At 57.7% G+C, this 55,106-nt stretch carries 59 protein-coding genes and 1 riboswitch; of the genes, 33 read left to right on the top strand and 26 right to left on the bottom strand.

Translation table 11 applies throughout. From position 1 onward, the window contains the following. Positions 1-45 precede the first annotated feature (45 nt). From ABJD00_RS15240 to ABJD00_RS15210, 7 genes are read right to left on the bottom strand one after another with little or no spacing between them, the layout of a single operon-like run. On the bottom strand, positions 46-1,275 hold the full coding sequence (locus tag ABJD00_RS15240) for a TCR/Tet family MFS transporter (RefSeq protein WP_413832296.1): 1,230 nt from the start codon (positions 1,273-1,275) through the stop codon (positions 46-48). Further along, positions 1,272-2,594: a lyase family protein gene (locus ABJD00_RS15235; protein ID WP_413832294.1), complete on the bottom strand. Its 1,323-nt coding sequence runs from the start codon at positions 2,592-2,594 to the stop codon at positions 1,272-1,274. Before ABJD00_RS15235 ends, ABJD00_RS15240 begins: the two co-directional genes overlap by 4 nt. Before the next feature lie 3 nt (positions 2,595-2,597). After that, positions 2,598-3,386 carry a 3-oxoadipate enol-lactonase gene (pcaD, locus tag ABJD00_RS15230; protein WP_413832293.1) on the bottom strand — a complete coding sequence of 263 codons (789 nt, stop codon included), beginning with the start codon at positions 3,384-3,386 and terminating at the stop codon, positions 2,598-2,600. Between the two features lie 6 nt (positions 3,387-3,392). Continuing rightward, positions 3,393-4,583, bottom strand: a complete 1,191-nt coding sequence (locus tag ABJD00_RS15225; RefSeq protein WP_413832291.1) for an endonuclease/exonuclease/phosphatase family protein — start codon at positions 4,581-4,583, stop codon at positions 3,393-3,395. Then, a complete protein-coding gene (locus tag ABJD00_RS15220; RefSeq protein WP_413832289.1) occupies positions 4,580-5,551 on the bottom strand; it encodes a threonine ammonia-lyase in 972 nt (323 codons plus the stop codon). The genes ABJD00_RS15225 and ABJD00_RS15220 overlap by 4 nt, the downstream gene beginning before the upstream one ends. Continuing rightward, positions 5,548-6,366 (bottom strand): alpha/beta fold hydrolase, encoded by an 819-nt coding sequence (locus ABJD00_RS15215; RefSeq protein ID WP_413832287.1) that lies wholly within the window; start codon positions 6,364-6,366, stop codon positions 5,548-5,550. Before ABJD00_RS15215 ends, ABJD00_RS15220 begins: the two co-directional genes overlap by 4 nt. Next, positions 6,366-7,052 (bottom strand): haloacid dehalogenase type II, encoded by a 687-nt coding sequence (locus ABJD00_RS15210; protein WP_413832285.1) that lies wholly within the window; start codon positions 7,050-7,052, stop codon positions 6,366-6,368. The genes ABJD00_RS15215 and ABJD00_RS15210 overlap by 1 nt, the downstream gene beginning before the upstream one ends. Positions 7,053-7,219: 167 nt before the next feature. Here ABJD00_RS15210 and ABJD00_RS15205 point away from each other — a divergent pair, with 167 nt between their 5' ends. Next, positions 7,220-7,654, top strand: a complete 435-nt coding sequence (locus tag ABJD00_RS15205; RefSeq protein WP_413832283.1) for an FKBP-type peptidyl-prolyl cis-trans isomerase — start codon at positions 7,220-7,222, stop codon at positions 7,652-7,654. Positions 7,655-7,758: 104 nt separating this feature from the next. On the opposite strand, the gene ABJD00_RS15200 is transcribed toward ABJD00_RS15205, so the two are convergent. Beyond that, on the bottom strand, positions 7,759-8,040 hold the full coding sequence (locus ABJD00_RS15200; protein WP_413832281.1) for a DUF1330 domain-containing protein: 282 nt from the start codon (positions 8,038-8,040) through the stop codon (positions 7,759-7,761). A gap of 95 nt (positions 8,041-8,135) precedes the next feature. On the opposite strand from ABJD00_RS15200, the gene ABJD00_RS15195 reads away from it, so the two are divergent. After that, the gene (locus tag ABJD00_RS15195) at positions 8,136-9,008 is read left to right on the top strand and encodes a LysR family transcriptional regulator (protein WP_413832279.1); all 873 of its coding nucleotides are present in this window, start codon (positions 8,136-8,138) and stop codon (positions 9,006-9,008) included. 212 nt (positions 9,009-9,220) lie between these two features. Here ABJD00_RS15195 and ABJD00_RS15190 read toward each other — a convergent pair whose 3' ends face one another. From ABJD00_RS15190 to fabB, 3 genes are read right to left on the bottom strand one after another with little or no spacing between them, the layout of a single operon-like run. Continuing rightward, complete coding sequence (locus ABJD00_RS15190) at positions 9,221-9,511, bottom strand: hypothetical protein (protein WP_413849053.1); 291 nt, start codon at positions 9,509-9,511, stop codon at positions 9,221-9,223. Positions 9,512-9,571: 60 nt separating this feature from the next. Beyond that, complete coding sequence (locus ABJD00_RS15185) at positions 9,572-10,363, bottom strand: enoyl-ACP reductase (protein WP_413832275.1); 792 nt, start codon at positions 10,361-10,363, stop codon at positions 9,572-9,574. A gap of 9 nt (positions 10,364-10,372) precedes the next feature. Then, on the bottom strand, positions 10,373-11,602 hold the full coding sequence (gene fabB / locus ABJD00_RS15180) for a beta-ketoacyl-ACP synthase I (RefSeq protein ID WP_413832273.1): 1,230 nt from the start codon (positions 11,600-11,602) through the stop codon (positions 10,373-10,375). Positions 11,603-11,936: 334 nt separating this feature from the next. Here fabB and ABJD00_RS15175 point away from each other — a divergent pair, with 334 nt between their 5' ends. Then, positions 11,937-12,974, top strand: coding sequence for a YbaY family lipoprotein (locus tag ABJD00_RS15175; RefSeq protein ID WP_413832271.1), 1,038 nt, complete (start codon positions 11,937-11,939; stop codon positions 12,972-12,974). A gap of 347 nt (positions 12,975-13,321) precedes the next feature. On the opposite strand, the gene ABJD00_RS15170 is transcribed toward ABJD00_RS15175, so the two are convergent. The 3 genes from ABJD00_RS15170 to fabA form a co-directional block, all read right to left on the bottom strand. Next, positions 13,322-14,806: an inorganic phosphate transporter gene (locus ABJD00_RS15170; RefSeq protein WP_413832269.1), complete on the bottom strand. Its 1,485-nt coding sequence runs from the start codon at positions 14,804-14,806 to the stop codon at positions 13,322-13,324. Positions 14,807-14,891: 85 nt separating this feature from the next. Further along, the gene (locus ABJD00_RS15165; protein ID WP_413849055.1) at positions 14,892-15,350 is read right to left on the bottom strand and encodes an NUDIX hydrolase; all 459 of its coding nucleotides are present in this window, start codon (positions 15,348-15,350) and stop codon (positions 14,892-14,894) included. 431 nt (positions 15,351-15,781) lie between these two features. Then, complete coding sequence (gene fabA / locus ABJD00_RS15160) at positions 15,782-16,291, bottom strand: bifunctional 3-hydroxydecanoyl-ACP dehydratase/trans-2-decenoyl-ACP isomerase (protein ID WP_413832265.1); 510 nt, start codon at positions 16,289-16,291, stop codon at positions 15,782-15,784. A gap of 192 nt (positions 16,292-16,483) precedes the next feature. On the opposite strand from fabA, the gene irr reads away from it, so the two are divergent. Together irr and ABJD00_RS15150 are read left to right on the top strand one after the other, a co-directional pair. Further along, the gene (gene irr / locus ABJD00_RS15155; RefSeq protein ID WP_413832263.1) at positions 16,484-16,903 is read left to right on the top strand and encodes a Fur family transcriptional regulator Irr; all 420 of its coding nucleotides are present in this window, start codon (positions 16,484-16,486) and stop codon (positions 16,901-16,903) included. 3 nt (positions 16,904-16,906) lie between these two features. Beyond that, positions 16,907-17,689 (top strand): phytanoyl-CoA dioxygenase family protein, encoded by a 783-nt coding sequence (locus ABJD00_RS15150; RefSeq protein ID WP_413832261.1) that lies wholly within the window; start codon positions 16,907-16,909, stop codon positions 17,687-17,689. Positions 17,690-17,736: 47 nt separating this feature from the next. Here the strand turns inward: ABJD00_RS15150 and ABJD00_RS15145 are convergent, their stop codons facing one another. After that, positions 17,737-18,648 carry a LysR family transcriptional regulator gene (locus tag ABJD00_RS15145; protein WP_413832259.1) on the bottom strand — a complete coding sequence of 304 codons (912 nt, stop codon included), beginning with the start codon at positions 18,646-18,648 and terminating at the stop codon, positions 17,737-17,739. A 118-nt stretch (positions 18,649-18,766) separates the two neighbouring features. Here ABJD00_RS15145 and ABJD00_RS15140 point away from each other — a divergent pair, with 118 nt between their 5' ends. Beyond that, a complete protein-coding gene (locus tag ABJD00_RS15140; protein WP_413832257.1) occupies positions 18,767-19,702 on the top strand; it encodes a ring-cleaving dioxygenase in 936 nt (311 codons plus the stop codon). 11 nt (positions 19,703-19,713) lie between these two features. Continuing rightward, entirely contained in the window at positions 19,714-20,247 is a 534-nt protein-coding gene (locus ABJD00_RS15135; protein ID WP_413832255.1) for an alpha/beta hydrolase, read from the top strand. Positions 20,248-20,441: 194 nt separating this feature from the next. Here ABJD00_RS15135 and ABJD00_RS15130 read toward each other — a convergent pair whose 3' ends face one another. Then, positions 20,442-21,308: a hypothetical protein gene (locus ABJD00_RS15130; protein WP_413832253.1), complete on the bottom strand. Its 867-nt coding sequence runs from the start codon at positions 21,306-21,308 to the stop codon at positions 20,442-20,444. 115 nt (positions 21,309-21,423) lie between these two features. Here ABJD00_RS15130 and miaB point away from each other — a divergent pair, with 115 nt between their 5' ends. Beyond that, positions 21,424-22,749: a tRNA (N6-isopentenyl adenosine(37)-C2)-methylthiotransferase MiaB gene (miaB, locus tag ABJD00_RS15125; RefSeq protein ID WP_413832251.1), complete on the top strand. Its 1,326-nt coding sequence runs from the start codon at positions 21,424-21,426 to the stop codon at positions 22,747-22,749. Between the two features lie 30 nt (positions 22,750-22,779). Here miaB and ABJD00_RS15120 read toward each other — a convergent pair whose 3' ends face one another. Beyond that, a complete protein-coding gene (locus tag ABJD00_RS15120) occupies positions 22,780-23,175 on the bottom strand; it encodes a hypothetical protein (protein WP_413832249.1) in 396 nt (131 codons plus the stop codon). Between the two features lie 618 nt (positions 23,176-23,793). Between ABJD00_RS15120 and ABJD00_RS15115 the strand changes: the two genes are divergently transcribed. From ABJD00_RS15115 to ABJD00_RS15045, 15 genes are all read left to right on the top strand, one after another. Then, on the top strand, positions 23,794-24,810 hold the full coding sequence (locus ABJD00_RS15115) for a PhoH family protein (RefSeq protein WP_413832247.1): 1,017 nt from the start codon (positions 23,794-23,796) through the stop codon (positions 24,808-24,810). Between the two features lie 47 nt (positions 24,811-24,857). After that, the gene (gene ybeY / locus ABJD00_RS15110; protein WP_413832245.1) at positions 24,858-25,364 is read left to right on the top strand and encodes an rRNA maturation RNase YbeY; all 507 of its coding nucleotides are present in this window, start codon (positions 24,858-24,860) and stop codon (positions 25,362-25,364) included. A 53-nt stretch (positions 25,365-25,417) separates the two neighbouring features. Next, positions 25,418-26,305 carry a hemolysin family protein gene (locus ABJD00_RS15105; protein ID WP_413832441.1) on the top strand — a complete coding sequence of 296 codons (888 nt, stop codon included), beginning with the start codon at positions 25,418-25,420 and terminating at the stop codon, positions 26,303-26,305. Next, positions 26,302-27,819, top strand: a complete 1,518-nt coding sequence (lnt, locus tag ABJD00_RS15100; protein WP_413832243.1) for an apolipoprotein N-acyltransferase — start codon at positions 26,302-26,304, stop codon at positions 27,817-27,819. The genes ABJD00_RS15105 and lnt overlap by 4 nt, the downstream gene beginning before the upstream one ends. Positions 27,820-27,828: 9 nt before the next feature. Continuing rightward, positions 27,829-27,879: riboswitch (SAM-SAH riboswitch) on the top strand. Positions 27,880-27,882: 3 nt separating this feature from the next. Continuing rightward, positions 27,883-29,064 carry a methionine adenosyltransferase gene (gene metK, locus ABJD00_RS15095; RefSeq protein ID WP_413832241.1) on the top strand — a complete coding sequence of 394 codons (1,182 nt, stop codon included), beginning with the start codon at positions 27,883-27,885 and terminating at the stop codon, positions 29,062-29,064. A gap of 115 nt (positions 29,065-29,179) precedes the next feature. Continuing rightward, positions 29,180-29,743 carry a hypothetical protein gene (locus ABJD00_RS15090; protein ID WP_413832239.1) on the top strand — a complete coding sequence of 188 codons (564 nt, stop codon included), beginning with the start codon at positions 29,180-29,182 and terminating at the stop codon, positions 29,741-29,743. Between the two features lie 275 nt (positions 29,744-30,018). Continuing rightward, positions 30,019-31,680 (top strand): 30S ribosomal protein S1, encoded by a 1,662-nt coding sequence (rpsA, locus tag ABJD00_RS15085; protein WP_413832439.1) that lies wholly within the window; start codon positions 30,019-30,021, stop codon positions 31,678-31,680. A gap of 306 nt (positions 31,681-31,986) precedes the next feature. Continuing rightward, positions 31,987-32,271: an integration host factor subunit beta gene (ihfB, locus tag ABJD00_RS15080; protein ID WP_413832237.1), complete on the top strand. Its 285-nt coding sequence runs from the start codon at positions 31,987-31,989 to the stop codon at positions 32,269-32,271. Further along, the gene (locus tag ABJD00_RS15075; protein WP_413832235.1) at positions 32,271-32,621 is read left to right on the top strand and encodes a lipopolysaccharide assembly protein LapA domain-containing protein; all 351 of its coding nucleotides are present in this window, start codon (positions 32,271-32,273) and stop codon (positions 32,619-32,621) included. Before ihfB ends, ABJD00_RS15075 begins: the two co-directional genes overlap by 1 nt. Positions 32,622-32,631: 10 nt before the next feature. Then, a complete protein-coding gene (locus ABJD00_RS15070; protein WP_413832233.1) occupies positions 32,632-33,276 on the top strand; it encodes a phosphoribosylanthranilate isomerase in 645 nt (214 codons plus the stop codon). Beyond that, positions 33,276-33,722, top strand: a complete 447-nt coding sequence (locus ABJD00_RS15065) for a GNAT family N-acetyltransferase (protein ID WP_413832231.1) — start codon at positions 33,276-33,278, stop codon at positions 33,720-33,722. Before ABJD00_RS15070 ends, ABJD00_RS15065 begins: the two co-directional genes overlap by 1 nt. A gap of 15 nt (positions 33,723-33,737) precedes the next feature. Next, positions 33,738-34,985 carry a tryptophan synthase subunit beta gene (trpB, locus tag ABJD00_RS15060; protein ID WP_413832229.1) on the top strand — a complete coding sequence of 416 codons (1,248 nt, stop codon included), beginning with the start codon at positions 33,738-33,740 and terminating at the stop codon, positions 34,983-34,985. A gap of 180 nt (positions 34,986-35,165) precedes the next feature. Then, positions 35,166-35,594 (top strand): PepSY domain-containing protein, encoded by a 429-nt coding sequence (locus ABJD00_RS15055; RefSeq protein ID WP_413832227.1) that lies wholly within the window; start codon positions 35,166-35,168, stop codon positions 35,592-35,594. Between the two features lie 78 nt (positions 35,595-35,672). Further along, positions 35,673-36,140 carry a hypothetical protein gene (locus ABJD00_RS15050; RefSeq protein WP_413832225.1) on the top strand — a complete coding sequence of 156 codons (468 nt, stop codon included), beginning with the start codon at positions 35,673-35,675 and terminating at the stop codon, positions 36,138-36,140. A gap of 27 nt (positions 36,141-36,167) precedes the next feature. Next, on the top strand, positions 36,168-36,653 hold the full coding sequence (locus tag ABJD00_RS15045; protein ID WP_413832223.1) for a helix-turn-helix transcriptional regulator: 486 nt from the start codon (positions 36,168-36,170) through the stop codon (positions 36,651-36,653). Here ABJD00_RS15045 and ABJD00_RS15040 read toward each other — a convergent pair. The 4 genes from ABJD00_RS15040 to pth are packed head-to-tail and all read right to left on the bottom strand — an operon-like array spanning position 36,650 to position 39,958. After that, on the bottom strand, positions 36,650-37,018 hold the full coding sequence (locus ABJD00_RS15040; RefSeq protein ID WP_413832437.1) for a DUF2237 family protein: 369 nt from the start codon (positions 37,016-37,018) through the stop codon (positions 36,650-36,652). The two genes, ABJD00_RS15045 and ABJD00_RS15040, sit on opposite strands and share 4 nt — an antisense overlap. Before the next feature lie 5 nt (positions 37,019-37,023). Continuing rightward, a complete protein-coding gene (locus ABJD00_RS15035; RefSeq protein WP_413832221.1) occupies positions 37,024-38,187 on the bottom strand; it encodes a serine hydrolase domain-containing protein in 1,164 nt (387 codons plus the stop codon). Between the two features lie 56 nt (positions 38,188-38,243). Next, positions 38,244-39,278 (bottom strand): DUF2332 domain-containing protein, encoded by a 1,035-nt coding sequence (locus ABJD00_RS15030; protein ID WP_413832219.1) that lies wholly within the window; start codon positions 39,276-39,278, stop codon positions 38,244-38,246. Further along, positions 39,275-39,958 carry an aminoacyl-tRNA hydrolase gene (gene pth, locus ABJD00_RS15025; RefSeq protein ID WP_413832217.1) on the bottom strand — a complete coding sequence of 228 codons (684 nt, stop codon included), beginning with the start codon at positions 39,956-39,958 and terminating at the stop codon, positions 39,275-39,277. The genes ABJD00_RS15030 and pth overlap by 4 nt, the downstream gene beginning before the upstream one ends. 542 nt (positions 39,959-40,500) lie before the next feature. Between pth and ABJD00_RS15020 the strand changes: the two genes are divergently transcribed. Further along, positions 40,501-40,986, top strand: a complete 486-nt coding sequence (locus ABJD00_RS15020; protein ID WP_413832215.1) for a MaoC family dehydratase — start codon at positions 40,501-40,503, stop codon at positions 40,984-40,986. 133 nt (positions 40,987-41,119) lie between these two features. Here ABJD00_RS15020 and ABJD00_RS15015 read toward each other — a convergent pair whose 3' ends face one another. Beyond that, positions 41,120-41,983, bottom strand: coding sequence for a haloalkane dehalogenase (locus ABJD00_RS15015; RefSeq protein ID WP_413832213.1), 864 nt, complete (start codon positions 41,981-41,983; stop codon positions 41,120-41,122). A gap of 137 nt (positions 41,984-42,120) precedes the next feature. Then, positions 42,121-42,777, bottom strand: coding sequence for a 50S ribosomal protein L25/general stress protein Ctc (locus ABJD00_RS15010; RefSeq protein ID WP_413832211.1), 657 nt, complete (start codon positions 42,775-42,777; stop codon positions 42,121-42,123). A 147-nt stretch (positions 42,778-42,924) separates the two neighbouring features. Between ABJD00_RS15010 and ABJD00_RS15005 the strand changes: the two genes are divergently transcribed. Continuing rightward, the gene (locus tag ABJD00_RS15005; protein WP_413832209.1) at positions 42,925-44,091 is read left to right on the top strand and encodes an MFS transporter; all 1,167 of its coding nucleotides are present in this window, start codon (positions 42,925-42,927) and stop codon (positions 44,089-44,091) included. A 55-nt stretch (positions 44,092-44,146) separates the two neighbouring features. Here ABJD00_RS15005 and ABJD00_RS15000 read toward each other — a convergent pair whose 3' ends face one another. Continuing rightward, the gene (locus ABJD00_RS15000; protein WP_413832207.1) at positions 44,147-45,313 is read right to left on the bottom strand and encodes an L-lactate dehydrogenase; all 1,167 of its coding nucleotides are present in this window, start codon (positions 45,311-45,313) and stop codon (positions 44,147-44,149) included. A 160-nt stretch (positions 45,314-45,473) separates the two neighbouring features. On the opposite strand from ABJD00_RS15000, the gene ABJD00_RS14995 reads away from it, so the two are divergent. From ABJD00_RS14995 to ABJD00_RS14975, 5 genes are all read left to right on the top strand, one after another. Continuing rightward, entirely contained in the window at positions 45,474-46,619 is a 1,146-nt protein-coding gene (locus ABJD00_RS14995; protein ID WP_413832205.1) for an Acg family FMN-binding oxidoreductase, read from the top strand. Then, on the top strand, positions 46,612-47,061 hold the full coding sequence (locus ABJD00_RS14990; protein WP_413832203.1) for a MarR family winged helix-turn-helix transcriptional regulator: 450 nt from the start codon (positions 46,612-46,614) through the stop codon (positions 47,059-47,061). Before ABJD00_RS14995 ends, ABJD00_RS14990 begins: the two co-directional genes overlap by 8 nt. Positions 47,062-47,112: 51 nt before the next feature. Then, complete coding sequence (trmB, locus tag ABJD00_RS14985) at positions 47,113-47,811, top strand: tRNA (guanosine(46)-N7)-methyltransferase TrmB (protein WP_413832201.1); 699 nt, start codon at positions 47,113-47,115, stop codon at positions 47,809-47,811. 138 nt (positions 47,812-47,949) lie between these two features. Continuing rightward, complete coding sequence (gene aroA, locus ABJD00_RS14980; RefSeq protein ID WP_413832199.1) at positions 47,950-49,296, top strand: 3-phosphoshikimate 1-carboxyvinyltransferase; 1,347 nt, start codon at positions 47,950-47,952, stop codon at positions 49,294-49,296. Then, entirely contained in the window at positions 49,296-49,916 is a 621-nt protein-coding gene (locus ABJD00_RS14975; protein ID WP_413832197.1) for a (d)CMP kinase, read from the top strand. Before aroA ends, ABJD00_RS14975 begins: the two co-directional genes overlap by 1 nt. On the opposite strand, the gene trpA is transcribed toward ABJD00_RS14975, so the two are convergent. After that, complete coding sequence (gene trpA, locus ABJD00_RS14970; RefSeq protein ID WP_413832195.1) at positions 49,913-50,704, bottom strand: tryptophan synthase subunit alpha; 792 nt, start codon at positions 50,702-50,704, stop codon at positions 49,913-49,915. The genes ABJD00_RS14975 and trpA overlap by 4 nt on opposite strands. Before the next feature lie 141 nt (positions 50,705-50,845). Here trpA and ABJD00_RS14965 point away from each other — a divergent pair, with 141 nt between their 5' ends. From ABJD00_RS14965 to ABJD00_RS14955, 3 genes are all read left to right on the top strand, one after another. Next, positions 50,846-51,049 carry a hypothetical protein gene (locus tag ABJD00_RS14965; protein WP_413832193.1) on the top strand — a complete coding sequence of 68 codons (204 nt, stop codon included), beginning with the start codon at positions 50,846-50,848 and terminating at the stop codon, positions 51,047-51,049. A gap of 47 nt (positions 51,050-51,096) precedes the next feature. Beyond that, entirely contained in the window at positions 51,097-52,194 is a 1,098-nt protein-coding gene (gene ychF / locus ABJD00_RS14960) for a redox-regulated ATPase YchF (RefSeq protein ID WP_413832191.1), read from the top strand. Between the two features lie 87 nt (positions 52,195-52,281). Continuing rightward, positions 52,282-52,875 carry a cyclic nucleotide-binding domain-containing protein gene (locus ABJD00_RS14955; RefSeq protein ID WP_413832189.1) on the top strand — a complete coding sequence of 198 codons (594 nt, stop codon included), beginning with the start codon at positions 52,282-52,284 and terminating at the stop codon, positions 52,873-52,875. Positions 52,876-53,020: 145 nt separating this feature from the next. Here ABJD00_RS14955 and ABJD00_RS14950 read toward each other — a convergent pair whose 3' ends face one another. Next, positions 53,021-54,247: a tyrosine-type recombinase/integrase gene (locus ABJD00_RS14950; RefSeq protein ID WP_413832187.1), complete on the bottom strand. Its 1,227-nt coding sequence runs from the start codon at positions 54,245-54,247 to the stop codon at positions 53,021-53,023. Between the last annotated feature and the right edge of the window lie 859 nt (positions 54,248-55,106).

Genomic DNA, 55,106 nt, shown 5'->3' with positions numbered 1-55,106 from the left:
ACGGTGGCGCAGGCGCGCGACACTCGCAAGAACAATTGTGACATCTCAAGGTCGTTGATCGCCGGTAACGTCGCGAGAGACCGCAATTTTTCCTACGCGCAAGAACACCATCAAACTTACAGCCATAAGAATTGCGGATAAGTAAAACGATGCTCCGGGCATGTAGACTGGGGCTCCCGGTTCGGTGAACGCATAAAACACGTAAGTCATGATCATCGGTGAAATGATCATCGCCAGCGCCGAAACAGAGGTCAGCGCGCCCTGCAACTCGCCCTGCTGATTGTCATCTACTGCCTTTGACATAATCCCCTGAAGCGCAGGCGTAATCACCGCGGGCAGTGCGGCTAAAGGCGTCAGCATCAGCAGCCAAAATCCCGAACTCGTAAATCCAATCAAAAGGAACACACCCACATCCGCAATGTGCCCATAGATGACTGACCCACGTTCACCGATCAGGCGCAGAATGGGCCGGATCAATCCGCCTGGAACAATCGCCATCGAAATCCCGAACAGACCCAGTGACAACCCGCGCATCCCTGGCGACCAGTCAAAGCGCTCAAGCGTATAAAAACTCCAGATCGCCGGATAGACGGTAAAGGCCACCTGATAGATGAAAAACACCACCAGCAGCGGGCCAAGGCCGGGCAGGCGGGCGAGGTATTTGAACAGGCCAAACGGGTTTGCGCGCCGCCACTCAAACGGGCGGCGGATGCGGTCATCCACTGTTTCTTTCAACACGAAATAGCCAAAAACTGCATTAAGCGCGGCCAGCCCCGCAGCCGCATAAAACGGCGCGCGGGTGCCATACTCGGCAAGAACACCGCCGATCAGCGGGCCAAAGACGAACCCCATCCCAAAGGCCGCCCCGATCAGCCCGAAATTTGCGGCTTTTTGCGCGGGCTCGGAAATGTCGGCCATATAGGCGTTCGCCGTTGACTGCGTGGCCGCTGTGATCCCGCCCACAACCCGACCCGCGAGCAATAGCCAGATAGAGCCTGCCACCGCCATCACCAGATAGTCTGCTGCCATAACAACCAATGAAATGAGCAATACAGGCCGCCGCCCAAACCTGTCTGATAGTGCACCGATCACAGGGCCAAACAGAAACTGCATCAACGCAAATATCGTCGACAACACGCCGCCCCACAATGCGGCCGACCCAATGTTTCCGCCCCGAACTTCCTGAATGAGATCGGGCATAACGGGGACAATCAACCCGATGCCCATCGCATCCAGCATCACCGTAAACAGAATAAAGGCGACGGGCAGCTTCACAGATTAGAAACCCGCTTGGCAAAGGCGCGTGCCGCGTCCGGGGCCAAACCCATTTGCCTGACAGGATCAAACAAATCGTCCGCTAAATCAGGATGCGCCGCTTGGGCCACAGCTTGCAGGGATACGCCGGTCTCAACGGCCTGGGCCACCAGCGCCTTGGTTGCGGCCTGCACCTCTGGGCGGGACATCTGGGCTGCGAGGGCAAAGCTCAGGGCTTCGGCATGCATCAGCCCCAAGCCTTCGACATGCCTCAGCATCTTGTCCGTTTGCGGGCTCAGGCCCACCATCACGGCGCGCGCTGTTTCGAGCGCCGACGCCGTTGACAGCGCAATCTGCGGCAGCACCATCCATTCGGAGAACCACGCCGCCCCGTCGCGCTGATACTGGTGGGCAGAGGATGCCTGCAAACTCGCGCGCAGACCGGTCATCTGGTGGTTCAGCGCGACCAGAACAGATGGTGCCACCGGGTTCTGCTTTTGCGGCATGGTCGAGGATGCTCCTGAACCGCCCAGACTAACTTCGCCCGTTTCCGAGCCGGTGAGTCCGATCAGGCTGTCACCAAATGCTGCAAGGGTGGCTGTTACGCCACTCATCCACTCCGCGATCCGCAAAATGGGTCCGCGGTCAGTGTGCCAACTGCGGCCCGGATCACCCAAACCCAAGGCATCGGCCAGAGCCGCACGAGTCGATGCCGCCTGCGGTCCAAGGGCCGAGGCCGTCCCGGCCGCGCCACTCAAACTCACCCAAAGGGAGGACGCACGCAGGTTCGGCAATGCCTCCAGCGCATCCGCGAGCGGGTTACCCCATTGCGCCAGAACCGCGCCCCATGACGTCACAGTCGCGTGCTGCCCATAGGTGCGTGCGGCCATTGGCGTGTCTGCGTGGTCCATCGCCTGCTGGGACATCAAACGCAACACCGCCCGCAAGACCTCTTCTTGTGCGGCGAGAGTCTGGCGCAAACGCAGCATCAGGGCCGTGTCGATGATGTCCTGACTTGTCGCCCCCCAATGAGCGTATTGCGCATGCTGCGGGGCCTCCATCGCCGTGCGAAACGCGGCCACAAGTCCCGGTACGCAAACGCCATTCGTCGCCGTGCTATTGGCCAATCCCGCAGGATCGATCTGCACCTCAAGGCTTGCGCGGTGAACGAACGCCGCACTGATCTCGGGGATCACACCTTGCGCGCCCTGCACTTTGGCCAATGCCCCTTCAACCAGCAACATCGCGCGCACTTCGGCGCTGTCGCTCCAAAGCCGCCCAACGTCACCGGTGCCAAACAGCTTACCCAACAAACGGGATGCAAAAACACTCGCCGCCATGGCTCAGATATGCCCCACGCTTCGCATGAAATCGGTGATCACCTGCGCATATTCCTGCGGTTTCTCAACACAAGGCAAGTGGCCCGCACGGCGGATCAAATGGAACTGGCTGCCCGGGATCAGGGCGGTCGTCTCGCGCATCAGATCAGGGGGCGTGGCCCCATCCTCGGACCCGGCAATGCCCAATGTGGGCAGGCGCAACGTGGCCGTGGTCGCGAAAAAGTCGCTGCCCGAAATCGCGGCACAACAGCCCGCATATCCCGCATCGGGTTGGCGAGTCAGCATGTTGCGCCACAGTTCAAGATCGACATGGGCCAGAAAATCCTTGGAAAACCAACGCTCCATCGTGGCATCTGCCATGCTCTCAATGCCGTCAGCCTCAACATTCGCGATCCGTTCCGCCCACAAGTCCTTGGTGCCAATCTTGGCACCCGTATTGGACAGCACCATCGCGCGCATCAAATCCAGCCGTTTCACGGCCAACCCTTGGGCAATCAGCCCACCAATGGATAGCCCGACAAACAAGGTATCTTTGAAGCCCAGATGATCCATCAGGCGTTCCGCGTCGCCGACAAGCGCACCCATCGCATAAGGACCACTCGGACAACTCGACAACCCATGTCCGCGCTTGTCATAGCGCAGGATGCGCAAACCAGCAGGCAACAAGGGCAGGATCGGGTCCCACAGACGCATATCCGTGCCCAGCGAGTTCGCGAAAACCACAGGCGCTCCGTCTTCTGGTCCATCAATCCGGTAGTGCAGGCGGACGTCGCCCAAATCTGCCATGTGCATGTGATTTCAGTCCTTTAATCGCATATGGGCAATGATCTGTCCGTGATCAGAGGCCAGTTTGTTATAGGGCGCCTCGGGATGGCTGCCGTCGGTCAGATGATCGTTCAGCACGCTGAAATAGTCCATCTGCCCAATGCTTCCCTTTGCGTCAGCTAGGAAGTGTCGGGACATATAGATCTGATCAATGCTCTCGTAATTTCCGCCAAAGGCCGCCGTATAAACCATATCGCGGGCCGATTTGCGCACAAACTGCTTTTCTGCCGAATGCAGGCGGACAGCTTCTATGTCTTCCTGAATCTGTTCGTTTTCCGCGTCGGAGTAGCGATCACGGGGCGTTTCAGCATCATGGCGCAGCATCCAGGCATAATTTTTGAATGGCACCTCGCCGCTGATGATCTCGGAACTGACGGCATGTTCGCCGTCGTTGAAATCACCCAGCACCATCACTGGATGGCCAGCCTGCAATTCTGCGACAATGGCACGGCGCAACACCCACGCCTCGGCCATACGGCGCAGGGCAGCGCGCAAGCCACCAAGGGCACGGGCAACAGGGTCATATGCCGTCAGGTCCACTTCAGCGGGCGCTCCGCCCCCTTTTGGCGGGACATACTCCCCCAACTTGGACTTCAGATGGCAGTTGAACACCGTGATCACATGCCCGCCCACAGGCACGCGCACTTTCAGGATGGGACGGCTGAGGCGGGTAAGGCGAAAACTGCCCCCACCGTCGGGGCCCATCGGGCCAAAGTCGATGTCCAATGGCTCTGCCAAGTCCTGTATGATCTCGGGCTGACCCACAAAGCCCAGCCGCGACAGGATCGCCACACCGGGACGGCGCTGTCCGGGACCGCCGTCGTTAACGTTGGGCGCCACGGCAAGGGCCGCGTCCGTATACGGACGGTAAGCCAGCTTGCGAAAGATCGCCTTGCGCCGGTACCGTTTGTTCGGCCCGGGAATGTGGGCATCGTTGTCCGCGATCCCTTCTACATCGGCTTGGCGGATCACATTACGCAACGCGCTTTCTTCAAATATCTCCTGAAAGCCGACGATATCGGCGTCCATCGTCTGCATCTGTTCGGCCAGCCAATCAGCCTTCCATGCGTATTCCTCAGGGGTATAGCTTTGAAAGCGATAGTATTCGGCGTCCGGACCAATAAGGTTCTTGACGTTAAAGCTGGCGATGGAAAAATCGGTCATGTCAGGGTCTTGAGGCTCCGTGCAAAGATTTCAGGGTCCACGTTGCCACCTGATATGGTGACGATCACGTCCTCTCCTTCAATCTGATCCTGCCGACACAATGCGGCAGCAAGGGCAACAGCCCCTCCTGGTTCGGCCACCACCTTCAGGCGCAGGAAGGCAAGCGCCATGGCCTGTAGCGCCTCATCCTCAGTGACCACCAATCCGGGGCCGCACAACCGGTGCATGATCGGAAAGGTAATGTTGCCGGGCTGCGGCGTGATGATCGCATCGCAAATGTTCCCGGACACCCGGTTGTTACGCTCAATGCCCCCCGACCTCAGCGAGCGGGCAACGTCGTCAAACCCCTCAGGTTCAACAGGGCGCACGCGCAGCCCCGGCGCCTCTGCCTCAGCCGCTAATGCAATGCCCGAGGTCAAACCACCCCCACCGCAACAGACCAGAATGTCAGCATTCTCGACGCCTGCTTCTCGGGCTTGGGTTACGATCTCAAGACCGGTTGTGCCTTGCCCGGCGATGACCTGTGGTTCGTCATAGGGTTTGATCAGGGTTAGCCCGCGTTCTTGTGCTAACTGCGCACCGATGTGGTCGCGGTCCTCGTTGCCGCGATCGTACAGAACCACCTCGGTCCCCAAGGCCTTTGTGTTGGCGATTTTGAGGGCAGGCGCGTCGCTTGGCATTACGATGACTGATGGCACCCCGTGCAATGTGGCCGCATGCGCGACGCCTTGGGCATGATTGCCGCTGGAAAACGCGATGACACCGCGCGCGCGTGTGTCAGCATCAAGCGCAGACAGCGCCGACCAACCGCCCCGAAACTTGAAACTTCCCGTGCGTTGCAGGCACTCCGGCTTGATCCAGACGCGACGGCCCGCGATCTCGTCAAGAAAGGGCGAGTTCAGCAGCGGGGTCACCCGTGCATGCCCCTCAAGGCGCTTTGCAGCGGCGCGGATCATATCGATATTCATTGCATTTCCTCCATCCATGCCCCTAGGGCGGCGACCGCCTCGGGTTCGTCCAGAAATGGCACGTGGCCCCGGTCCGGCACCTCGGCATAGATCATGTCAGGGCGGCGATCCTGCATCTTCTGGGCTGTGGCGGCACTCAGCAAGTCCGACCCGCCCCCCCGGATCAGGCAAGTTGGCTTGCCTGCAAGTGCGTCAAAGAACGGCCACAGATCAGGGACTTCGCCACCTGCCTCGACTGCATCGCGCAAATGAGGATCGTAAGTGATGCTGAGGCCTTCGGGTGTTTGCACAAAATGGGTCTGCGCTTCTTGCATCCAGCGCTCAGGGGGCACATTCGCGAACCCTTTCAGCACATAAGGCAGGGCCATTGCGGCTTCGCTGTGGCTGCGCGCAGCGGGATTTCGGCCAAGGTAGACCATGATCCCGGCAAGGCCCTCGGGGTCCAGTTCAGGGCCCACATCGTTGAGGGCCACACCCAACACCCGCTCAGGCGCTGCGGCGGCAAGGCCCATCCCGTTCAGCGCCCCGCGCGATGTGCCAAGGATGGCGCAGGCGGGCAGGGACAGGTGGTCCATCAATTCGATCACATCGCGGATTTCCACAGGCAATGTGTAGTTCTGCCAATTCGGGTCGACGTCTGATTGCCCCCGCCCGCGATAATCCATCTTGATGAGACGGCAGGGGGGCAAGTGTGGCGTCACATACTGGAAATCCACCGTGGTTCTTGTCAGCCCCGGCAAACACAACAGTGGCAGCCCAGAGCCTTCATCGGTGTAAAAAAGGCTCAACCCATCTGACGTCGTGAACGTGGCCATTACACGCCCGCCAGGGCCGGAATACCTGTCAAATCGGTAAGGGTTGTGTGTGGGGTCCAAGGCAAACGGTCGACCGGTTCTCCGCCGCGATTGACCCACGCCGTTGTAAACCCGTAACCGGTGGCCCCGGCGGCGTCCCAACCATTCGAAGAGACGAAAAGAACCTCTTCCTTGGCGCAGCCAAACCGCTGCCCAACAAGGTCATAGACCCGCACGTCTGGTTTGAAGATGCCGACGGATTGCACCGACAGGCTGTCATCCAGTACATCAGCAATGCCCGCTGATTGCACCGCCCCGTCCAGCATTTCGGGCGATCCATTGGACAGGATGGCGGTGTTCATCCCTGCGTTCTTGAGGGTGTGCAACATCTTGGGCACTTCGGGATAGGCCTGCAATTCCCAATAGAGCGCCAACAGGCGCTCGCGCAAAGCTGGATCATGGGCATGGCCGGTCTTCTCCAAAGCCCAGTCTAGCCCGTTCTGGGTCACTTCCCAGAAATCCGTATGCGCACCGGTGATCGCGCGCAGCCACGTGTATTGCAACTGTTTGGCGCGCCAATGCTCGGCCAGCGCGGGCCAGTCATCCTTGATCGCGGCAAAGGACGGATCACCCGCCGCCTGACGTGCTGCAGCGGCGACATCGAACAGAGTGCCATAGGCGTCAAAAATACAGGTGGTAATGGGCATGGCAGCAACCTTTCTCAAGTTGGGCAAACACTGACATGGGGATGCAGCGACGAAAAGGGGCGACGGGTTGGAAAAACAAAATCCGGGGTGCGAAAAGACTGCCAGACGGGGTTTACCCCCCCTTCACATACAGGCAGTGTGAACGCCGAACTTGAAGGAGCATGCACATGGCCGAAATCAAAGACGGCGACACCGTGCGCATCCACTACACAGGCACTTTGAAGGACGGAACCTCCTTTGACAGTTCAGAGGGGCGCGATCCGCTGGAATTTGTCGTGGGTGCGGGCCACATCATCAAAGGGCTGGATACAGCCCTGCCGGGCATGCAGGCAGGGGACAAAAAGTCAGTGAGCATTGACTGCGCGGATGCCTATGGCCCGATCAATCCCGCGTTGCACCAAGGCGTACCCCGCGACGCGATTCCGGACGATATCGAGCTTGAGGTTGGTATGCAGTTGCAAATGCAAACACCTCAAGGTCAGCCAATGCCCGTGACAGTGACGGCGATTGACGACGAACAAGTTATGCTGGACGCCAACCACCCGCTGGCGGGGCGTGATCTGGTGTTTGATTTTGAGGTCGTGTCGGTCGAGGCGGGATGAATGGACCAGTCTTGAGTGGTGATGTGCCCGATCGCTACGGCGGGCAGTGCTGCCGCTCACTTCTCAAAAACGAACGGCAGTCTGTTTATTTGCAAGAGCCCTGACTAACCCAAAAGCAAAATGTCCGATGCACCGGCGCTGCGACGCAGGGTGTGGACATCGGCTAGTTCGGGGTCCGTTGACCAGGCTATAGCAGCGTCCCTATCAGGGAAACCCAGTAATGCTGCTACATTAGGCGCTTCGGGTGCGCCGTCTAGCACCGTGAATTCGCGCGTGGCACTTTCAACCTTCCCACCGTGCTTGGCGAGCGCTGCACCTGCCACATCGCGATATTCGACGAGCGCATCGGGATTGTTCACTGTTAGCATTGCATAGGCGTAGATCATCGTGGTCTCCTCAAATGTTGATAATGGTAATTTATCGCGATCCGGGCCATGAGAAAGCGCGTGTCTTTGCACAATGAACATGCGAAAACGCATGTATGGATGTTGCTTGGGATGATCTGCGAACGGTTTTGATGCTGGTACGCCACCGCTCTCTGGCTGGAGCGGCTGCGGCTTTAGGCTTGAACTATACGACCGTCGCACGTCGGATTCGCCGCGCTGAAGAGGCTTCGGGCCAATTGCTGTTTGAGCGACTGCCGGATGGTTATCGACCAACCGCAACAGCTCATTTGCTCGCCGAACACGCTGCTCAAATGGAGAAGGCCGAACACAGCTTGAAACGCCAGCTGCAAGGCGCCGAGACAGAATTGTCGGGGCGTCTGACAATAACAGCCCCTCAATTGCTGATTGCCAGCTTTCTTGCACCAGTCATTGATCAATTCACCAAGGCGTACCCACTTATTGAGCTGCGTATCCTTGCGACGAATGAGCTTTTGGATCTCACCCGGCTGGAAGCTGACCTTGCAATTCGGATCAGCCGAAACCCAGGCGATACATTGACCGGCTTGAGGCTTTTGCAACAGGAAACCGCAAGCTTTGCCAATCAGGAACTGGCCGACCGGATTTTGGCCGATCCTTCTGCGATGATCGACTGGGTGGTATATGATGCATATCCCGATGTTCCCAAAGGCGTTGCCACAGATTTTCCCAACAACAGGGTTCGGTTTCGGTTCGACGATATGGTCGCTATGGTTGGAGCTGCTCAGGCAGGGTTGGGTTTGGTCCGAATGCCAATGTTCCTCGGACGATCTTCCACCGGTCTTGTGCAGGTTCCTGTGCTCCAGCCGCAATCCTATGCGGACATTTGGGTCGTTGGGCACCCTGATGTATGGCCTTCCCCAAAACTCCGCGCCTTCCGCGATATTCTGGTGAGATACTGCAAAAAGCATCGCAAATTTTTCGTTGCATGAACCTGTTTCGCGGCACCTTAACCGTCTAATATCCGTACAGACTATGACTGCGATCAGGTACTGATTTTGGGTGGAAGTCAGTCAGTAGGGGCGCGGTGTTTAAACGACCTTCGTTATCCCCCACAAGTAAGGTGCGATGCGTTCCGGCTCGCAAAGTGGCGAGTTAGTGGAATACGAGCTTGTTCGCTTGCCGAAATGACAAACCCAATCTCTCAGTTGCCGAACGCCCCACCGCCTCGGCGCACGGGGACCACATTGCTGGGCATCGACCGGACGTGGGTATCGTCTGACTTTTCCACGGTGCGCAGGGCCTCCGGCACATCCGTTCCATGTGACCAGGCAACAGCGTCGCTGATCAGTTGCGGATGTAAAAACAGCGAAAACATCAACCCCGCGCCGATCAGCGCGAACAAGGTGCCCACCAGCCGTTTGACTCGTCGCGTGCGTGCCGCGCGGCGCTCGAACGCCCGCTCATGTGCCCGGGCACGGTATACTTCTGCCATTTCCATGGCTCAGCGCTATCGCTCTACTTTGGCGAGAGTTTGACGACAAAATGGAAATGTTCAGAGGTGATCCGGCTGCGGCATGCCCAGCACGTGAAAGCCGCCATCGACGCGGATGATCTCTCCGGTCGTGCACGCGCCCGCGTCTGAACACAAGTAGACGGCCGTACCACCGACCGCCTCCAGCGTGGCATTGCTGCGCAAAGGCGCGTTGAGGTCCGTATGCTTGTACGTCTTACGCGCACCCCCAATGGCGGCACCGGCGAGCGTCTTCATTGGACCCGGCGAGATCGCATTAACGCGGATGCCTTCGGGTCCCAGATCATTGGCCAGATAGCGAGTGGCGGACTCAAGCGCGGCCTTGGCCACGCCCATCACGTTGTAGCTCGGCACAACGCGGTTTGAGCCCTGATAGGTCAGCGTCAACAGCGTCCCGCCATTCTCAATCATCAGCGGATGAGCGCGGCGCGCGACCTCAATAAAGCTGTAGGCAGAGATATCCATCGAGTGTTTGAAATTGGCGCGCGACGTGTTCAGGAACCGACCCGTCAACTCGGATTTGTCGGAAAAGGCGATGGCATGGACCACAAAATCAATAGTGGGCCAGCGGGCACCAAGCGCATCAAAGGCTGCATCCAGTGACGCGTCGTCCGTGACATCCGCGTCCACCATGAAATCCGAGCCGACGCTTGCCGCCAATGGCTCGAGCCGCTTGCCAAAGGCCTCGCCCTGATAGGTGAACGCCAGTTCGGCCCCCGCCTCATGCAGCGCTTTGGCGATCCCCCACGCGATAGAGCGGTCATTGGCGACCCCCATGATCAGACCGCGTTTACCTTGCATCAAATCGGACATTTTGTGTTCTTACCCGTGAAATTTCGACAGGATCATGGAGCCGTTCGTGCCACCAAACCCGAATGAGTTGGTCATGACGCTATCGAGCCCTGCGTTTGTGCGCAGTGATGTTGCGATCTCTGCCGCATCCAGCGCTTCATCCAGTGTTTCAACGTTGATGGATGGCGCGATAAAGTCATGTTCCAGCATCAACAGGCTAAAGATCGCCTCAAGTGCACCTGCCGCGCCTTGTGCGTGGCCTGTCATTGATTTTGTGGAGCTGACCGGCGGTGTCGTGCCTTGCCCAAACACGCGGCGCACCGCTTCGATCTCACCCACGTCGCCCACGGGGGTCGAGGTGCCATGTGCATTGATATAGCCGACTGTACGCCCCTCTGGCAGCGTCTCAAGAGCGACGCGCATTGCCCGCTCGCCACCCTCACCTGAAGGCGCCACCATGTCATGGCCATCGGATGTGGCACCATAACCCGTCACTTCGGCGTAGATTTTCGCGCCCCGGGCAAGGGCATGTTCCAACTCTTCCAGCACGACGATGCCGCCACCACCCGAAATCACGAACCCGTCGCGGTTGGCGTCAAAAGCACGGCTCGCCGTGGCAGGCGCGTCATTGTACTTGGACGACATCGCGCCCATCGCATCGAACAGGCAGGACAGGGTCCAGTCCAGTTCTTCGGCGCCACCAGCAAACATCACGTCCTGTTTGCCCAGCATGATCTGCTCGGCCGCGTTGCCGATGCAGTGGAGCGATGTCGAACAAGCCGACGTGATGGAATAGTTGATGCCCTTGATCTTGTAGGCCGTGGCAAGGTTTGCGCTGATGGTCGAGGACATGCACTTGGGCACCGCAAAGGGGCCAATGCGCTTTGTCGCGCCCGTCTTCAGCACGGTCTGATGAGCTGCCAGCATGGCGGATGTCGATGGCCCACCAGAGCCGGCGACAAGACCCGTGCGGGGATTTACGATGTCGGCCTCTTCCAGCCCGGCATCCGCAATCGCCTGACTCATGGCGATATGGGCGTAAGCTGCGCCAGGGCCCATGAAGCGCAGCGTGCGTTTTTCTACGTGCTCGGCCACATCCAGCTTTAACGTGCCTGCGATCTGGCTGCGAAAGCCATGCTCGGCCATCTCTTCGGAGGCGACAATGCCCGAAGTGCCTGACTTGAGCGAAGCCAGGACTTCGTCTGCGTTGTTCCCGATGGATGAGACGATGCCCAATCCGGTAACGACAACTCTTTTCATCTGCAAACCTCAGTTTTGACGCCGGACACAGAGGTGGTCCCGCGCACTTTAGTGCCAGTCCCATGTAGGACAGGGGGGCAGGGGCGTGCAAGGCGTTAGGGGGGGGCTGTGTCATCGATCACGCATAAGACATCCGCCCAACATATCGGTGGCCGGACTGCAAAGGCGCAGTGATGTTGGTTCATAAAAGACGGATGGAGGGCTGCAGACGCTTCATCCCTATCGGGGATGGTGATCCCGCCTTAGTTTAAAAAATGCACCTATTTGGTTGGTGGACTTGAATGGGTCACCTGAAATAACTTTCTAACAGGACACCAAACAAAGGATCAGGTCTATGCGGGCTCTTCTATTCATTTTCGCGGTGGGCCTTTCCATCACAGGAGGTATTGTAACTGCGATGGAGACGATAACGGTGTCCGCCACGTACCGAGAACGGATTGCGATGCTGCCCGGAGTGACCTTTGAGGCGCAGCTTCAGGATGTGTCGTTGGCAGATGCACCTGCCAAAATCCTTGGGGCGGTAACAGTAAACGACGCGGGCAATCCGCCCTATGAGGTTGCACTTCCTTTCAACCCGGACGTTATTCAGGACGGTCGGCGCTACGCAGTGCGGGCCAGTCTGCGGATGGGCGACAAGCTGTTGTTCACCACAGACACGCACACCCCGGTCTTGACCAACGACACAGGCACAGATGCCTTGATTACCATGGTGAAGGTGCAAGCTCAGGCCGAGCCGACCCGCCGCCTCATCGGTGAATTTGTGTATTTCGCGGACGCTGCCACGTTTACCGCATGCGGGAGTGAGGAAACCTACCCGGTTGCGATGGAGGGCGCATATCTCGACGCCGAGCGCGCATACCGCGACGCACAGGCCGAACCTGGGGCGCCAACGGTTGTCGTTTTTGACGGGCAAATCGCTGAACGTGAAGGCATGGAAGGCGGCCAGCGTGATATGGTGGTGATGGATCGGCTGGCCGGGTTTGTGCCCGGACTAACCTGTGAACGGGCCATGGCAGATTCGGATATCGGAGACGCCTACTGGCGCATTTTGTCGATTGGCGGGGAAACACTCGGTGCCGTCGAAGGCAAGCGCGAACCGCACGTCATCTTTCGATCCGGCGAAGGCACCTTCACCTCGACCATTGGCTGCAACACAGTCAACGGAGGCTACGCGCTGGATGGTTCATCCCTGACGCTGCAACCGGGGCCGATGACGCTGATGGCGTGCCCACCGCCTCTTGATGAGATCGAACGGGCGTGGGTCCAGGGCATCGCGTCCGTCAGCGAAGCGATCGTGACCGGCCCTACGATGGAGTTACGCTCCGCCGAAGGAGAGACTGTTGCGTTTCTGGAGAACGTGGCACTACGCTGATCAACTCTGCAAGGGTCAGACCTCCATACAGTTGTCAGGGGGCATCATGCTGGACGGCAAATGCCCACTCCTTCACGATTTCTTGCCGTGCCCATGAAGGACTGTGGGGCAGGGGCAAGTAGCCGCACAGGGAATGAATGCCATGGTAATGAGCCAATCACTTGTCCGCCCGCCTTGCCACTTCATGATGGCTGTGCTGCCGTGAAGGGCTGCTTTGAGTCCAAAGCAGACTCCCAATACCTGCGCTGCGAACGCCCGCATTGGGCCCTCTTAAAAATTCTCTATCACGAGTACGAATGTCTGTATTGCGACCTGCAGATGCAGGCTGCAAAGTGGTCCGAAATCGACTAGGTCATTGTTACGCTGATGAGGAAAAATATTATCCCAGACACAAGCGCGGCGGCTGGCACGGTGATAACCCAAGCGGCAATGATTGTCATAAAGTGGGACCGGCGCACCAATTTGCGGCGCCTACGTTCCTCTGGGGCGTATTGTGGGCGGTTAGGCATGACGAGGCGCGCCGTACGGATGCGGCGTTCTGCATCCCACTCGCGAAAGAAGCCGACGCCAAACACGGCACCGACGGCAATATGGGTGGAACTGACCGGCAAACCCAACCAGCTGGCCACGATCACGGTGATCGCGGCTGACAGGGCCACACAATAGGCGCGCATCGGATTCAGTTTGGTGATCTGGCCGCCAACCATACGGATCAGTTTTGGACCAAACAGGAATAACCCGAACGAGATGCCGAAGGCTCCAATAACCATAACCCAGGCGGGGATACTAAAAGAGCGGGTAAAATCACCAGACTGGGACACTTGAACAATGGCCGCCAAAGGACCCACTGCGTTTGCTACGTCATTTGCGCCATGCGCAAAGCTCAGCAATGCGGCAGACACAATTAACGGAATGCCAAACAGAACTTTGAGAGATTTGTTGCGGTTCTCCAAACCTTCGGATTGTTTTTTGATCACAGGGATCATGACCATCCACACGGCGATCGCGATGGCGAGGCCGATCAACAGGGCGGTTGGCATGTCGATCTTAATGATCTTTTTCAGGCCCTTTAGCGCCAGATAAGACCCGAATGTGCCTGCCATAACTCCAACTAGGATTGGCACCCATTTGCGCGCCGCAGCGATTTTGTCGTCTTGGTAGATGATGCGTGATTTGATGACGAACAAGAAGAAAGCAGCAATCGCACCGCCAAGCACCGGCGAAATGACCCAAGACGCTGCAATGCCAGACATCGTGCCCCAAGACACAGCCGAAAAGCCCGCGGCGGCGATTCCAGCCCCCATAACACCGCCCACAACCGAATGCGTCGTTGACACAGGTGCGCCGATCCAGGTGGCTAGGTTCACCCAAAGCGCCGCAGACAGCAGGGCAGACATCATAGCCCAGATAAACACATCTGCGGTGCCCATGCTTTCAGGTTCAATGATACCCTTTGCGATAGTTGACACTACGTCCCCGCCTGCAATCAAGGCTCCGGCACTTTCAAACACGACTGCGATTGCGATGGCTCCGCCCATTGAAAGTGCATTTGCGCCCACCGCTGGCCCCATGTTGTTGGCCACGTCATTGGCGCCGATATTCAGCGCCATATAGGCACCAAGGCACGCCGCAACGACGACGATAAAGGTGTTGTTGGCATCGCCAAAGAACAGCATCGCAGTGAGGCCTGCCAAAACAACGAAGATGAATGACACGCCAATTCCAACCATTGGCTTACCGACTAGTGCGGTTGCCGTTTCAAGGTTGGAGAACCGCGCAAGGTCGCGGTCCAACGTTTCTAAATGGCGTGGATCGCCTTGATTGTCTGTCACGAATGAATCCCTCCCGTTTCCAAAGGGTCGTTAACGGGTTGGGCACCAAGAAATCAACGTTCGCCCATCAAGAAAAAAGGAATATTTATCGCGCGCAAAAAATAGCTTTGAGTTCAGGTTCTTGAACCATGGCGGCTGCAAGTGTGGCGCTGACCCATTTGCGGGTTCGTTCATGCGCCTCTGGAAAATCATCAGAAAGTTCGTTGACTGCCACTGAATAGACCAATGTTTCGACCGGAACCGCGTAACCGCCCCCCAGATGTTTTTGATAGTTATACCTGCCAATGGGCTGTGCTGAAGCCGAACTGTTTTTGACGCCCGCTTCCTCCCATGCTTCTTGCAGAGCGGTTTCATTGGATTTCAGCCCGCGAACAGGCCAACCTTTGGGGATAATCCACCTGCCCGTGTCGCGACTGGTAACCAACAGGTATTCTTTATCATCGCCCTGACCGCGATGACACAAAGCCGCCATTTGCAAGCGTTTAGGTCGCCGAAGCATTGGACTAATAAATGCGCCCAAAGTGGAGTGCATGGAAGATAGCATTCTGAAACCGCTCGATTATTTTTTTGTTGTTACCTCCAGATAGTGGTTTCCTTGGGAGAAATCAAATTCCGGGACCTAGGTCGTCAAGCAACCTCATCTGTTTTAACTGGCATTTGATGGCAAAACACACATGCCCAAAATCGTCATCGAAGAATTTGTTGCGAATTCACATTTTGTCCCGCATAGCGTACGGTGCCAGATGGCTCTGGTGATCGTCCGCGGCAGGACGGTGTTCACTTTCTGTTAACAAGCACCACCGAACGTTGCGTTTACATAAGGATGCAGGCCAATTCGTATGCCGCGCGGTGCACGGTCTGTGCACGCAGTGTGTACAGGGTGTGACACTCCGATGCGCCTTGTTTTGCAGGTCTTAACGGGAAGCTTCGAACGTCGCGTCAGGTGTGCAATCGAGGCGTTGCACGTGCGATGGGTTAACTCTCGCTGAGCGCGACCTTCATGTCCTTGACCTCATAGATCAATTCGCCGTCTGCCTCGACGATGCCATCCGCAACACCCATGGTCAGGCGGCGGGTCTGGATCGCTTTGGTGAAGTCGATCTTGTAGGTCAGCATTTTGCGGTCCGGGCGGACCATGCCCTTCAGCTTCACTTCACCCACGCCAAGCGCATAGCCACGCCCCTGCCAGCCGCGCCAGCCGAGGTTAAAGCCAGTGAGTTGCCACAGGCCGTCAAGGCCAAGACAGCCGGGCATGATCGGGTTGCCGGGAAAGTGGCATTTAAAGAACCACAGATCGGGAGTGATATCGAACTCTGCCACGATGTGGCCTTTGCCATGCGCGCCGCCGTCGCCGGAAACGTCCGTGATCCGGTCCATCATCAGCATCGGCGGTGCGGGCAGTTGCGCATTGCCGGGTCCGAACAGGTCTCCGGCGGCGCATTTCAGCAAGCCCTCTTTGTCAAAGCTCGTGGGATAATCTGCCATGGTCAGCCTCTTCGTGTGCGCGCGGGCTATAGGGGCCCCAGGGTCGGTCTCCGTTTAGCATCGCCGGGTCCGTCTGTGCAAGGGCAGGGCAGGGGGACCACAGCCCTGCGGTATAATGTGTTAACACTGATTTTCAATTGAATTGCGGGCCCCTTCGACCTTATATGTTAAGCGACGAAGACGAGGATCACGATGGCACAGGGTCAACAGGACATTGAAACCAAATGGCTCGCAGGCGCGGGCCTGCGCCCGACGCGCCAACGCATGGCGCTTGCCTCGCTCTTGATTGGCGACGGTCAGCACCGCCACGTCACCGCCGAAAGCCTGTTTGACGCGGCCAAATCCCAAGGCGACGGCGTGTCTCTCGCCACTGTTTACAACACCCTGCGCGCCTTCTGCGATGCCGGGCTGATGCAAGAAGTGATGGTGGACGGCTCCAAAAGCTACTTTGACACAAACGCCCACGACCACCCGCATTTCTTCTGGGAAGACGATGCCAAGCTGACAGACGCGCCATCCGATCAACTGGTGATCGCACAACTGCCAGACGCACCGGACGGGGCCGAGATCGCCTCGGTCGACGTGGTGATCCGGCTGCGCCGCAAACCCTGACCCATGACTGACGTCACTGCGCAAGACGCCGCCACCTATCAGGCCGACGGCGTTTTGCTGATCCGCGGGCTCTTTGACGATCATGTGGACACCCTGCGGGCGGGCATCGCACGCAACATGGCTGAACCGGGGCCCTATGCGTCCACCAACGACCGGGCGGGCGATACCGGGCTCTTCTTTGACGACTACTGCAATTGGGAACGGATCCCGGAATTCCACGCACCTGTGCACGATCCAGCCATCGCGCGCGCGGCGGCAACGCTAATGGGCAGCGACACCGTGCAAATGTTCCATGACCACGTGCTGGTGAAAGAACCGGGAACCTCGATGGCGACACCATGGCATCAGGACGCACCCTATTACTTCGTCGAAGGGACACAGACGGTCAGCTTCTGGTCACCGCTCGATCCGGTGCGGGACGCGTCCTTGCGCTGCGTGGCGGGTTCTCACCTCTGGGAAAAAGACGTGCTGCCCACGCGCTGGGCGTCAGAGACCGCCTTTTTCGAAGGCGACTACATGGCAATCCCTGATCCAGAGGCCGAAGGGATGCGGATCGTGGAATTTGAAATGGAACCGGGTGACGCGGTCGCCTTCCACTTTCGCACACTGCACGGCGCGCGGGGCAATCACAGCGATGCGCGCAGACGGGCCTTTTCGCTGCGGCTGGTTGGGGACGATGCGCACTATGTCACGCGGCCCGGCCCAACATCACCGCCCTTCCCGGGGCACGACATGGTGCCCGGGCAACGGCTGCGCAGCGACTGGTTCCCCATGCTGCTTGCCTAAGGCACGTCCGTTCTCACTCAAGGGCCACCAACCAAATCGCCTCGCGCCTACACAGGCACGCGGAGATCCGGGTGATCGTCAATAAATGCCTCGAAATAATCGGCAAAGGTGCCAACCACCGGGGGCAAGCGCTCGTAGGGTGGATAAAACAGGGTCAGCCACAAAGACGGAATGGACCAGTCCGGCAAAACTTCGATCACCGCGCCAGATTGCAAACCATCTGCGGTGATAAAATCAGGCAGCACACAAATGCCCTCGCCAATCCGCGCCATGGCATAAAGAAAATCACCATTGTTCGAGATCACGGTTTTGCCCGCACGGACAGTGCGTTGCGCCCCGGCGCGGGCAAAGGACCACTGCTCCGGTTCCCCCTTTGCACCATAGGACATCAATGGCGCGGCGATCAGATCGTCGGGATGTTGCGGACTAGGCTGCCGGTTAAACAAGGCAGGGGCTGCGATGGCACGCCGGGGCACCTCACACAGCTTGCGCCAAATGGTGGATTTGTCTGTGGGTGGGCCTGACACACGCACCGCCAGATCACAATTTTCCTCAATCACGTCGATCAGAGTGTCGGTGAAATTGATCTCGACCGATATGCCGGGATAGGCCAGTCGAAAGCCCGCAATAACTTGCGGCAACAAGGCGATGCCCAGTGAAATGGGCGCAGTCAGGCGCAGATGGCCCGCATCCGGGCGGATAGAGCGTTGCAGGTCTTGGGTGACCTCTTCGAACCCTTCCAGCAGCGGGCGGTAACGGGACAAGACGGTCGCCCCGGCGCTGGTCAACGCAACCTGCCGCGTGGTGCGCACCAACAATTGCGCGCCAAGGTCCTGTTCCAACTGGTTGATGATCCGGGTCACAGACGCAGGTGCGAGGTCAAGCGCGCGAGCCGCCTGTGAAAAGCTTTTGAGGTCAGAAACCGCGCGCAGCACCCTAATAGGTTTCAACTCGATCATACGGCAGTCATAATTCCGTTTTCATCAATAATAAATGGATATCTTTGTCCATTTATTTTGCCCCCCAAGCAGGTATGTCTAACGACAAGCACATGGAACCAAAAATAAGGAGCCAGCCATGATCAAAGATATCAAAGGACTGCACCACGTCACGTCGATGGCCGGGGATGCCAACACCAACAATGCATTTTTCACGCAAACGCTGGGATTGCGCCGGGTGAAAAAGACCGTGAATTTCGACGCACCTGACGTCTATCACCTCTATTACGGGGACGAGGCAGGCACGCCCGGCTCGGTCATGACCTATTTTCCCTTTGGCCAAATGCCCAAAGGCAACCGTGGCGCGGGCGAGGTTGGGATCACCGAATTTGCCGTGCCAACCGGCAGCCTTGGGTTCTGGTCCGATCGCCTTGCCAGTCAGGGCGTCACGGGCCTGAACAAAGACACCGCCTTTGGCGAAACCCGGCTCAGTTTTGATGGCCCGGACGGCGACGGCTTTGCGCTGGTCGAAAGCGAGGCGCGCGACAGGGCGCCATGGACAGGCAACGGTATCTCTTACGATACGGGCATCCTTGGCTTTCACGGGGCACGGTTCCGTTTGCGCGACGTGGACGCAACGGGCGAGTTGCTGGGGTTCATGGGGTACCAAAAGGGCGAAACCGCCGGCGATGTCACCCGCTATGTGATCGAAGGCGGCAATGCTGCAGACACCATTGACCTTGAGCGGGTGACAGGCGCTGCCCCCACTGCAAACCAAGGAGCGGGGTCCGTCCACCACATCGCCTTTGCCGTCGAGGATCGCGCCGCACAATTGCGGGTGCGTGAGGCTCTGATGGACACTGGTTATCAGGTTACACCTGTGATCGACCGCGATTATTTCTGGGCGATTTACTTCCGCACCCCCGGCGGTGTGCTGTTTGAGATTGCCACGAACGAACCCGGTTTTGATCGGGATGAAGACACGGCACATCTGGGTGAGGCGCTCAAACTGCCGACCCGTTACGAACCGCTTCGCGCCAAGATCGAGGCGGGACTGCCGCCAATCGCAAACTGACGGAGGGTGCCATGACAACAACTTCGTATGAGGCGCTTGTCAAAGCGCCCGAAGCCGGACGCCCGCTGGTCTTTGCTTTTCATGGGACTGGCGGGGATGAGCATCAGTTCTTTGAGCTTGCCGGCCATCTGGTTCCGAAGGCGGGCGTTGTCTCGCCCCGAGGGGACGTATCTGAAATGGGTGCGGCGCGATTCTTTCGGCGCACGGGAGAGGGCGTTTATGACATGGACGATTTGGCCCGGGCTCGTGACAAGATGATCGCCTTTGTAATAGCCCATCGCACAGATCACCCCGCAAGCCCAGTCTACGCCTTCGGCTATTCGAACGGGGCGAACATACTGGCGTCTGTTTTCTTGCAGCGTCCCGATCTGTTTGACCGGGTTGCTCTTTTGCATCCTCTGGTCACTTGGGCACCGGTCACCACGCCCCAAATGAAAGACCGCCGCGTGTTGGTCACTGCAGGGCAACGCGATCCGATCACGCCTTGGCCAATGAGCGAAGAGTTGATTGCGTGGTTCAAGTTCGAAGGCGCGGACGTGCGCTAGGAAGTGCACGAGGGTGGGCATGAGTTGCGCCAAACAGAGATCGACGCGTTGGCGACCTTCTTCGCAGACTAACCAAGCGGGTCGGGGTCTGCAGTGCGTTGCTTGCTCTCTGGACTGCCGCGTCCAGCCGGGCCGTTCACTGCCTTCGTAAAATTATCGATGCGCGGCATGGTGCCCCAAAACCGCGATGGCTCTTAGAACCACTGCCCCGGCTCCATCAACCCCAGATCAAGGAGCTGGCGCGAATGCCACTCAAAGGGCGCCGAGTTGTGCCACGTGAACGTAGGGATATCAAAGGTACTGCCCGGGTTCAGTTTGAGGGCCTTGGCGGTGCGAAATGAACAGATCGCCGAGGTCAGGTTGTGGTGCCATTTGCAGGCATAGGTGTTGTATTCCTCGTCCGAAAACGTGTGATCCTCACGCAAGCTGAGACCCGGCTTGGTCTTGAACAGGGCAATCCGGTCGATCTTGCGCCGGGCTGCCGGTACATGTTCTTCATACCTCCATCGCAGCCCGCCGAAAAAGCTCAACTGACGTTCCTTCGGATGCTCTTTCTCATCAGGGCGGGCGAGCGCGTAATAGCCTGATTTGTCCAGATATGCCCGCTCGAGGGCCACCGCATTGGGAAATTCATGCAGATCGTCCGCGTAAAGGTCGATCACGTATGTCAGCATCGCAGACCGCCGCTCTTCAGCATGAAAGGCGAGCATTTCGCCGACCGTGCGCGTCTCGCAAAACGGATGGAACAAGTATTCGGCGTTAAAACAGTAATACATCCACGTGTCAGCGGGCAGCGACGTGATAAGCAGATTGACAGCCGTTTCCATGGCGGCCGGAGCTGTCATGTCATAGTCAACCCGGATCACGGAGTCTTCCAGGTCACGGGGCAGGGTAAAGCTGCGCGGCATGCAGGCGATGAGCGATTTGAACCCAATCTGCTGGTGATGGCGCAGAGTGGTGCCGACTTCCACATCGTCCTCGACAAGGACCAAAGCCACTGGCCCCTGCGGCGGCACCGCAGCGGTGGATTTGATCATCGTGGAGAGGCTGTCGTAGTGCATCAGGCTAGATCTTCACGGTTTCTCCCTTTCATTCGGTTAATCTGCCACGCATTGCAAGAGAGCCGTGCCGCTGCTAGATCGCCAACCTGATCCCTTCAACACCTGGATGCGCCCCATGACGACGCCGAAAAAGCTCTTTATCAAGACCTATGGCTGCCAGATGAACGTCTATGACAGCGAACGCATGGCCGAGGCCTTGGGCGGGCAGGGATATGAGGAGACCACAGAGGCGGGCGAGGCGGATATGATCCTGCTCAACACCTGTCATATTCGGGAAAAAGCGGCGGAAAAGGTTTACTCCGAACTCGGTCGCATGAAAGCGCTCAAGGTTGAAAAGCCCGACCTGAAAATCGGCGTGGCTGGGTGCGTGGCCCAGGCTGAAGGTGCCGAGATAATGCGCCGCCAACCGGCGGTCGACCTTGTGGTTGGCCCGCAAAGCTATCACCGCCTGCCAGAAATGGAGGCCAAGACGCGCTCGGGCGAGAAAGCGATCGATACGGATTTCCCCGAGGAAGACAAATTTGAGCGTCTGAAAACTCGCCCAAAGGCTGCGCGTGGACCTTCAGCCTTCCTGACTGTGCAAGAAGGTTGCGACAAGTTCTGCGCCTTTTGCGTGGTGCCCTACACCCGTGGTGCCGAAGTCAGCCGTCCGGCTGCCCGCATTCTGGATGAGGCCCGCGATCTGGTTGAACGGGGCGTGCGTGAGATCACGCTTTTGGGCCAGAACGTGAATGCCTATCACGGCGCCGGACCGGATGGCTCGGATCACACCCTGGCTAAACTGATCTGGGATCTCGATAAGGTCGACGGGCTCGAGCGCATCCGCTTTACCACGTCCCATCCCAACGACATGACTGATGACCTGATCGCGGCACATGGCGAATGCGAGAAGCTGATGCCATACCTACACTTACCTGTGCAGTCTGGCAGTGACAAAATCCTGAAGCGGATGAACCGCAGCCACACTGCCGAAAGCTATCTGCGGATGATTGAACGTATCCGCGCAGCACGCCCGGACATCTTGATGTCTGGAGACTTCATCGTTGGCTTCCCGGAAGAAACGGAAGAAGATTTTCAGGCGACACTCGATCTAGTTGAGGCCGTGAATTACGGCTACGCCTATTCATTCAAATATTCGACCCGGCCGGGGACACCTGCGGCTGAACGCGCGCAAGTGAATGCAGCAGAGGCCGACGAGAGGCTGCAACGCCTGCAACAGTTGATCACCAAGCAACAGCGCGCCATTCAGGAAGGTATGGTTGGGCGGACAGTTCGCGTACTTTTCGAAAAGTCTGGGCGCCTCCCCGGTCAGATGGTTGGCAAAAGCGAGTACCTGCATGCTGTCCACGTCGCAGACCCCAAAGTGCAAACGGGAGACTTGCGGCGCGTTCAGATTATTGGGTCAGGTTCGAATTCACTTCAGGGCGCACTGCTGGACTAAATCGGACCAGCGGACCGGAGCGACCAATCGTCAGTCACTAAAAACAAACTTACCACTGGGGTGAAGCGGCGGTGTTTCGGCGACGATCCGGCGTAGCTGTGCCTCCATCCATTCAGGACGGTCGACGCCATATTCCTCACGGCATATGCGCTCGCCTATCGCAAGGGCTTGTGTTTGCGTGTAGCCGTACTCGACAAGTTCATCGATGAAAATTGCGGCTGGACGGTCCCAGTGGACCACCTTCCATGGGCCGCGAAAGCAACTGATAATGAACTCGTTACCTGAAGTGCCGGGCTTGGTGGGTTCACTAACTCGCTCGGCGGCCGCCGGTGTTGCGGCCAAAAAAGTCGTGGCGGTCAAAAGCGCCGCAATCATCGCCATGATCGATATACGAGCCGAACCTGGAACTTTGAGAAATGAACGCATTGTCTATACGCCTTCTTTTACCATTTAAAATTTACAGAATGTGACGGTACTGCGGTTTTTTTAGGGCTGCAATCATGCTCAACCCAAGCGAGCGGCTTTTTGCAACTGGGGCAACTGGGGCGGTATCATTGTCTGGTTTATGGGCAAAACAGGTTTTAGTCCGAGAGACTGTTTAGGAACTGGCGACAGAGCTGAGGGCTAAAATCGTCATGATTCGATCCTCTTTGATACGGCGTCTGGCCAGACCGCTTGGCAGACCGGACGCTGGCACCACACCCCATGGGTCAGAAAGCTGACGCAGTCTGCTTTCATCTATCGGCATAATGTGAGCAATATTTAACCACACTCGCTTTTGATGGAATGATCCTGCGTTCGTCGACCCTATAGGCACGTTAGTTTGTTTGCTGACTGTCAACAATGCGCCCCGTTAAGCATACTGCGTAGGGAAAACCGGCATAATGTGAGCGGCTGGGATCGGGCGTATTGCGATCTGACACCCAAGATCTGATCGGTTCAATTGCGGAATTGTTTCAAATTGACGAATTTTTGCATGCACCGCTTGCGCGTCACCGCCGAACTTGGCACGCTGGTCCCAGAACGCCAGACGAGGAGAGCGGATTGGCCATTGGTGCCCTGACCCCATCGCCATCGAAAATTGCACCTGCAGAGGTGCAGATCGAATTTCCCGACAACCGACTGTTGATTGATCTGTGTGGTCCCTATGACGGGCACCTCACAGCGATTGAAGCTGCGCTTGATGTCCAGATCGTCCGTCGCGGAAATGTGCTGGTTTTACTTGGTGAAGAGGCCGCACAGGCCCGCGCCAAAGAGGTGCTTCAGGCTCTGTATCTGCGTCTGGAGGGGGGCAAGGAAGTCGCCCCTGCGGATGTCGATCGCGAATTGCGCATGGGCAGATCCGAAGAAGACACCGGCACCCGCGATGGCGACCAACTGGAAATGCCCGTCGGCAACCGGATCGAGATTAAGACTCGAAAGAAATTGGTTGAGCCGCGCACGGATGCGCAAAAGGCCTATGTCCAGTCGTTGTTTGATAATGAATTGGCCTTTGGTATCGGGCCTGCAGGCACGGGCAAAACATATCTTGCTGTGGCTGTGGGTGTGTCGATGTTCATCTCTGGCGAGGTCGACAAGATCATTCTTTGCCGCCCGGCGGTCGAGGCCGGCGAACGCCTCGGCTTTCTGCCCGGTACGCAAGAGGAAAAGGTCGACCCGTACATGCAGCCTCTTTATGATGCGCTGAATGACTTTCTCCCGGGCAAACAACTGGCCAAGCTGAAAGAGGAAAAGACAATCGAGATTGCGCCGCTGGCCTTTATGCGCGGCCGTACATTGTCGAATGCCTATGTCGTGTTGGACGAGGCGCAGAACGCCACCACTATGCAGATGAAGATGTTCCTGACGCGCCTTGGCGAAGGGTCGCGCATGGTGATCACCGGCGACCGCACCCAGATCGACCTGCCGCGCGGCGTGCCCTCGGGCTTGTGGGATGCCGAACGGTTACTGAAATCTGTGCCAAAAATCAGCTTTAACTACTTCACGTCCAAGGACGTGGTGCGTCACCCGCTGGTCGCGGCGATTATCGAGGCATATGAGGCGGATACAGAGGCGTCCTGACCTTCTCTGTTTTGGAAAAATCTCGGGGGTCCGGGGCCTGGTCCCCGGTGAGCAAACACCTGCAACATGACATCGACATCCTGATCGAAGATGACCGCTGGCAAGCGCTGGACTTTGGTCAATTGGCTGCACGCACCATCATCTATGTTCTGGATGAGCTTGTCCGCCGGCCGGCAGAAGTGTCCGTGTTGGCCTGCGATGATGCGCGTATCACAAAACTGAATGCCGAATTTCGCACCAAAACAACCGCGACAAACGTACTCAGTTGGCCCGAGACCGATCTCAATCCCGAGAAAGAAGGCGCAGAACCGGATGCCCCGACACCCGATCCAGACGGCACAATCAGCCTCGGCGACATTGCCATCGCCTATGACACCTGTGCCCGCGAAGCGGTCGAACAGGACAAGCCCATGGTTGACCATGTCACTCATTTGATCGTTCACGGAACGCTACATTTGCTGGGCTACGACCATATCCGTGACCTTGACGCCACGCGGATGGAAGCACTTGAGGTCGAAATACTTGGCAATTTGGGGGTCACTGACCCATATTAGGAGGCATCGACGCCCCTCCGAATCTGGGGGGCATGAAAACTGGACAGGAGCCAATGGGCGAAAACGACGGATCGTCTGGCGCAGCGCAGCGCGCGCAGTCAGACAACGACACCAACGAACCCGTACAGGCTGGTGGTTTTTTTGCGCGTGTGATTGGCGCACTCACCCCTTCAGAAACAAATGGCTTGGAAGACGCGCCAGACGTGCCGCGCCCGCAAGAGCATGGTATGATAAATCTGCGTCGGATGCGGGTTGAGGATGTGGCCGTTCCGATGGCTGATATTACGGCTGTACCAGACACTGTTGGGCTTGATGAACTGGTCAGCGTGTTCAAGGAAAGCGGACTGACACGGTTGCCGGTGTTTGAGGGAACGATCGATACCCCGATCGGCTTTGCACATCTCAAAGATATCGCGCTTAATTATGGGTTCAACGGCGGTGGCACGGAATTTGATCTGCGCGCAGGTCTGCGCCCGCTGCTTTTTGTGCCCCCGTCCATGAGTATTGGTGTGCTGCTGACCAAAATGCAGACCGAGCGTCGTCACATGGCGTTGGTGATCGACGAATACGGCGGTGTAGATGGTTTGGTCACCATCGAGGACCTGATCGAACAGGTTATTGGCGAGATCGAGGATGAGCACGACATCGACGAAGACGTCATGTTCACCCGCGAAAAGACAGGGTGTTATTTGGCTCTTGCCAAGACGCCGTTGGATGAGTTTGAAGAAGAGGTTGGTATTTCACTTACCACCCACGATGACGTGGATGAGGAAGATATCGAAACACTCGGCGGGCTTGTCTTTATGCTTGCGGGGCGGGTTCCGGGCCGCGGCGAAGTCGTTCAGCATCCGGATGGCCCGGAGTTCGAAGTGATCGATGCCGATCCGCGCCGAATCAAGCGGCTCCGTGTGCGCTTGACTGGGCGGGACGCCGCCGAATGATCCAAATGACGGCCCGCCTTGCGGCCCTTCCACGTTGGGCGCTGGTGGTGTTGGCCTTTGCTTCGGGCGGGATCGGGGCGTTGGCCCACGACCCGCACGCTTTTGCGGCAGCGATTTTTGTTCCCCTCGCAACCGGTTTTGTTCTGTTGCACCGCTCGCCCAATTGGCGCACGGCGCTTTGGAACGGCTGGGCGCTGGGCACAGGCTACTTCGTGCTCACGCTCACTTGGATCACTGAACCTTTTCAGGTGGATGCTGCCACAACCGGCTGGATGGCCCCGTTCGCGCTCGTACTGCTTGCTCTGCTGCTGGGCAGTTTCTGGGCGCTTGCACTTGGAATCGCGCATTGGACTGGCGGGCGGGCGTGGATGCTTGCTGTGACTTGGGCGGGGGTTGAGATGCTGCGCGCTTACGTCTTCACCGGTTTTCCTTGGGCGACGCCAGTTCAGGCGTTTGTGGATGTCTGGGCCGGGCAGGGGCTTGCGTGGCTTGGACCACATGGTCTGACGTTGTTGGTGTGCGGTGGCGTCACCGCGGCAAATTCGGTGCCAAAGAACTGGCTGCTGTGGGGTTTTCCATCTGTTTTGATCGCAGCCCTTGGCCTGGTCCCGATCTCTGCGCGCGATGTTCCAATGACCGATCACACCGTTCGTTTGGTCCAACCAAATGCCCCGCAGGACGAAAAGTGGGACCCTGAAAAAATCTCCGTTTTTGTGAACCGCCAGATCGAATACACTGCGAGCCCCGGTGCACCGGACCTGATTGTTTGGCCTGAAACGGCGCTGCCCTATCTGGCCGAAAATGCGCAGGTTGTCTTTGACGTGATCGCCGATGCGGCCCGCGGCACGCCGGTCGTTCTGGGCATTCAGCGGCGTGAAAAGAGTGACTATTTCAACAGCCTTGTCGTGCTGAATGAGGGCGGGCAGGTCACGCAGACCTATGATAAACACCATCTCGTTCCGTTCGGAGAATACATGCCGGCGGAATGGTTGTTTCGCCACATCAATGTCGGCGGTCTCGCCCAAAGGGCCGAGGGCGGGTATGCCGCCGGGCCGGGACCGCGTTTGCTGGATTTCGGAGATATTGGCACGGCTTTGCCACTCATTTGCTACGAAGCCGTTTTTGCGCACGATGTCGGGCGCGCCCTGAATCGACCTGCCTTTTTGATGCAACTGACCAATGATGCTTGGTTCGGGTCACGTTCAGGCCCGCAGCAGCATCTTGCCCAAGCCCGGATGCGCGCAATCGAACAAGGGTTACCGATGGTCCGTGCCGCCAACACAGGGATATCCGCGATGATCGATCCGCAGGGCCGGGTGATTTCGTCAATTGGTTTGAACCAAGCGGGCTTCATTGATGCACCCTTGCCTGCGCCAGGCGCGCTGACTTTATATGCGCGCACTGGCGATCTTCCTTGGGCGCTTGTCCTGTTGTCTGGCCTTTTGGCCATGGTGTTGCGGCGTTTGTTTACCGCCCGCCCGATATCCATTGACGCAGACCAGAGTGGGGCGTAAGCCGCCCGCTACGCACTACAACGGCTTCCTGACGTGGTGTATGGACTTTAAAATGGAGCGCTTATGTCCCGTCAAAACTATACCTTTACCTCGGAATCCGTGTCCGAGGGTCACCCTGATAAGGTCTGCGATCGTATTTCGGACGCCGTCCTCGACGCCTTTTTGTCCGAAGAGCCAGAGGCGCGTGTAGCCTGCGAAACCTTTGCGACGACAGATCGTGTTGTCATCGGGGGCGAAGTCGGCCTAAGCGATCAGGACAAACTGACAGATTACATGGGCAAGATCGACGAGATTGCCCGGGCCTGCATCAAGGATATTGGATACGAGCAGGACAAATTCCACTGGAATACCTGCGAGATCACCAACCTTTTGCATGAGCAATCTGCGCACATCGCTCAAGGTGTCGACGCGTCCGGCAACAAGGACGAGGGTGCCGGAGATCAGGGCATCATGTTCGGCTTTGCCACCAATGAAACGCCAGAGTTGATGCCAGCACCAATCCACTATGCCCACGCGATCCTGCGCCGTCTGGCAGAAGTGCGCAAAGACGGGACCGAACCCGCTCTTGGCCCGGACGCCAAATCACAACTGTCTGTGATTTATCGCGACGGCAAACCGGTGGGCGTGTCCTCGCTTGTGCTGTCGACCCAGCACCTCGTAGAAGACCTGTCCAGCGAAGACATCCGAAATATCGTGGCACCCTACATTGCCGAAGTCCTCCCTGACGGCTGGTTGACCGATGAAACCGAATGGCACGTGAATCCAACGGGAAAATTTGTCATTGGTGGTCCTGATGGAGATGCCGGGCTGACAGGACGCAAGATCATCGTGGACACCTACGGTGGCGCGGCCCCTCACGGTGGTGGTGCATTTTCCGGAAAAGATCCGACCAAGGTAGACCGCTCGGCGGCCTATGCAGCGCGCTATCTGGCTAAGAATGTGGTTGCGGCGGGCTTGGCTGACAAATGTACGATCCAGCTGAGCTATGCCATTGGGGTGTCTAAACCTCTGTCGATCTATTGCGACACTGTGGGCGCGAACGGCGTGGACAATGCCGCGATTGAGGCGGCTGTGGCAAAGGTCATGGATCTTACGCCTCGCGGCATTCGTGAACATCTGTCACTGAACCGCCCTGTCTATCAGCGCACTGCCGCTTATGGCCACTTCGGCCGTGCTCCGGATGCGGATGGTGGGTTCAGCTGGGAACGCACTGATCTTGTGGATGCGTTGAAATCAGCACTCTGACATCAGGCGGGGCGCAGAATACCTGCGCCTTACCTCTTTTCGATCACCAAACGGTGCGTGGCTTTTGATGCGCAGTCGGCCTAGCCTTTCGTCATCATACGAAAGGTTTCGCCCTATGCCACTGCGCTTGCTTCGCCTGATTGTTTTGCTCTCTGCCCTTTTCGTCTGTGCATCCTTCGCGTTTGCGCAAGACGGCGAGGCCCCTCAGTCCCCACCGACGACCGAACCACCGATGACGATGGTAAGGATGGCTGAGATTATCCGTGCGATTGACCCTGAAGCGCAGGCTGCAGGCAATGCCATCCAGTTCGTGATTGACGACATTCCATTGTTTGTCGTTGCAGACCCGATCGCTGACCGTATGCGCGCTATGGTCCCGATCCGGTCTGCTGAGGGTTTGGCAACGGATGAACTGATGCGTCTGATGCAGGCAAATTTCGACACCGCGCTTGATGCTCGATATGCGGTGGCGCAGGGGCGTTTGTGGGGGGTGTTTATTCACCCCCTTAGTCCACTCGAAAAGGACCAGCTGTTGTCGGCGTTTGTCCAGACTATCAACGTGGCGCGCACCTACGGGCAAACCTATTCCGGCGGGGCGCTCAGTTATGGGGGCGGAGACAGCAACGGGATCTATCAGGAACTTTTGAAAGAGTTGCAGGAACTGGGTGAGGAGATCTGATACCCGCCAAGGCGAGCACTCTGGAGTATTTGCGGTTCGGAGAGCTTTGCATCACGCCTATTGCCCTGAGCCGCAACTGACGCTATACGCGCGCTCGTCGCCAAGGTGTAAACACCACGCAAGACATCGAGAAGAGCAGGGTCGGACTATTCCGGCCCTCTTTGTTTTGCTGATGCATCTGACCAATGAACCCGATCAAGACCGGCGGAGACAACCGCACGGCCCGTGAAAAACAGAAATAGTTAGGAAACCGACGCCACATGGCTGATAAAATGATGGAGGAATTCGAAGCCCTCCTTGAAGAAAGCTTCGAAATGGACACACCCGAAGAAGGGTCTGTCGTCAAAGGCAAAGTACTCGCGATCGAAGCGGGTCAAGCCATCATCGACGTAGGCTACAAGATGGAAGGCCGCGTCGAGCTCAAAGAATTCGCAAACCCCGGTGAAGCCCCTGAAATCGCAGTTGGCGATGAAGTGGAAGTCTTCCTGCGCTCGGCCGAAAACGCCAAGGGCGAAGCGGTTATCTCTCGCGAGATGGCACGCCGTGAAGAAGCTTGGGATCGTCTCGAAACCGCCTACGCTGGCGAAGCACGCGTCGAAGGCGCGATCTTTGGCCGTGTCAAAGGTGGCTTCACGGTTGACCTCGGCGGCGCCGTGGCCTTCCTGCCCGGTTCTCAGGTTGATGTGCGCCCCGTGCGGGATGCAGGGCCACTGATGGGTCTCAAGCAGCCGTTCCAGATTCTGAAAATGGACCGTCGTCGTGGCAACATCGTTGTCTCACGTCGTGCCATCCTTGAAGAATCCCGCGCCGAACAGCGCGCCGAAGTTATCGGTAACCTGACTGAAGGTCAGACAGTCGACGGCGTGGTCAAGAACATCACTGAATACGGTGCGTTCGTGGACCTTGGCGGTGTAGACGGTCTGTTGCACGTGACCGACATGGCATGGCGTCGTGTGAACCACCCGTCGGAAATCCTGACGATTGGCGAAACGATCAAGGTGCAGGTCATCAAGATCAACAAAGAGACGCACCGCATCTCGCTTGGTATGAAACAGCTGCAAGAAGATCCATGGGATCTGGTGGCCGCGAAATACCCGCTGGAATCCAACCACACAGGCCGCGTGACCAACATCACGGATTACGGTGCCTTTGTTGAACTCGAGCCCGGTGTCGAAGGCCTCGTGCACGTTTCTGAAATGTCCTGGACCAAGAAGAACGTCCATCCGGGTAAAATCGTGTCGACCAGCCAAGAAGTCGAAGTCATGGTTCTGGAAATCGACGGTGCCAAGCGCCGCGTGTCTCTGGGCCTGAAACAGACTCAGCGTAATCCATGGGAAGTGTTTGCAGAAACGCACCCCGAGGGCACCGAAGTCGAAGGCGAAGTCAAGAACATCACCGAATTCGGTCTGTTCGTTGGTCTGCCTGGCGACATCGACGGCATGGTACACCTGTCCGACCTCTCTTGGGACCAGCGTGGCGAAGAAGCCATTCAGGACTACCGCAAGGGCGACATGGTCGGCGCGGTTGTGTCTGAAGTCGACGTTGAGAAAGAGCGCATCTCGCTCTCGATCAAAGGTGTCGGTGGTGACAAGTTCGCAGAAGCGGTTGGCGGCGTGAAGCGCGGTTCGATCGTGACTGTCGAAGTAACGGCGATCGAAGATGGCGGTGTCGAAGTGGAATACGAAGGCATGAAGTCCTTCATCCGCCGCTCTGACCTCAGCCGTGATCGCGCCGAACAGCGCCCCGAGCGGTTCTCGGTCGGTGACAAGGTGGATGTGCGCATCACCAACATCGACAGCAAGACCCGTCGTCTGGGTGTGTCCATCAAGGCGCGCGAGATTGCAGAAGAGAAAGAGGCCGTCGAACAGTATGGCTCTTCTGACTCCGGTGCGAGCTTGGGCGATATCCTTGGCGCGGCATTGAAAACCGACGAGTAAGGACGGGCCTGCGGGCCTTGCCAGAACATTCGAAAAAGGGGGGCTTCACGGCCCCCCTTTTACGTTTCAAACAGGCTCAACCAGCGCCCGAATCAACACGCGACCCACAGGAAGAAACAAACGAGGCTGGGGCAATCCGAACGCTACGGGCGGGTGATTTCATGGGCAGCGTAGCAGAATGACGGCATTTCGCAGCCTAAAAATCCGCCTAAACCAACGCCTTGCTATTCACGGGCCGCAAAATTGTTCCTATAGTCGCTCGAGAAATCTGTAACAAAACGTCGCATCGTTTTGAGGGGGAATGCCATGATCCGGTCCGAGCTGATCCAAAAAATCGCAGACGAAAACCCGCACCTCTATCAGCGTGATGTCGAACGCATTGTGAATACCATCTTTGACGAAGTGACAGACGCCATGGCGCGGGGCGACAGGGTCGAACTACGCGGCTTTGGCGCGTTCTCCGTCAAAAAGCGTGATGCGCGCGTAGGGCGCAACCCGCGCACCGGCGCGACCGTTGATGTCGAAGAAAAGCACGTTCCGTTTTTCAAGACGGGCAAACTGCTGCGTGATCGACTTAACGGGAAGGCCTGATGCACTACGTTCGTTATGCGTGCATCGCGGTTTTTGGCATTGCACTGATTGCCGTGGCTTTGGCTAATCGCAATATGGTCACCCTCCACATGTTGCCGGATGAAATTGCGGGCCTTTTTGCTGTTACGCCTACCGTTCAACTTCCTTTGTTCATTGTAATTTTTGGCGGCGTTCTGATTGGATTGCTGGTCGGCTTTGTCTGGGAATGGATGCGCGAGTATACCGTGCGCGCGGAAAACGCGCGCAATGCGCGTGAAGTGCGGCGGCTTGAGCGCGAGGTGAAGCGCCTCAAGAACGAAAAGCACGAGGGCAAAGACGAAGTGCTGGCCCTGCTCGACGAGGCAAGCTAAACCGCGTCGTATGTCCGACCTGTCTGTGAAAATTTGCGGCCTCAGCCAGGCCGAGCACGTGGCCGCTGCTGTCGAGGCGGGCGCGAAATACATCGGTTTCGTGTTTTTCCCCAAGTCCCCCCGCAATGTGAGCCTTGAGCAAGCGCGCACCCTAGCGCTTGAGGTGCCACCGGGTGTGGCCAAGGTTGCGTTGGTGGTGAACGCTGATAATGCCTTTCTGGATAACCTGACGGCGACTGTCCCACTGGACATGTTGCAATTGCACGGCTCTGAAAGCCCTGAGCGCGTGGCCGATATCAAGGCGCGTTACGGCCTGCCGGTGATGAAAGCCGTGGGCGTGGGTGACGCAAGCGATATTGCGGCGCTCGATTCTTACGGTGCTGTTGCGGATCAACTGCTTGTCGACACCAAAGCACCGAAAGGTGCGGATTTGCCGGGTGGGAATGGTGCCACCTTTGACTGGACGCTTATTGCTGGGCGTCGTTGGCCTGTGCCTTGGATGCTCGCTGGCGGGTTGACGCAAGACAACGTGGCCGAAGCGGTGCGGGTGACCGGTGCGCGGCAAGTCGACCTGAGCTCTGCGGTGGAAACAGCGCCCGGACACAAGGACAGCGGGTTGATCCAAAGTTTTCTGGCCGCCGCTCGGGACATCTGATGGTGTCATTTCGCGATGCCACGGCTACTGACTTGCCTGACATACTGGCGTTGATGACAGACGACGTGTTGGGGGCAGAGCGTGAGGGGCTTGATCTTGCACATTACATGTCGGCCTTTGAACGGATGCGTCGCGAACCAAACAATCACCTGATCGTGGGTGCGCATGACGGGCGTATCATCGCGACCTATCAGCTGACATTTATCTCTGGCCTGTCCCTACAAGCCGCGGGGCGTGCACAGATTGAAACTGTGCGAGTCGCCAGCGACTTGCGTGGCCAAAAGATCGGCGAAGCGATGATCGCGGATGCCGAGGCGCGTGCCCGTGCAGCAGGTTGCGTGCTGATGCAACTGACCATGAACAAAAGTCGCACCGATACAGCCCGTTTCTACCAGCGCCTCGGCTTTACCCCTTCGCATATCGGGTATAAACGCGATCTTATCTGAACGCGCGAGGGCCACATGGCAAACGACCTTTTCAACTCTTTCATGACAGGCCCTGATGAACGGGGCCGTTTCGGCGACTTTGGGGGGCGTTTCGTGTCCGAAACGCTGATGCCGCTGATCCTGAGCCTTGAAGAAGAGTATGAAAAGGCCAAAACAGACGACTCGTTCTGGGCCGAGATGGATTTCCTTTGGAAGCACTATGTGGGTCGCCCCAGCCCCCTCTATCACGCAGAGCGGCTGACGGAGCATCTGGGTGGTGCCAAAATCTACATGAAGCGGGATGAGCTGAACCATACTGGCGCGCACAAGATCAACAACGTGTTGGGCCAGATCATTCTGGCGCGCCGCATGGGCAAAACACGTATCATCGCGGAAACCGGTGCTGGTCAGCACGGGGTCGCGACGGCGACGGTCTGTGCAAAGTTTGGTCTGAAATGCGTGGTGTACATGGGCGCGCATGATGTCGAACGTCAGGCCCCCAACGTGTTCCGGATGAAGCTTCTGGGCGCGGAAGTGATCCCCGTGACCTCTGGGCGTGGCACCCTGAAAGACGCGATGAACGACGCCTTGCGCGACTGGGTCACAAACGTACGCGACACGTTCTATTGCATCGGCACAGTTGCCGGTCCTCACCCGTACCCAGCCATGGTGCGTGATTTCCAGAGCATCATTGGCAAAGAAGTCCGCGACCAGATGACGGAGGCTGAGGGACGCTTTCCCGATACCGTCATCGCCGCCATCGGCGGCGGATCCAACGCGATGGGCCTGTTTTACCCTTTTCTCGATGACAAAGAGGTTGCGATTATCGGCGTTGAGGCCGGTGGCAAGGGCGTGAACGCCAAGATGGAGCATTGCGCTTCGCTCACAGGCGGGCGTCCCGGAGTTCTGCATGGCAACCGCACTTACTTGCTGCAAGATGATGATGGGCAGATCCTCGAAGGGTTTTCCATCTCGGCGGGGCTAGATTATCCGGGCATTGGCCCTGAACATGCCTGGCTGCATGACATCGGGCGGGCGCAATACGTCTCGATCACCGATAAAGAGGCGCTGGAGGCGTTCCAGCTATGCTGCACGCTCGAGGGGATCATCCCTGCGCTCGAACCCAGCCACGCGCTCGCCCATGTCATGAAAATCGCCCCAGAATTGCCGTGCGATCACATCATCTGCATGAACATGTGCGGGCGGGGCGACAAGGACATCTTTACTGTGGCCCGCGCGCTTGGCTTTGACATGACAGGTCCCGAAGGGCGCAACGTCGAATAGACAGTGTGACCCCTCCCGTGTGTCAGAGCGGGCGACTAAACTCAGGTTTATGGCCATTTCACTGGGGTTTACCCACAGTGATTTAAACCCGTGGGCGATTCCCGAGCCGCCCTTCAAGGGCCTTTCTTGACCCAGTGGACGCCATGTCGATGCGTCCTTGGCATCAAGAAAGGATACGATATGAAAACTGCACTTTTGCTTGGCACGACACTGGGCGTGCTGGTAACTGCTCCTGCCTACGCTCAGAGCTTTAACGACCGCGTTGTCGAAACCTTGAGGCAGCAAGGTTTTGAAACCGTCGAGATCAAGAATGGTCTGACACAGACCAAATTAGAATCTGTTCGAGACATCACAAAGCTCGAAGTCGTTTATGACCGTGAAACTGGTGAGATCCTCAAACAGGGAACGGAACGTTTCGTGGGCACATTTGTGGAAGGTCAGCCCATCGAAATCGGCACGCGCGACAGTGATTTTCTGGACGACGATGACGATGAAGACGACGATGATGGTGATGATGACGACGAAGATTACGATGACGATGACGACGATGATCACGACAGCGACGATCGTGAGGATGATGACGGCGACGATGATGATGACGACGACTGATCAGACCGCTTGGTCTGTCGTTGAGGGAAACACGAAAGACGCGCCGGTCATCCGGCGCGTCACAGCGTGGCGTGCGGCATGATGCGCGGTTGGCTTTCCGTGTGTGCTGTGTGCCTCGCCTTGTCAGGCCCGGTATCGGGTGGCCCTGCCGAAGACAACGTAATCCGCCAACTCAGTGAGCAGGGGTTCAATCAGATCGAAGTGTCTCGGACGTGGCTGGGACGCTCTCGCATCGTGTCGCGCCGAGGGGACATGGTACGAGAAATCATCATCAATCCACTGACCGGAGAAATCCTGCGCGACTATTGGCGCACGCGGAGCAGGGGCGAGGGCCAGACTCTGTTTAACCCGCCCTCGGGCGAGGCCGGGGGCGGTGAAGCGGGCAAAAATGACGACGACGATGACTACGATGACGACTACCGCGAAGATTACGATGACGATGATGACGATGATCGCGACGATGACGACCGTGACGGCGATGATGGCGACGGTGACAGCGATAGCGACGGCGGGGATAGCGACGGAGATGATGGCGATGACGACTGATCATCGCAAGCGCAGGGCAGTCGAGTAGTGGGCCGCGGAATTCTGATAGCCGTATTTGTCGTACAGGTGCTTTGCGCCATTTTTTTCATTTCGCAGATTATGGTGACTGTCCTCGGCATCCCTGTTACGCCATTTGACTGGAAAATCATGGAGTTGATCGAGATTGGCGCTGCGGTTGGTTTGCTGTTGGGCGCGGTCGTCGGAGCGATCATGCTTCGTTGGACATGGAAGCGCACGACACAGGTAGAGCGACAGCTGCGCGCTGCTTCAGGCGCATTTATGGATCTGCTTGAAGATCGTTTTGATGAATGGAAGTTGACGCCCGCAGAACGCGACGTGGCCCTGTTCGCCATCAAGGGGCTCAGCACGCAGGATATTGCCGCCTTTCGCGACACCTCAGAAGGTACCGTCAAGGCGCAAACCAACGCCATTTACCGCAAGGCAGGGGTGTCCGGGCGTCCGCAACTGCTCAGCCTGTTTATCGATGACCTGATGGACGGACCGCTGGGCTAGGCTGCGTTTTCCCGCAACACTTCCAGAGACACAATGTCCAGAGCGCGCTGATGCGTCGCCTCAAGACTGACCTTGGGTGCGCACCCCTCATCGTGGGCTTGCAGGAAACGAGCAGCGCACAAGCACCAGTTGTCGCCGGGGTTCAGGCCTGCAAAGTTGTATTCTGGACGTGGCGTGCTGAGGTCATTGCCGACATATTTCGAAAAGGCGAGGAACTCGGCCGTCATTACCGCGCAAACCGTATGGCTGCCCTGATCGGCCGCGCACGTGTTGCAATGCCCGTCACGAAAAAAGCCAGTGACCGGGTCCATCCCGCAGACCGTCAGATCGGTGCCCAAAACGTTGATGCTGTCCTCTGGCTCCATTGTGTTCATTCTTTCGTTGCTGCGACAATCTCGCGAAACATGTCGATGTTGAGTTGAGGTCTGCCGTCCTCACGGAAGCGTCGGTCAGCCGCTGTACACACGATAACCACGCCCGCTGGTTGGTCAATGTAGAGGTACTGACCGTAAATTCCACGTCCCGTAAACTGCCCGGGCTTGGCGCCTTTGGGGATCCACCACTGGTAACCATAATCCATCTCATCTGGCGGGGTAGGCACGCGCAGCCCAGTCGAGGCCGCGACCCATTCCGAAGGCACGATCTGCTGACCTTGCCAGTTACCGTTTTGTAGAATCATCTGTCCGAACCGCGCATAATCGCGTGTCGCGAAGTTGAGCCCGCCCAGCACGAATTCGACACCGACGCCGTCCGTCAGATAGATCGGTGTCTGCTCCAAACCGAGCGGCGCGATCACCTTTTCGCTCATCAGATCAACGATATCGCGCCCAGTCGCACCGCGCAGGACCATGCCAAGAACATGCGTGTCGATGGAGGTGTACTGCCAAGTCTCTCCGGGCGCGGCAAAGGTGTCGTGAAGCCCCTTGGCAAACCCGTCCATGGTGCCGCCCAAGGCAAGGATACGCCCCATCTTGTTGATATCGCTGCGATACGCCAGATAATCTTCGTCAAAGGTGATGCCGCTCGACATTTGCAGCACGTCGAGGATGGTGGCAGTTTCATAGGCCCCTCCGGCGAGACTGGGGGCGTATTTTGTGACCGGTTCTTCAAGGGACGGGATCGCCCCCTCGTGCACCAGAATGCCGAACAACGCTGACAGATAGCTTTTGGCGATGGACCAGCTGATCCGCAAATCATCCGCAGACGTCCCTTGGTAATAGGCCTCATGCACCATCTGACCATTCTTGAGCACCAGTAAGGAAGTGACCGTGTGCTCTTTGACCCATTGGGCATAACTGGCCGGCATGGTCATCGGGGCGCCTTGGGGCAGGGGGCTGACAGGCCCATCGCCTTTGGGGATTTCTGTGTGGAGAAAACCCACCGCCATGTTGGAGAAATTCGATACGATCCGGTGTTCTTTGAACAGCGAGTGGACCACGAGCAGGCGTTTGATCTCTTCCCGCTTCCAGATTCCGATCAATAGCCCAGTGGTTATCAACACCACAGCGGTCAAGACGATCCCATATAAAAACATGTGCTGAGGTTTATCCTTGGTTTGAAGTGTTACTTCGACGGATCGCCTTTTGACCGTTAACCGGTCCAGTTGATCCATCGTCCGTGGAAATCTGCGCGCCCGAGATGCAGTGTAACATCTCCCGGCCACAGACGGAGCGTCAGAGCAGCGCCCACTGCACCTGTCGTGTCGCCATCTGTCTCCATTTGCATCCACGCCAGCGGGGTCTCGGGGGTCGCCCGTGCGCCTGCCGCTTCGATCAGGGCCGTGCCCTTGCGTTGGGCTGGTCCCGGGAAATACTGCCATGCGACCGTGTGTTGAATGATATGCATGTGCCCATTAGGAACCGTTGCAAGACGTGCCTCCAACCACTTGATTGCATCACCTTTTTCGACCTGGGCCTCCATTGCACCTGCAGCCGCTTGGGTCAGGGCCAGCCGGTGCGGCTGATCCGCCCACAGATATGCGGTGAGGCGTAAAAGATCGTCAGAATCCTTTGCATTCAACGGGTTCAGGTCCACTCCTAACCGGCTCACAACCCGTGGAACAACGGCAGGAGGCGTGCTTCCGTTCCACTCTGGGGTCAGTGTCAGAACAGCATCCTTGGGGCCTAGCGTTGTGGCGTTGGTCTGCACTGCGAACTTGTCCCACATCAGGTTCAATCCGCCACTGGCTCCGAGTTCGGACAGAACGATTGGACGATCAAAGTGTGACAGCGCCACATGCGCCATAGCAATCAGGGCTGCGCTGCGTCGCACTTCGTTGGTTTGGGGTGGGCTTTGTGTCCAGTCGATCAGGAAGTCTTCGTGTGATTTCAGAGCGTTTAGTACTGCGCCTTCAAGTGCTGCATCAGAGACCGTGTTTGGCGGATAGGCTGCGGGCAGTGCACCGTCCCGTTGTTGCAGGACAAGGGCGTGCAAACCACCACAGATACGCAAAGGCAGTGAGTGACCTGCAGGGCCGATATCCCCCTCATAGGTTGACATTTTTCGACCCAGTGCGGTGGTTGCATCCCAGTGTTCGGCAAGGATGCTTAACACCCGCCCCATCAATGGAGAGCCCATCCGGGTGCATGTTTCGGATTGGTCCCGAAAGGCTTGGATCAGGCTCATGAAAAGCGGTCCAGCAGCTTTTGCAACGTGCTGCGCGAGTCTGGTTCCGCAGATGGTTCTTCCGCTGAAGTTATTGGTTTTGCTTTGCTTTTCTCAGCGCTGCTCGACCGAGGGGGAGAGAGGCGCATACCAACGGCGTTCATGAATCTTGATCCATCTCCCTTTGCCAGATGCGGCGCACCGTCTGAACAGCCTCGCAATACGTCATCCAGCCACTCGGCGTCTGCCTTGGGAAAGTCGCGCAGAACATAGCCCGGTACCGCATCCTTGTGGCCCGGGTGACCGACGCCGAGGCGCACACGGGCGTAGTCGGGACCGATATGGGCGTGGATCGAGCGCAGGCCGTTGTGCCCGGCGTGTCCGCCGCCGACTTTCCATTTGACTTTGCCGGGGGCGAGGTCGATTTCGTCATGCAAAACAATGACATCCTCGGGTTCCAGTTTGTAAAACCGCATCGCGGCTCCGACGGAATCCCCGGACTTGTTCATGTAGGTTTCAGGCTTGAGCAGCACGGCGCGGTCGGACCCGAACCGCCCTTCGGACACCACGCCCTGATGTTTGGACTTCCATGCAGGAAACCCATGATCTGCTGCGATCATGTCCAGCGCCATAAAGCCGATGTTGTGGCGATTGCGGGCGTATTTGGCGCCCGGATTGCCAAGGCCGACGATCAGTTTCATTGAGGCCTCCTGCCCACATGCCGCCCTGCAGCATACGGCCCGGCGGCGGGGGCGACAAGCGCGTGTGCGCAACACCAAGGCACGAGTTTGGAGGATCGAGGTGTTAAACCCCTGAAAACAAGGGCTTGGGTAAAGCACAGCCTGTACACAGACTGTGCACCGAACGTACACGGCAGTGTGCACTTTTGCCGGAACAGGGCGGGTTAACGCGGCGTGCGGCGGTGTTCGTTAACAAAGGATGAAGGGAAGATGTCCTATGCGCGGGTCACGTTTGAACGAAGCGCTGAAGAGCACAGGCTCGAGGGGCGTCATTCCCGCAGGTCCATCGACAGCACGTCACTGCGGGTTGGAGCTACAAAACCTGTCGAAAACAGCTGTTCGGAAAGATGTGTTTGGCCGCCATAAAGCACTTCAGCGGCCAAGTGGGATCGCCGCCCCATAGGCTGCCGATAGACCGGCTCCTATTGCTCTATGTCCGTTATGCGGACGAAGCCAGACACTGGCGCGGTTGGCGCAATGCACACAATACATAAGGGACATCATTGACCGGCAACTCTACGTTTGCCTATCCTCTTGGTATGACTAGCGGCAAATACTTCGACGATCTGTCGGTTGGAGATACATTCGAGAGCGGCGGGATCACACTCACCGAAGGCGCGATTATTGACTTTGCACTCACGCACGATCCGCAGCCCTTTCACGTGAACAAGGTTGCGGCGACAGAGTCGATTTTCGGTGGCCTCATTGCCAGTGGCTTTCAAACGATTGCGCTCACGTTTCGGCTGTTTCGTGACACTGGTGTGCTGACCGGAACCAACTTAGGCGGGCATGGCATGGACGAAGTGCGGTGGCTCGCTCCTGTGTTCCCCGGCGACACGCTTCATGCGCGTGTCACTGTCGAGGCCCTCACACCATCGCGTTCAAAACCCGATCGGGGAACTGTGCGGTTTCGCTACCGGACATATAATCAGAACAATATTGAGGTGCTTAGCCTTACAATGGACCATGTGATGGCGCGTCGAAAGTAAAACGGTCCGCTCTGATGGACCGGATGAACGGCGATTTTGAGCTCAATCCAGCCATTCGCAGCGCATGATCCGAGTGACTGTCTTGCGCTGTTGGCCTCAGGCCGCTGGTCTGCCTGAAATCGTAGATAAAGATCTAAAGCCGTTCTGCTGCGATCCAGTCGGCAATGGCCTTTCCGATCTCGGGGCCTGAGTCTTCCTGAATGAAGTGGATGCCTTTGACCGTCACCTCTGTCTGATTGGGCCATGTACGGCAAAATTCGCGGACCCCTCCGATGAGGATGGCTCCGGGCTCTGCGTTGATAAACAGTTTGGGCAGGTCGTTGCTGGCCATCCAGTCGCCATAGGCTTGCACACGCGCGACCACATCTGCCGGGTCCCCCGCGATTGGAATCTGTCGCGGCCAAGTGAGTGTTGGCCAACGATCATTGCGCGCCTCGAATGGGGCCCGGTATGTGTCCATCTCGTCATCCGTCAACTCGCGGAGGACCGAGCCAGGCAGAATGCGTTCGATAAAGACGTTTTTGTCGAGGATCATCTCGGGGCCGGCATCTGAACGCAGGCCTTGAAAGATCGGAGTGCCACCGGGCGAAAACTCATGCCAGTCTGCGATGGGCCGCACGATCCCTTCCATGTAGGCAATGCCGCGCACAGCGTCCCGGTTATGGCTGGCCCAGTCGAAGCCGAGTGCAGACCCCCAATCGTGGATGACCAGCAGCACGTCGCTGTCCAGCCCCATCGCCTTCATGAACCCGGCGAGGTAGCGACTGTGAGTGGCGAACGTGTAAGTGTCGATGTCGGGATCGGGCAGTTTCGCGCTGTCGCCCATGCCAATCAGGTCGGGCGCAATGCACCGGCCCAGAGAGGTCAGTTCGGGGATGACGTCGCGCCAGAGATAGGATGAAGTCGGGTTGCCATGCAGCAAGACGATAGGCTTACCGCTGCCTTCCTCAACATAGGCCATGTCGTGGCCGTGAACGGTGATCGTTTTCTTGGTCATCGTGCGGTCCCCCTTCGCTGGGCTAGGGAAACAAGTTTGTTCGAATATGGCAATGCCGGAATGCTTAAGGTGTTTTAATCGAAAAAAGGCCGCTCATTTCTGAGCGGCCTTGTCTTTCGTCAGCAGGTGAAGCGCGCTTATGCGTCTTCGGTCTGCTCGGACGCTGGCACGTCGCCTGCTTCCACTTCGCCTTCTTCTGCGGCTTCATCATCCGCCGAACGCAGACCCGATGGGGCCGAGATGTTGGCAATGACAAAGTCACGGTCGATTGTGGGCTTGGCGCCTTCGGGCAGTTTGACCGAAGAGATCGTGATGCTGTCGCCAATTTCGACTTCGGAGACGTCAATCGTGATCGACTCGGGGATGTCGCCCGCTGTCACAACCAGTTCCACCTCGGGACGTACCAGTGTCAGCACACCGCCTTTTTTCAGGCCCGGCGAAACATCTTCGCCGTCGACATCAACACCAATGAACAGGTTGATTTTTGTGGTCCGCTTGAGGCGCATGAAGTCCACGTGTGTGGGCAGGTCCTTGACGACATCGCGCTGCACGTCGCGGCAGATCACGCGGACGTCGTCGTGGCCGTCAACTTTCATGTTGAACAGGGTCGATTTGAACCGGCCTGCGCGCAACATTTTCAGCAGTTTGTTAAAGGGCAGATTGATGGGCAGCGGATCAACGTCGCCACCAAATACAATCCCTGGAACCATGCCGTCGCGGCGTGCCTGACGAGCGGCGCCCTTGCCTGTCCCCGTCCGTTCCAGAGCTTCGAGATCAGGAATCTCTCCAGCCATGATAATTCTCCAAATGTTAGGGCGGGATGCCTCCAAGGCTGTCACCCCGCGTGAAGTGCGCCGCTTACACCGGTTTGAGCCGCTTGAAAAGTGCGAAATGCGCGTCGATTTGCGCTGGACGGGGGAGGGGCCACGTGGCACCGCTGCGTGATGCGTTTATGTGATGATCTTTATGCCTCACGTCGGGCTTTGGCCGCTTTTGCGGTGATTGGCATTGGCTGGGCCAGTTTCTCGGCCCAGATGCCTGTGATCAAGGCCCAGGTAGGAGTTGGCGACGGGTTCTGGGGCACGCTGATCCTCATCGGATCGACCGGTGCGTTGATGGCGATGTGGCTGGCTCCGCTTGTGTACCGTTGGATCGGATCATGGTCTATGATTGCCGGTATTGCTTTTATGATCTTGGGTTTTGTTCTGAGTGGTTTGGCGCAGGGGCCTGTTTTCGTGGGCTTTGCCTTGTTTCTTGCCGCTGGTGGATCCGGGGTGGCCGACGTTCTGGCGAATGCCGAGGTCAGCGAGGCCGAATCCGAGACCGGGCGCAGTCTGATGAACCTGAATCATGGGCTGTTTTCTCTGACCTATGCTGTGGCCGCGATATGCGTGGGCGCGGCGCGCGAGGCAGGCTTTGGCCCATTTGCCATCTTTGTGGGCATGGGCGTCGTGGTGGCTGCGCTGATGATCTGGATGAAACTGCCCGAACGCGAGCTGCCTGACGAAGATGCGGTTTCGGCCACGGGCATGCCGTATGCATTGGTCTGGGTCGGCGGCCTTGTGGTTCTGGCCGCCTTTCTGGGCGAGGCCGCGTCCGAGGGCTGGTCGGCATTGCATGTGGAACGCACCCTAGGTGGAGGGCCGGCGCAGGGTGCGCTTGGGCCTGCGCTTTTGGCTGCTGGGATGGCCGTTGGAAGGCTTGGGGCGCATCTGTTTGGCACGGGCTGGCCCCCGATGCGTGTGATGATCCTCGCCTCATGTATGGCCGGGATCGGCCTGGGGCTTGCCGGTGCCGCTCCAACTTTGCCGGTGGCCTATGCCGGGTTTTTGCTGGGTGGGCTTGGCGTGTCTGTCGTCGGACCGCTGGCCCTTGGGCTGGTGGGACAGGCAGTGTCCCCGCGTCATCGTTTGGCGGCGATTTCTCAGGCGGCGGGGCTTGGGTATGCCGCCTTTTTCCTTGGCCCTGTTGTTATGGGATATGTGGCCGAAGGCTATGGCCTGCGCGCCTCGTTCTACGCGATCGGGGCGACCATGTTGGTCGTCGCGGCAGTGTTGCTGCCGCTTTGGGCACGAATGCTGGCGGGGCGGACGGTCGAAGAACGTTAACCGTGCCATCGACTGCCCGGGGGGCAGCCGCTGGTGTGGTCTTTTCGGCTTTAAATTACTGGCGCCAGCGTCCGTCGAAATCCTCGGGTACCAGCAGGTTGTGCCGTCCCAGATCTTCGACCTGTGTTTCACCGCAGAGCGCCATAGTGGTGTCGAGTTCCTTGTGGATCACGTTGAGTGCTGAAGTGACACCCTCCTGTCCCATGGCCCCAAGACCGTAGATGAATGCGCGCCCGATATATGTGCCTTTGGCGCCCATCGAGATGGCCTTGAGCACGTCCTGACCCGAGCGGATACCACTGTCGAGATGCACTTCGATCTTGTCGCCGACGGCGTCCATGATGGACGGAAGAACCCGGATCGAGGACAACGCCCCATCCAGTTGCCGCCCGCCGTGGTTCGACACAATAATCGCGTCCGCCCCGACCTGCAGCGCCATTTTCGCGTCATCCGCATCGAGGATGCCTTTGAGGATCAAAGGCCCGCCCCACATCTTTTTGATTTCTTTGACGTCTTCCCAGTTCAGTTTGGGATCAAAACTCTCGGACGCCCAGATGGCCAGCGATGACATATCGCTGATCCCGTCGATATGGCCAACGATATTACCGAATTGATGGCGCTTGGTTTTGGCCATGCCCGCAATCCAGCGCCATTTTGTCGCCAGATCGACGATGTTGCCCATGGTCGGGCGGATAGGGATAGACAGCCCGTTTTTGAGGTCTTTGTGGCGTTGTCCAAGGATTTGCAGATCCAGCGTTACGACAAGGGCCGAGCACTTTGCATCTTTGGCCCGTTGGATCACCCGCTTGGTGTAGTCCTTGTCCTTCATTGCATAGAGCTGAAACCAGAAGGGTTTTGTGGTGTTTTCTGCCACATCTTCGATGGAACAGACGGACATTGTCGACAGGGTAAAGGGCACCCCAAAGGCCTCGGCAGCCTTGGCCGCGAGAATTTCGCCGTCTGCATGTTGCATGCCGGTTGAGCCCACGGGGGCAAGAGCCACGGGCATGGAAACATCCTGCTCAATCATCTTGGTAGCCGTGCTGCGGCCCGTCATATCCACAGCGACCCGCTGGCGCAGGCGGACCTGATCAAAATCGCTGCTGTTTTCGCGGAAGGTTTGTTCGGTCCAGCTGCCGGATTCGCAGTAGTCGTAGAACATTTTGGGCACGCGCCGTTTATAGATTCGCTTCAAGTCTTCTATGTTGGTGATTTTGGCCACGCTCAAACCTCGCATATTGGTCAGGTTTCATTACCAATTTGGTGTGTTGGGTTCAATCGTCTTTTGATAACTGCTCAAAAAGTACAAAGCTGCACTTGTTTGGTGCGATATCGCATTATATTTGATGTATAGTTCGAAATCGTACAAAGTGGGGAGACCCATGACCATATCCCGACGCAAAACACTTGCCCTTTTGGGCGGAGGAACAATTCTGGCCGCAACCGGCGTTGCCGCATATAGCGTGACGCGCATGCCCTCATCCGCCTACGAGCCGTGGGCGGCAGCGGGTGGCTATTCCGATCCGCGCATGCACGCCCTGAGTTACGCGATCCTCGCCCCCAACCCGCATAACCGTCAGCCGTGGCAGGTAGATTTGCGCACGGAAGGGGAGGTGACACTGCGCGTTGATACGGATCGTCTGTTGCCGCACACCGATCCGTTCAGTCGTCAGATTTGCATTGGGCTGGGCTGTTTTATTGAGATGATGGTGCTGGCCGCAGCTGAGCGGGGGTACGGTGTTGATCTTGACCTGTTTCCTGACGGCTCTGACCCAAGTGCACTGGATGCACGCCGCGTGGCGGTCGCCCGGTTTGTCGAGGGTGGTGCCAACCCCGAACAGGATTTGTTTGCCCATGTGATGGCGCGCCGTTCGCTCAAAGAACCGTTTGATGTGACTCGGACGGTGGATCAGTCTACGCTGGAGGAGGTTTTGGCAAGTGCTGGCGGAACACAGGTGATGGGATCGGTTGATCCGGAGTCCATCGGGCAGATGCGCGAGATCACCCATGAGGCGTTGCGCATCGAGATAGAAACACCGCGCACCTACAAGGAAAGCGTCGATCTGTTTCGTATCGGCAGTCGAGAAGTTGCGTCCAACCCTGACGGCATTGATTTTACGGGACCGATGTTCGAAGCCATGGCGATCACGCGCACTTTCACCCGTGAGATTGCGTTGGATCGCGAGTCGATGGCTTATGATCAAGGCCTTGCGGCCGTGATGGCAAATGTTGACACGGCGATGGGCCATCTGTGGCAAGTAACCCCCGGCAATACGCGGGCTGATCAGATCGTGGCGGGCCGCGACTGGCTGCGTCTGAACCTTGCTGCCACTGGCTTGGGTCTGGGTATGCAGCCCTTGAGTCAGGGTTTGCAGGAATATCCTGAGATGGCAGACATCTATTCCGATCTGCACGCGCGACTGGCGCCGGACGGTGGAACCGTGCAAATGTTGGCGCGCATCGGTTATGGCCCGGACGTGGGTCAAAGTCCGCGCTGGCCCATTGAAAGCAAGATTGTGAATGCCTGAACATAACCCTGCCGTTTTCTTTGAAGTGTTCAACGAGATTGGCATTATCGAACAACTGAGCCGCGCCATTCTTGAGGCGCGGTTGCCCGATGGCCTGATTGCGCCCCATTTCACAGTTCTGAACCATCTGTGCCGGGTCGAGGATGGTCGTACGCCCGTTGATATGGCGCGCGCCTTTCAGGTGCCAAAAACCTCAATGACCCACACGCTAAAGGGTCTTGAGGCGCATGGGTTGGTCGAGTTGCGGCCCAATCCCGAAGATGGCCGGTCAAAACGGGTGTGGCTGACCCAAGCAGGGCGCGATTTGCGCAGCCAGACCATCAGTGCCCTTGGGACAGAATTTGCCCGCCTTGCTGCGGACTTTGATACCGACCGGTTGCTTGCTATCCGCCCGGTTCTGACGGACTTGCGCATTATGATGGATGCCGCGCGCGATCCTTGAGGTTTCAAGGCCCCATTGCCCTGCCGCGCGCCCCGCGCTAAACGCCGCGCCATGACTGAACGCCCCCATCGCAACTTTTATGGCCGGATCAAGGGCAAGACCCTGAAAGACAGCCAAAAGACCTATCTTGCCGAAGACCTTGCAGCGCTGTCTCCGGGGAATGTGTCGTGGGACGACAATCCCGACCGTATTCCGTTGGACCTTGAGGCTCTGTTTGGAGATCGCCCCGTCTGGCTGGAGGTGGGCTTTGGTGGCGGTGAGCATCTGGTGCATCAGGCCGCGCAGAACCCGGGCGTCGGCATCATTGGGGCAGAGCCTTACATCAATGGCGTCGCAATGCTGCTGGGCAAGATCCGCCGCGCGGGCGTTGATAATCTTTCGGTGCATCCCGGGGATGCGCGCGATTTGATGGATGTCTTGCCCCCAACAAGCATCGCGCGCGCCTTTCTGCTGTATCCCGACCCCTGGCCCAAAGCACGCCACCACCGCCGCCGCTTTGTTACGCCAGAGCATCTGGAGCCTTTGGCCCGTGTTATGAAGCCCGGCGCCGTGTTGCGGGTCGCGACGGACATTCCCGACTATGTGCGCCAGACCCTCGAAGAAGTGCCCAAGACTGGGTTTGAGTGGCTGGCAGAGCGCCCGGGCGACTGGCGCGAATCTTGGGATGATTGGATCAGCACCCGCTACGAGCAGAAGGCGCTGCGTGAGGGTCGGGTGCCACATTATTTGACCTTCCGCCGGCTGGGATAGCTCCGCGCCCCGGGGGCCAGCCCCCGGACCCCTGTGGTATTTTTCGTCAGAAGAAACCCATGCAAGGGCTGCGCTGGTCTGGACGGGCCACGCGCAGGCGGGTAGGTGTGCCGAAAATCTGCAAGTGCGAGCGCAAACATGTCCAGCCATGGTGACCCTATCCCAATGACCTCTGCCGCCAGTGGCCCCTTGTCGGGCCGCGCAGATGTTCCCGGGGACAAATCGATTTCACACCGGTCCCTTATCCTTGGGGCCATGGCCGTGGGTGAAACCACGATCACCGGTTTGCTGGAAGGGCAGGATGTGTTGGACACCGCCCGAGCGATGCGTGCCTTTGGGGCTGAGGTCACCGATCTAGGCGGTGGCAAGTGGTCTGTGCATGGAGTGGGTGTTGGCGGGTTTGCTGAGCCGGATCAGGTCATTGATTGCGGTAACTCCGGTACTGGCGTGCGTCTGATCATGGGGGCGATGGCGACGTCGCCTATATCTGTCACGTTTACTGGCGACGCGAGCCTGAACAAGCGTCCCATGGCCCGTGTTACTGATCCGCTTGCCCTGTTCGGCTGTGAGGCTGTTGGCCGCAGCGGCGGGCGTTTGCCCATGACGCTTGTTGGTGCCGCTGATCCGATTCCCGCGCACTACACTGTTCCTGTGCCATCGGCGCAGGTGAAGTCTGCGGTATTGTTGGCAGGCCTCAATGCGCCCGGTGAGACTGTTGTGATCGAGGCCGAGGCGACGCGCGATCACACCGAGCGGATGCTGGCTGGCTTTGGGGCCGAAATCAGCACCGAAGTGACGGATGAGGGGCGTGTGATCACCCTCAAAGGCCGCCCCGAGTTGCGCCCGCAGCATATTGATGTGCCCCGAGATCCCTCGTCGGCTGCCTTTCCAGTCTGTGCGGCGCTGATTGTGCCGGGGTCGGACGTTGTGGTGCCGACCATTGGATTGAACCCGACCCGCGCCGGCCTGTTCACCACGCTGCGCGAGATGGGTGCTGACCTGACTTATGAGAACGAACGGCTCGAAGGCGGTGAGCCTGTGGCCGATCTGCGCGCCCGCTTTTCGCCTGACCTGCACGGTATCGAAGTGCCGCCAGAGCGCGCGGCCAGCATGATTGATGAATATCCCGTGCTGTCTGTCGTTGCATCCTTTGCCAAAGGTGAGACGCATATGCCGGGAGTCAAGGAACTGCGCGTCAAGGAAAGTGACCGTATCGCAGCGATGGCTGATGGGCTGCGCGCAGCTGGCGTAGGCGTTGAGGATGGGCCGGACTGGTGGACTGTTCTGGGTCTTGGTCACGGTAATGTGCCGGGCGGCGTGACTTGCGCCAGTCACCTTGATCACCGCATCGCGATGTCTTTCCTTGTGATGGGCATGGCCACGCAGAAACCGATGTCGGTGGATGATGGTGGGCCGATTGCGACCTCCTTTCCGATCTTTGAACCGCTGATGGCGGGGCTTGGCGCAAAAGTAAGCCGGACCTGATGAACAGCACGCAACCTTTTACCGTGGCCATCGACGGACCAGCGGCAGCGGGCAAGGGCACCATTGGGCGTGCGATTGCTGCGCGGTTTGGGTTGGCGCATCTGGATACCGGGCTGCTTTACCGTGCGGTTGGGGCTGAGGTGCTTGGAGGCGCAGATCCTGTTGAGGCCGCCCGCAATCTGGAAGCCAAAGCACTGGAGAATCCAGCATTGCGGACGGCCGCTGTGGCGCAAGAAGCCAGCAAGGCGGCTGTCATCCCTGACGTGCGCGCCGCATTGCTCGATTTTCAGCGGGCTTTTGCCAGGCGGGCGGGGGGCGCGGTGCTGGACGGGCGCGACATCTGCACGGTGATCTGCCCGCAGGCGGAGGTGAAGATGTTTGTCACCGCCACACCAGAAGTGCGCGCCCAACGTCGGTATGACGAGTTGATCGCGCGCGGGCAGGACACCACATACGCCGCCGTTTTGGCAGATGTTGTTGAGCGTGACCGTCGCGACAGTGAACGCAGTGCGGCACCGTTGAAACCGGCCAATGGGGCCGATGTGCTGGACACGTCGCGACTTGGGATCGACGCGGCTGTTGCGGCGGCGATTGCGTTGGTGGAAGAGGCGCGCGCCTAGGCGGTGTGCGCGCCATCCGACAGAGTTTTCACAAAAGCCAGCACATCGTCCGGGCTGTCTCCAGCGCCAATCCGGCTGACAATTGCGGACCCGACGACCGCCCCATCCGCCACCGAGGCGATAGCGCGGGATTTTTCGGGTGTATTGATCCCGAAGCCGACAATCACGGGCAGATCCGTCGCACTTTTGATCCGCGCAACTTCGGGGCCCACATCGGTGGCCTCAGCCTCGGCCGCGCCAGTGATCCCTGTGATCGAGACATAGTAGACAAAGCCAGACGTGTTCTGCAGCACGGTCGGCAAACGTTTGTCATCTGTTGTGGGCGTGGCAAGCCGGATAAAGTTGAGGCCAGCGGCCTGCGCTGGGATGCACAGTTCACTGTCTTCTTCCGGGGGCAGGTCCACCACGATCAAACCGTCGATCCCGGCGGCCTTGGCGTCAACGAGGAACTTATCGACGCCCCGTGAATAAATCGGGTTGTAGTAGCCCATCAACACGATCGGTGTTGTGTCGTCTTCCGCGCGAAACGTCCGGGCCAATTCAAGCGTGCGTTCCAGCGTCATACCGGCCTCGAGCGCACGTTGCCCGGCAAGCTGTATTGTTGGCCCATCTGCCATAGGGTCGGTGAACGGCAGGCCCAGTTCGATGATGTCCACACCGGCCGCAGGCAGCCCTTTGACGATCTCGAGGGATCGGTCGTAGTCCGGATCACCTGCCATCACATAAGATACGAAGGCTTTTTTCCCAGCCGCGTTCAACTCGGCAAATTTTGCATCAATGCGGCTCATCACCCAGCTCCCTTTGGTGGTGTTGGTGCACGCAATGCCTAAAAGGTGCGGGGAAATCAATGCGGCAAAAACAATTGCGTTGCGCGGTCAAAGATTGCCTACCCCCTCCCATCGCAATGCGGGTGACCCTATATCGCGTTCATGAACTATATACTCGCTATACTGTTGCCGCCGCTGTCGATCCTGCTGACCGGTCGACCGATCCTTTCAATCGTGGTGTTCCTGATCTGGGTGCCTGCGTTGATTTTTTCGAGTGGGCTTACCCATCCGATGTTTATCCTTCTGGCCTGGTTCCTGATCTTTCATGCACGTGAGGATCGGCGGGACCGCAGGGACTTGTCTTGACCCATCAGACCCCCTAGGACAGCGCGAAATGGACAAGAGGCGCTGACATGGGTTTCAAGATGGGCATCGTGGGTCTTCCCAACGTGGGAAAATCTACACTTTTCAATGCACTGACCAAAACGGCAGCGGCGCAGGCCGCGAACTTTCCGTTTTGCACGATCGAACCCAACGTGGGTGAGGTCGCTGTGCCGGATGACCGGCTGGACAAGCTCGCCGAAATCGCTGCGTCGAAATCAATCATTCCGACCCGTATGACCTTTGTCGATATTGCGGGCCTCGTCAAAGGCGCATCCAAAGGTGAAGGCCTGGGCAACCAGTTTCTGGCCAACATCCGCGAAGTTGATGCCATCGCCCATGTACTGCGCTGTTTTGAAGACGGTGATGTCACCCATGTCGAAGGCCGCGTCGACCCTGTGGCCGATGCCGAGACCATCGAGACGGAACTGATGCTGGCCGACATCGAGAGCATCGAAAAACGCCTGCAAAATATTGTGCGCAAAGTGCGCGGGGGCGACAAGGAAGCTGTGCAACAGGAACGGCTGATGCGGGCCGCTTTGGAATCCCTCGAAGAGGGCAAGCCAGCCCGCTTGGTCGAGGTGGATGAGGACGACCGCAAAGCGTTGACCATGTTGCAGCTACTGACCACCAAGCCCGTGCTTTACGTCTGCAATGTTGGAGAATCTGAGGCCGCAGACGGCAACGCCCATTCCGCGGCTGTGGCCGAGATGGCAGCAGCGCAGGGCAACGCGCATGTGGTGATTTCGGCCCAGATCGAAGAAGAGATCAGCCAGCTGGAACCAGACGAGGCGCAGATGTTCCTCGAAGAGATGGGCCTAAGCGAGGCCGGGCTCGACCGGTTGATCCAAGCAGGATACGCGCTTTTGCATCTTGAGACCTATTTCACCGTCGGCCCCAAAGAGGCCCGCGCGTGGACCATCAAGACGGGGACGTCAGCGCCCAAGGCCGCCGGCGTGATCCACGGAGACTTTGAAAAAGGGTTTATCCGGGCCGAGACGATCTCTTACGATGATTTTGTCACCTTGGGCGGCGAGCAACCGGCCAAGGATGCAGGCAAAATGCGTGCAGAAGGCAAAGGGTATACGGTCAAGGACGGGGACGTGCTCCACTTCCTCTTCAACACCTAAAGCGGTCACAGGTCAGGAATTCACTACTCTAACGAGTGGGCGGCAAGTGCTAAGGTCTGGGTCATAGTTTGATCTGATTGGCACTTCATGTTTGATAACCCCTACATTGCACTGATTTTTTTGGGCCTGTTCTTCCGTTCCGCTGGATTTCTGGTGCGGGACGAGTTGATGTTGCGGGTGTTGATGATCATCGGCACGTTCTGCGACATTGTGTTTTATGCGTTGCAAACTCCGTCGATCTGGGGGTCTGTGATGACCAACACCGTGTTGGTCGTGATCAACGCATCATTGATCATCATCATTGTATTCGAACGCTCAATCCTGTTCATGTCCAAGACCGACCGGAGAGTGTTTGAACAGTTCATGACCTTGTCTCCGGGGCAGTTCCGCTGGGTGAACCGGCGGGCACGCTGGCGGATCGCGGATCGCCGCAGTGTCCTGCTGCACGAAGGCGAGGCAAGTGACGCTTTGTTCTTCATCAATGCACCCACCTATACGGTAGAGAAGCAAGGCGTCAGCTACACGGCCAAAGGCCCTGCATTTGTTGGGGAAATCATGTTGTTACAGGGGGGTGTGGCAAGCGCGACAGTGATTGCCCACAAAGGTGCGATTTATGCCGAGTGGGATGCACATAAACTGCGCTGTGCTATGCGAAAAACCGTTCATTGGGCAACGCCCTGATGGCCCGGTTCGGCCATGATCTGGCGGACAAAGTTCGCTATTCAGTGCCCTTACCTCAGCAAAAACCAAAGCCTGCTGTGGCGCCGTCGCAAGTCGTACGGGAACCCGCAACACTTGTGCAGGTTGGCGCCTGAACCAAATTTTTTTACCGGTACTCAACAGAGCGATCAAGGCGGACAGTTTTGCCCTTGTTTCCCGGGTAGATGCAGGTGTACACCTGTCGGCGGAGACGTGGCCGAGTGGTCGAAGGCGCTCCCCTGCTAAGGGAGGATGGCACGTAGAATTTTCTATATTTTACAATACGTAAGGGGTTCTTTCTCTCGAAGTTGCCAGTTTCTTGCCGAAAATCCCACCCTAACTTAAATAGGCGATCCGCTAAGTCGTCAGGCGCAATCTTCCGATAACGATTAGCCATTTCGCTTTTTGCCCAACCACCGAGATCCATTAAGCCGCCAAAGTCTCTTGTCTGGGCATAGTACCAAGTTGCCCACGTATGTCTGAGCGTGTGTGGCGTCACATCTTTTCCAAGGCCCGCAGAATCTCGGGCTTTGTTGAAAGCAGTTTGCATTTGGCCGCCGCCATTCTTTCGCAACTTGATCGGTTTGCCGTATGGCGTGCGGAACATCCGACCCGATTCAGGTAACTCGCCCATCAGGTGAACAGATCGGCTGGGTAGGCGCACCCATCTCTCACTCGATACAGTTTTACCTGCCCCATCCAATTCGGCAGGAATGAATAACTGAGAGGTTGCAGAGTTCCAGTCATTGGTGTCTGCCGCAAAGCACTCTCCTGTTCGGCACCCTGACCCGAGAAGGAACGCGATCTTCTTGAGTGTAAAAAGCTCTGGCTCTTTGTGACGGGGTAAGGTCAACTTAGCGGCGGCATCCATCAAAACCTCGGCTTCTTCAGGAGTGAGCCAGCGGACCCGTTTTTTGTCCGTGGATGGCCTCTTGCGCTCCCCTTTAGCCCAGCGAATTACCGCATTGATTGGCACACGTACTTGCCGTCTGTGAGTATCCGGGGCCGCGTCAGGGTAAACCTGCATGGCGCATGTTACGATTTCCATTTCCCCAATCTCATCGATTGTGGTGTACTCGCCGAAATGAGTGATCAGCTTCGGCAAGAAACGCGCTTCTCCGCCGGCGTTGAAATAACCCTCCGCAGCTTCCCAGAATGGTACACCCTTAGTTGTGGGGGGTGTTAACTGGAACGCCCATTCCTCTTTGTAGAGTTGTTGGGCTTTTTGGCGTGCTAAGCTTTTGAGGCTTTTATCACGGATGCCAAGGCGTCTGCGAATCCGCCGTCCTTCGATTGAGAACGAGACCGTCCATCCTTGCGCCGTCCACTTTGGTTCCCAGTCGCTATTTGGCATTTCATGGCCTCTCTAAGTTCTTCAATATGTTTCGGATAAAACACCTTTTTGTTGCCGCGTCGTTCGAAGCATTGGTGCTTTGCAAGAATGTCGGTCAGACTCCGTCGTGAGACTCCCAGTGCACGGGCAGCGTCATTCATTCCGGCAGGCTCAATTATCCAATTTGGCCCAGTGGTCATTTCAATACACCCTCTTCGACCCTGAGCCAGAAGTTGAGCAGGTTAAACGAAATTCGTTTTTTCTTCGGCTCGAACTTCCTACCTGCATTGGAATTAAGTTATTGAGCGGGTCGCCAAATCCGATTGATTCAGCTTGATCTTCGGGAATTGTCGCCACGTTTATTTGCCTATTTTTTTGGAGGGAGCTTACTTCCCTCGTTCCGATGGGAACAGAACTACCACGGCGGCTTTTGACGTCCAGAAAAACGGGGGAAAAACTTTCCCGCAAGTGAATTTGACGGATTGGGAAATTGTGGACTGCTGCAAAAGGTGGTCTTCCGTCGCTGAAATGGCCCTCTTATAGGGCTGCGCATAATGCTGCACGAGCATCTCTGATTTTAAAGGACACAATCTTAGATTGGCGCCCTTAAATTTGCATGATGTTTGCGCATAAGTCTGCATTGTGCTGATGAATGCGATCCAGTTTTTTGGAGCTACGCTCTGGATGCGATGAGGCATTATCGCGGAGGTCACATCTGACCAAAAGCGGACACTCGTGTTTGTCGGTCGTCAGAGTTTTTGGAACCAATGGCGACCTAAACTAAGAGAGAGTTTGGCTCATCTTGTTGGTTTGATTATGCGGCGCGTTGTCTGTGTTGCAAGCGGCGCGCTTCGAGCGTCTTTCGTTTGATCCTTTCCCT

It is taken from the genome of Tateyamaria sp. (genome assembly GCF_039945315.1).
Lineage (GTDB): Bacteria > Pseudomonadota > Alphaproteobacteria > Rhodobacterales > Rhodobacteraceae > Tateyamaria.
Note: the sequence above shows the minus strand (reverse complement) of the source record. Positions and strands in the feature narration are given on the sequence as shown.

What these genes read in the sequence shown, in the direction of transcription:
- ABJD00_RS15225 (WP_413832291.1), bottom strand. Translation starts at nt 4,583, where the DNA reads ATGACCGATTTTTCCATCGCCAGCTTTAACGTCAAGAACCTTATTGGT.
- ABJD00_RS15220 (WP_413832289.1), bottom strand. Translation starts at nt 5,551, where the DNA reads ATGAATATCGATATGATCCGCGCCGCTGCAAAGCGCCTTGAGGGGCAT.
- ABJD00_RS14975 (WP_413832197.1), top strand. Translation starts at nt 49,296, where the DNA reads ATGAACAGCACGCAACCTTTTACCGTGGCCATCGACGGACCAGCGGCA.
- ABJD00_RS14995 (WP_413832205.1), top strand. Translation starts at nt 45,474, where the DNA reads ATGACCATATCCCGACGCAAAACACTTGCCCTTTTGGGCGGAGGAACA.
- ABJD00_RS15130 (WP_413832253.1), bottom strand. Translation starts at nt 21,308, where the DNA reads ATGCACTACGACAGCCTCTCCACGATGATCAAATCCACCGCTGCGGTG.
- ABJD00_RS15190 (WP_413849053.1), bottom strand. Translation starts at nt 9,511, where the DNA reads ATGGCAGAAGTATACCGTGCCCGGGCACATGAGCGGGCGTTCGAGCGC.
- ychF (WP_413832191.1), top strand. Translation starts at nt 51,097, where the DNA reads ATGGGTTTCAAGATGGGCATCGTGGGTCTTCCCAACGTGGGAAAATCT.
- ABJD00_RS14965 (WP_413832193.1), top strand. Translation starts at nt 50,846, where the DNA reads ATGAACTATATACTCGCTATACTGTTGCCGCCGCTGTCGATCCTGCTG.
- ABJD00_RS15195 (WP_413832279.1), top strand. Translation starts at nt 8,136, where the DNA reads ATGGATGTTGCTTGGGATGATCTGCGAACGGTTTTGATGCTGGTACGC.
- ihfB (WP_413832237.1), top strand. Translation starts at nt 31,987, where the DNA reads ATGATCCGGTCCGAGCTGATCCAAAAAATCGCAGACGAAAACCCGCAC.
- ABJD00_RS15235 (WP_413832294.1), bottom strand. Translation starts at nt 2,594, where the DNA reads ATGGCGGCGAGTGTTTTTGCATCCCGTTTGTTGGGTAAGCTGTTTGGC.
- ABJD00_RS15210 (WP_413832285.1), bottom strand. Translation starts at nt 7,052, where the DNA reads ATGCCCATTACCACCTGTATTTTTGACGCCTATGGCACTCTGTTCGAT.
- ABJD00_RS14955 (WP_413832189.1), top strand. Translation starts at nt 52,282, where the DNA reads ATGTTTGATAACCCCTACATTGCACTGATTTTTTTGGGCCTGTTCTTC.
- trpA (WP_413832195.1), bottom strand. Translation starts at nt 50,704, where the DNA reads ATGAGCCGCATTGATGCAAAATTTGCCGAGTTGAACGCGGCTGGGAAA.
- ABJD00_RS15070 (WP_413832233.1), top strand. Translation starts at nt 32,632, where the DNA reads ATGTCCGACCTGTCTGTGAAAATTTGCGGCCTCAGCCAGGCCGAGCAC.
- trpB (WP_413832229.1), top strand. Translation starts at nt 33,738, where the DNA reads ATGGCAAACGACCTTTTCAACTCTTTCATGACAGGCCCTGATGAACGG.
- ABJD00_RS15120 (WP_413832249.1), bottom strand. Translation starts at nt 23,175, where the DNA reads ATGCGTTCATTTCTCAAAGTTCCAGGTTCGGCTCGTATATCGATCATG.
- pth (WP_413832217.1), bottom strand. Translation starts at nt 39,958, where the DNA reads ATGAAACTGATCGTCGGCCTTGGCAATCCGGGCGCCAAATACGCCCGC.
- ABJD00_RS15135 (WP_413832255.1), top strand. Translation starts at nt 19,714, where the DNA reads ATGACAACAACTTCGTATGAGGCGCTTGTCAAAGCGCCCGAAGCCGGA.
- pcaD (WP_413832293.1), bottom strand. Translation starts at nt 3,386, where the DNA reads ATGCACATGGCAGATTTGGGCGACGTCCGCCTGCACTACCGGATTGAT.
- ABJD00_RS15150 (WP_413832261.1), top strand. Translation starts at nt 16,907, where the DNA reads ATGACTGACGTCACTGCGCAAGACGCCGCCACCTATCAGGCCGACGGC.
- fabA (WP_413832265.1), bottom strand. Translation starts at nt 16,291, where the DNA reads ATGGCAGATTATCCCACGAGCTTTGACAAAGAGGGCTTGCTGAAATGC.
- ABJD00_RS15105 (WP_413832441.1), top strand. Translation starts at nt 25,418, where the DNA reads ATGGGCGAAAACGACGGATCGTCTGGCGCAGCGCAGCGCGCGCAGTCA.
- lnt (WP_413832243.1), top strand. Translation starts at nt 26,302, where the DNA reads ATGATCCAAATGACGGCCCGCCTTGCGGCCCTTCCACGTTGGGCGCTG.
- ABJD00_RS15075 (WP_413832235.1), top strand. Translation starts at nt 32,271, where the DNA reads ATGCACTACGTTCGTTATGCGTGCATCGCGGTTTTTGGCATTGCACTG.
- ABJD00_RS15050 (WP_413832225.1), top strand. Translation starts at nt 35,673, where the DNA reads ATGATGCGCGGTTGGCTTTCCGTGTGTGCTGTGTGCCTCGCCTTGTCA.
- irr (WP_413832263.1), top strand. Translation starts at nt 16,484, where the DNA reads ATGGCACAGGGTCAACAGGACATTGAAACCAAATGGCTCGCAGGCGCG.
- ABJD00_RS15175 (WP_413832271.1), top strand. Translation starts at nt 11,937, where the DNA reads ATGCGGGCTCTTCTATTCATTTTCGCGGTGGGCCTTTCCATCACAGGA.
- ABJD00_RS15010 (WP_413832211.1), bottom strand. Translation starts at nt 42,777, where the DNA reads ATGGCTGGAGAGATTCCTGATCTCGAAGCTCTGGAACGGACGGGGACA.
- fabB (WP_413832273.1), bottom strand. Translation starts at nt 11,602, where the DNA reads ATGAAAAGAGTTGTCGTTACCGGATTGGGCATCGTCTCATCCATCGGG.
- ABJD00_RS15185 (WP_413832275.1), bottom strand. Translation starts at nt 10,363, where the DNA reads ATGTCCGATTTGATGCAAGGTAAACGCGGTCTGATCATGGGGGTCGCC.
- aroA (WP_413832199.1), top strand. Translation starts at nt 47,950, where the DNA reads ATGTCCAGCCATGGTGACCCTATCCCAATGACCTCTGCCGCCAGTGGC.
- ABJD00_RS15205 (WP_413832283.1), top strand. Translation starts at nt 7,220, where the DNA reads ATGGCCGAAATCAAAGACGGCGACACCGTGCGCATCCACTACACAGGC.
- ABJD00_RS15200 (WP_413832281.1), bottom strand. Translation starts at nt 8,040, where the DNA reads ATGATCTACGCCTATGCAATGCTAACAGTGAACAATCCCGATGCGCTC.
- ABJD00_RS15040 (WP_413832437.1), bottom strand. Translation starts at nt 37,018, where the DNA reads ATGGAGCCAGAGGACAGCATCAACGTTTTGGGCACCGATCTGACGGTC.
- ABJD00_RS15145 (WP_413832259.1), bottom strand. Translation starts at nt 18,648, where the DNA reads ATGATCGAGTTGAAACCTATTAGGGTGCTGCGCGCGGTTTCTGACCTC.
- ABJD00_RS15140 (WP_413832257.1), top strand. Translation starts at nt 18,767, where the DNA reads ATGATCAAAGATATCAAAGGACTGCACCACGTCACGTCGATGGCCGGG.
- ABJD00_RS15035 (WP_413832221.1), bottom strand. Translation starts at nt 38,187, where the DNA reads ATGTTTTTATATGGGATCGTCTTGACCGCTGTGGTGTTGATAACCACT.
- ABJD00_RS14950 (WP_413832187.1), bottom strand. Translation starts at nt 54,247, where the DNA reads ATGCCAAATAGCGACTGGGAACCAAAGTGGACGGCGCAAGGATGGACG.
- rpsA (WP_413832439.1), top strand. Translation starts at nt 30,019, where the DNA reads ATGGAGGAATTCGAAGCCCTCCTTGAAGAAAGCTTCGAAATGGACACA.
- ABJD00_RS15030 (WP_413832219.1), bottom strand. Translation starts at nt 39,278, where the DNA reads ATGAGCCTGATCCAAGCCTTTCGGGACCAATCCGAAACATGCACCCGG.
- ABJD00_RS15055 (WP_413832227.1), top strand. Translation starts at nt 35,166, where the DNA reads ATGAAAACTGCACTTTTGCTTGGCACGACACTGGGCGTGCTGGTAACT.
- ABJD00_RS15215 (WP_413832287.1), bottom strand. Translation starts at nt 6,366, where the DNA reads ATGGCCACGTTCACGACGTCAGATGGGTTGAGCCTTTTTTACACCGAT.
- ABJD00_RS15090 (WP_413832239.1), top strand. Translation starts at nt 29,180, where the DNA reads ATGCCACTGCGCTTGCTTCGCCTGATTGTTTTGCTCTCTGCCCTTTTC.
- metK (WP_413832241.1), top strand. Translation starts at nt 27,883, where the DNA reads ATGTCCCGTCAAAACTATACCTTTACCTCGGAATCCGTGTCCGAGGGT.
- ABJD00_RS15015 (WP_413832213.1), bottom strand. Translation starts at nt 41,983, where the DNA reads ATGACCAAGAAAACGATCACCGTTCACGGCCACGACATGGCCTATGTT.
- ABJD00_RS15165 (WP_413849055.1), bottom strand. Translation starts at nt 15,350, where the DNA reads ATGCTATCTTCCATGCACTCCACTTTGGGCGCATTTATTAGTCCAATG.
- ABJD00_RS15065 (WP_413832231.1), top strand. Translation starts at nt 33,276, where the DNA reads ATGGTGTCATTTCGCGATGCCACGGCTACTGACTTGCCTGACATACTG.
- ABJD00_RS14990 (WP_413832203.1), top strand. Translation starts at nt 46,612, where the DNA reads ATGCCTGAACATAACCCTGCCGTTTTCTTTGAAGTGTTCAACGAGATT.
- trmB (WP_413832201.1), top strand. Translation starts at nt 47,113, where the DNA reads ATGACTGAACGCCCCCATCGCAACTTTTATGGCCGGATCAAGGGCAAG.
- miaB (WP_413832251.1), top strand. Translation starts at nt 21,424, where the DNA reads ATGACGACGCCGAAAAAGCTCTTTATCAAGACCTATGGCTGCCAGATG.